This is a genomic window from Gelidimonas denitrificans, assembly GCF_055694065.1.
The window spans coordinates 2,763,370-2,820,548 of the sequence record NZ_CM146350.1; the positions used below are offsets into that span (position 1 = coordinate 2,763,370).

Consider the following 57,179-nt stretch of genomic DNA (forward strand, 5'->3'; position numbering starts at 1 on the left):
TCGGCGGCATGTTTGGCATGTATTTTTCTGCCGCGGTGCCGACCAGCTATGCCGAAATCATGGCTGGCGACAAGGACAAGTTCAATCTCTTCTTCCACGCGATGCTGGACGCCGGCGTGTACTTCGCTCCGGCTGCTTTTGAAGCCGGCTTCGTCTCGGCGCGACATGATGACGCGGTAATCGACGCCACCATCGCCGCCAGCCGCACCGCTTTCGCGCAACTGGCCTGATAGCGAAAGAGCATCTCCAGCGCCTCTGTCGAGGGCTGGAGATGCTCTTTCAATTTACCTATACTGCAACACGTATTTTTATGCTTCGCAATACATTAATGCGGAAATTGCCATAAAAATACATATACTCCCTGTTTTTATATTTCCTGCCGGGACTCACCGGAGCCAGCCGCGGCGTCTGAAATACCAGAATGGCGTAATCGCCGAAGCCAGCATCAGCGTCAGCGAAAATGGATAACCGAAATTCCATTCCAGCTCGGGAAACCAGCCCTTGAAGTTCATGCCGTAAATGCTGGCGATCAGGGTCGGCGGCAGGAAAGCGACGCTGGCCACCGAGAAGATTTTGATGATCTTGTTCTGGTTGATGTTGATCAGACCTACGGTGGCATCCATCAGGAAGTTGATCTTGTCGAACAAGAAAGACGTGTGGCCATCCAGCGATTCGATATCGCGCAAAATCTGGCGCGATTCCTCGAACTGGTCGGCGTTCAGCAGGCGACCGCGCATCAGAAAACTGACCGCGCGCCGCGTGTCCATCATGTTGCGCCGGATGCGCCCGTTCAAATCCTCCTCTTGCGCGATCGCGTTCAGCGTGGCTGCCGCATCCTGATCGGTAAAATCCTTTTGCAGCACGCGCCGGCTGACGCTCTCCAGATTCAGGTAAATCCCTTCCAGCGCATCAGCACAATATTCGGCGTCGGTGGCGAACAGATCGAGCAGCACATCCTTGAAATCCTCGATCGAACCGGGGCGCGAGCGGGCGCGCATGCGCACCAGACGGAACACCGGCAAATCCTCGTTGTGGACTGAAAACAGCATATTCTTGGTCAGGATGAAGGCCACCGTAACGCTGCGCGAAGGCCCCTCCTCCTCCTCGACCAGGAAATCGGTGCGCAGATGCAGATCGCCGTTTTCCGCATCGTAATAACGCGCCGATGCCTCGATATCCTTGACCTCGTCCTCGCCCGGCAAGATGACCTGATAGATGCTTTTGATCCAGGCCCGCTCTTCATCGTTGGTGTCGGTCAGGTCAACCCAGACCGGTTCGATACTGGCCAGATCGGCGCGCGTGTCGATATATACCTGGCTGAGTCGGCCATTTTGCAAAACGAATGCATTAATCATAAATTCTCCCAGTCATGCCGCCGCGCCCACCACGCACACGGCGTACGCATACGCGCAACACATACTGTAACTAAATCGGATTGGAACGAACAGGCGGACTATTACAAATCGTCTCCCGGAACACGGTAGCGCGAGAAGAACGCGACTATAAACTGGCGCAGTGACGACCTGATGACAAGCCTATTGCACAACCTGCAGAATAAAAACAGCGCAAGTGTACTGACATCGAAACCGGCTAGCAAGCGTATTCACCGGGCCTATGAGAATCTAATTTCAGCGTTGTATTGCGTTGTATTAGCGTGCTTCAAGGCAGTTCCGCCGAACCCATCCGGCGCAAAATCAGGCGGGTGCGCTGCGCCAGATAGGCGGAGCCGCGATGGCTGTCGTAAAAGCGCGGATTGGGCAGCATCACCGCCAACTTTGCAGCTTGGCTGGCACTCAGATTGGCCGCAGAAGTACCGTAGTAATGGCGGGCGGCGGCTTCTGCCCCGAACACGCCGCTGCCCCATTCAACCACGTTCAGATAAATCTCGAAAATACGTTCCTTGCTCATCCAGAATTCCAGCATGTAGGTGATCACCAGTTCCTGCGCCTTGCGGAAATAGCTGCGACTGCCCGACAGGAACAGATTTTTTGCCAATTGCTGGGTAATGGTCGAACCGCCGGCCACCACCCGGCCTTTGCGGGTATTTTTCAGATAGGCTTTTTCCAGAGCATCCCAATCGACGCCCTGATGTTCGGCAAACAGCGCATCTTCCGAGACGATGATCGCGCGCTTGAGATTCTTCGAAATCCGCTGGTATGGCACCCATTGCTGCTTGAGGACGACGTTCGGATTTTTTTCCTGCAACTGCGCCAGTTGCGCATGCATGAAGCTGGTCGATGAAGGATTAAACACGACCCACAGGCCGATTTGCGCAAAGTAATACAGTTGCAGCAACAGGATCAGCAAGAATGGCGTCAGCACCAGCCACCACAAATATTTGCGCAGTTTCTTCATCCGGAGGCCAGCTCAAGACTGCAATTGGGATTGCAGTTGCGCCAACACGGCGGCGGTGTCGGGCCGCACGCCGCGCCAGAGCAAAAACGATTCCGCCGCCTGCTCGACCAGCATGCCCAAACCATCGCGCACCGCCGCGCCGTGCTGTGCTGCAAAGCGCATGAAAACGGTCGGCTCCTTGCCGTACATCAGGTCATAGGCGAAAGTGGCACGACCGAAGACGCCGGGCGTAATCGGCGGCAGCGCAGCCGATAGGCTGGCCGCGGTGGCATTGATGACGATATCGAACGGACCGGCCAGATCGGCGAAATCACACGCCAGAATCGGCCCATCGGCTGCGAACTGCTGCGCCAGCGCACCCGCTTTGGCGGCAGTGCGATTGGCAATCACCAACGCAGTCGGGGCCTGCTGCAATAGCGGCAGAATCACGCCGCGCGCGGCCCCGCCCGCGCCCAGCAGCAGGATGCGCCGGCCGGCCAGCGGCACCCCGGCATTGCGCACGATGTCAGCCACCAACCCGACGCCGTCGGTGTTGTCGCCCAAGATCGCATCACCGTCGAACTGCAGCGTATTGACCGCGCCAGCGGCTTGCGCGCGCGCGCTCAAGCGCGTCGCCAGCGCAAACGCTTCGAGCTTGAAGGGCACTGTCACATTCGCCCCTTTGCCGCCGGCGGCGATGAAAGCCGCCACGGTTTGCGCGAAACCGTCGAGCGGCGCCAGCAAGCGCCGGTAGTCGATGTCTTGCCCGGTCTGCCGGGCAAAGTGGGCGTGAATCTCGGGCGATTTGCTGTGCGCTATCGGATTGCCGATGACGGCGTATGTATCAGTCATGGTGCAGTCATAAAATTTAACTGGCAGGCGCGGTAAGCACGGTTTCCAGCGCTTCGTCGCGGGTGAATTTGAAGCGGGCGATGACTTCCCACAAGTCGTCCTTGCCGACGCTGCGCATATTGTCGGGAAAGCGGCCGAAAGGGGCGGAACGGCGGACTATCGCCAGCGTGGCGCTGTCGAGGTCGGGGTTGCCGGAACTGCGCTCGATGCGCGGCCCGCCATCCCGCTCGAAAATGCTGCCGTCCTGAAACACCGGGATCGAGACGGTCAATTCGCCATACAGCTTCTTGCCATTTTTCTGTGGGAAATTCAGGGTGCCGATTTTTTCGATGCGTTCCTGCAGCGCTTTGTAATACATCGCATAGCCGACGCCGCGCGTGCTCGGCGTGATCTGGGTGCGCTTCGGCCGCTTGTTATAGTCTTCAATATTCTTGGCGATTTCCGCTTCCATGCGCGCAATGACCTTGGCGCTGTCCAGCAAATCGGTGCCCTGCGGCTGTGGCGGCTCTGGAGTCTCCTGCGGTTTGCCCCTGTCTTTGTGCGCCTGCACCTGGAATACGCTGTCCTTCTTCTGCAGCTGGGTCATCAGATTCTTTTGCTGCACCTCCAACTCCACCTGCTTGCGCTTGGCCGCCTTCATGCTCTGGCCATCCTCGGTTTTGTGCAAATCCGGCAATGGCGATTTGGCGCGGCCCTTGTCGGCATTGCCGCCGCCATCCAGATTGACTTGCGCCAGCGCCTCGGCCTTGAGCGGCGCCTTGTCGTGACGGGCATTGACCAAAATCACTTCCAGACCGGGGTCGGCCGGCTTAAAGCGCAATGCTTGCGGCGCGGCGAAATTCACCGCCAGCAAGCCGCCATGCAGCAGCACCGACACGGCGATAGCCCACGAAAACGGGGTAAATTTATCGAAAAATTTCACGAATAGCGAAGTATTGAGTGGCAAAGAATGGGGATTTTACGGCACACGCCGCGCCAGCGCGACCGGATCTGGAAATGCGCATACATCACATACATCATTCTGCCAAAGCGCCCTTGTCGGCATCTGCATCTGACGCTACCTCAGCCGCGGCTTGTTGCTCCGTGCTATCGATCTCGATGGCAGCCGCTTCCTCGCCGCTGGCGACATCGGTTTCAGCCTCGGTATCGCTCATTTCATCTTCCGCTTCCACCACGATGCCGGCACCAGGCACCGCAATCACTTCCAGCAGACGCGCGTCCACCGTCAAATCGACCTCGTCCCAGCCGATCAGATCGAGCCGGACTTGCGCGCCGCGCGCTATCGGTTCTGTACCCGAGAGCCGGATCACCAGCGGAATATCGACCAGGCGGAAAATTTCATCTTTCAGCACCACAGCTTCGACCTGCCGGTTATTTTCCTGCCCCAGCCAGCGCAGGCACCAGTAGCGCTCCATGTTCGACTGGAAATCGCCGTACGCTGCGTAGGCGGTTTCAAACGCCGAAACGATCGCAAACAGGCTGGCATCGCGCTGCTTGAAGGGCGCCACCATCGGCGCGGTGACGCCATGTTGTACGCAGGCCAGAAGCTGCCACTGATTGACCAGATCGGTATACCGGCGCAGCGGCGACGTGCTCCATGCATATTGATCGACGCCCAAGCCCTGATGCGGCGCGGCGTGCGTGACCATGCGCACCTGCATTTTTGCCGCCCAACCATTGCCGGAACCACCGCCCTGAGCCCGATAAATGCCCGGCACTCCATGCTCGTGCAGCATCTTGCCCCAACTGCTGTTGGCGAAGATCATCAGTTCGGCCACGATCTTGTCGAGCGGCGCGCCACGCTTGCGACGCACCACGCTGACCACATCGTCTTCGACGTAAAAATTGAAATCGACCCGGTTGTTTTGCTCCGGCCTCAGGCCAAAACTTTCGCGCTTGGCCATGCGGCCCTGTTCCAGCGCTTGCGCCCATTGCCACAGCACGGCCAGTTCCGCCTTGTGCGGATACTCGCCCGAGTCCGCCGCCAAAGCCTCTTCGGTGACCAGATGATCGAGATCGTTCAGGCGAAGATTCGACACCATCGGCACCGCTTCGGCGCGCGATTCGGTGGCTATTACCGACCAATCCGCGGTATCGACGGTGGCGTACAAGGACAATGCCGGACGGGTCTGGCCGGCGCCCAAAGTGAAGGCTTGCACCAATTCGTCCGGCAGCATCGTGATCTTGTCGCCCGGCATATACACGGTGGACATGCGCTGGCGCGCAATCGCATCGATCGCATCGTCCGGGCGAATTCCCAGCCCCGGCGCTGCGATATGGATGCCGATCCGGACCAGACCGTCGGCCAAAATTTGCAGCGAAAAGGCGTCGTCGATTTCGGTGGTGGTAACGTCGTCGATCGAGAAAGCCTGCACATCGGCCACCGGCAACTCCGGCATGGCAGGCACCGCTAATGGCGCGAAGCCCGTACCTTTGGGGAAATTTTCCAGCAAGAATTTGCTCATATGCAATTCTTTGGCGGATTTGATGCCGCCGCACGCCAGCATCAGGCGCGGCGCACTGGTGTGCAAATCGTTGCAGGCGGCGTCCAGCGCCTTGTATTCGAGCGAATTTTTATCCGGCTTAAACAACAGTTGGCGCACCAGCGCTTGCATCGCCTGCGGCAATTGGCCGGCTTTCAATTCCTCGACATACTGCGCCTGCAACAGCGACTGCAAACGCTTTTTCTCGATGCCGGCCTGCGCCGCTTGCAGCGACGCTTGCGGCGCAGCCTTGTAACGGCCCTTGCCCTTTTTATGGAAATAAATCGGCGCTGCGTGCAATTTCATCAGCAAGCCGGCGGCCTCGCTCGGCGTGGGCGCATGGCCGAAATATTCGCCGCCCAGTTCGGCAAAACCGAATTCTTCGGTGCCGGCGACTTCCCACAAAAAATCCAGATCCAGATCTTCCGCCGCCAGATGCGCTTCCGCCAGCAAGTCGGCGGCAGTGGGCGATTCGAACTGCAACAGCACATCCTTGGCCCGCACCTTGCTCCGTTTGCCGCTAGGCAATTCAACTTGATACGATTCGCCTGTATGGGAAAGGACGTGACCGGCTTTGAAATCGCCGGATTCTTCGAAAAATAAATTCATGAATCGCTTTATGGATAAATGCTGATTAAATGCCGTATCAAACCGGCACCAGTGGCGCCAGTTTATCTTAAGTAAATACTACACATGGTATTTTTTAAATACGCATTGTATGTATGCGGAAAAGCATTGCTTTAACCACATACTCCCTATAATTTAATATTACGTAGCGTCGCGATAGCAGGCAAAAAGAGTTCAGTCACCAGCAGCACGCCGCCACGGCGCCGATACAGGCAACGGCGCGCAAACAATGGCGCAGCAAGTGTTTGCTGCGGCGCTTCACTCGCCATTGCCGCGCAGGCGCGGCGTACCAGCGGATGCCGGGGATGCAGACGGGCATATTCCAGCGTGCCGCGCAAAACGCCAGGGTCGCCGAACAATGTGGTGCCCAGAGAACGCTCGCCCAGACTGCGAAACAGCGGCCACTGCGTCGCCGTCGCCTCCAGCCGCACGATGGTATGGGCAAACACCATCGGCTGGCCATCGCATTGCAGCAACACGTCGCGCTCGACCACCTTGCGCGGACAGTGCAAGCCGATTGGCGCATATTCATCAGCCAGGCAAACCGCGCGCCGCTGCGCCAGACGCAGCACTCGGAACTGCGCGCAGTGCGCCGTCAGTTTGGCAGTCAATGAAGCCCGATCGGTCAGCCAGGCGCGCATCGATGGCGACGGATTGACCCCGTTCGGATGCGCAACCCAGTCGGCGACGGCGCAACGACCCGGCATCAGTGCGGGACCGCCACACCGCAAAACGCCAGCACCTCGTCGGCATAGCGGGCGAAATCGGATAAGCCGTGATCGCTGCCGTTGATGATGCGATGGCGAGCGGCGGGATAATGCGCCACCATTTCCCGCCAATCCAGCACTTCATCGCCGGTGGCGGCGATCAGAAAATAGCGCTCGGGCCGGCTGATCGACGCCATCTGTAGCGCTTCCAGCTCTGCTATATAACTGCGCTTGAATTCGAACGGGGCCTCGGTATGGAAAGCTGTTGTTACGCCCACATACGATTCCAGATCGCGCGGCGGCTTGACTGCGGGGTTCAGCAACACCGCCCGGCAGCCCAATTGTTCGGCCAGCCAGGTCGCGTAATAGCCGCCCAGTGAAGAACCGATGATGCTCAGTTCACTCGGCGGGCAGGATTGCACCAGCTCCAGCGCCTGCGCCACCGCCGCGCTCGGGGAAGCCGGCAATTGCGGGCAAAGATAAGCATCGGCCTGACCCAATGCGCGCATCCGCTCGGCCAGCAGTTGCGCCTTGAATGACAACGGCGAAGAACGAAATCCGTGCAGGTACAGGATCATGATACTGATACATTTTCTGCCAGCGCATCCAGAATCTTCTGGTGCACACCGCCGAAAGCCCCATTGCTCATCACCAGGACATGGTCGCCCTCTTGCGCGGCTGCCGCGATGGCCGACACCAGAGTCTCCAGCGAAGCGAAAGTGCGCGCTTTTGCGCCCAGCGGCGTCAGCACTGCGGCCAGATCCCAGCCCAACACCTCCTGCGCACCAAAGCCGAAGATCAGGTCGGCAGCAGCCAGGCTGCCGGCCAGAGCCTGCTTCATGGTGCCGAGTTTCATGGTGTTGGAACGCGGCTCCAGCACCGCCAGGATGCGCGCTGTGCCGACTCTTTTGCGCAAGCCGGCCAGCGTGGTCGCAATTGCGGTCGGGTGATGAGCAAAATCGTCGATTACCGTGACGCCGCCGACGCTGCCGCGCACTTCCATGCGGCGCTTGACGTTCTCGAATTGGCTTAGTGCCTCAATCGCTTGCGCCGGCAGCACGCCAACATGGCGCGCCGCGGCAATCGCCGCCAGCGCATTGAGCCGGTTATGCTCGCCGCTCAGGGACCAGCACACCGTGCCTTGGGAGTGGCCGTTGAAAATCACGTCGAAACTGTCGTCGTCATGCTCGCGCAAGGCCCAGCCGATGCCGAGTTCGACGCCGAAGAATTCAGTTTCGCTCCAGCAGCCGCGCTTCAGCACGCGCTGCATCGAAGCTTCGCGTCCATTGACGATCAGCCGCCCAATGCCGGGCACGGTGCGCACCAGATGATGGAACTGGGTTTCGATGGCGGCCAGATCCGGGAAAATATCGGCATGGTCGTATTCCAGATTGTTCAGGATTGCGGTTTTGGCGTGGTAATGGACGAACTTGCTGCGCTTGTCAAAGAAGGCGGTGTCGTACTCATCGGCTTCGATCACGAAAAAATCGGAGCTCTCGTCGCGCTCCGCCAGTCGCGCGGAAATGCCGAAATTCAGCGGCACGCCGCCGATCAGGAAGCCCGGCGCATAGCCGGCTTCTTGCAAAATCCACGCCAGCATCGCGCACGTCGTGGTCTTGCCATGCGTGCCGGCCACCGCCAGCACCCATTTGCCGCGCAAAATATGCTCGCCGATCCATTGCGGACCGGAGGTGTACGGCAAACCGCGATTGAGGATTTCTTCCATCAGCGGGTTGCCACGCGAGACTACGTTGCCGATGACGAACAAATCCGGCTGCAAATTTACCTGTTCGGGACCAAAACCCTGAATCAGCGATATTCCCTGCGCTTCGAGCTGACTGCTCATGGGCGGATAAACATTGGCGTCGCAGCCGGTGACGGTGTGCCCGGCCTCTTTCGCCAGCACTGCAAGACCGCCCATGAAAGTGCCACAAATGCCCAGAATATGGATATGCATGATGCCCGCTTCAAAATGGAATGCCACGATTTTACCTGAGCGGCCGAACGGTAGTATGATGCGCCCCGCAGCCGGCCGCTGCCATCGGTAGTATGATGCGCGCCATGGATATCAACTACCCTACAGATGCCGCACTGTTGCGCGGCGAAATTGCCGCTACCGCCGCGCGCATGATCGTGCAGGACGGCGCCGACTACGCCAGCGCCAAGCGCCGCGCCGCCAGGCAAATCCTGGGCGAGACTAAAATGCATGGCGATATCCTGCCTGATAATGCGCAAATTGAAGATGAAGTACGTATTTACCATGCGCTGTTCTCGGGCGAAGCCCAGCCGACGCGGTTGCTGCATCTGCGCACCCTGGCGTTACAATTGATGCAAGACCTGGCGCAATTCAACCCATATCTGAGCGGCGCGGTACTGAACGGCACCGCGGGCGAACATTCCGAACTCCATCTACAGCTATTTACCGACAACCCGAAGGATGTGGCGGTATTCCTGCTGAACAAGAATGTCAGTTTCGAGGTTTCCGAAGCGCCCCGCCTCAAGCATCGCGGTGGCCACGATCCGATTGAAACCCTGAGCTTCCTCTGGCATAACGAAGGCGTGCATCTGGCAATATACGGGCCGGATGACTTGCGTGGCAGCAACAAGTCAAAGAGCGAACGCGCCAACCTTGCGGCGCTGCAGGCACTGATTGCAGAAAGCACACGCCATGAAACGTAACATCGCGCTTTTTATCTTCATAGGCGCATTATTCGCCGCCATCGGCGTGTACTTCGGCGTCCAAAGACTCGCGCCGGAACTGCACCCAACTTCAACGCAGAACGCAGCAGTAGAAGACTTGCTGGCCCAAACGCTGCCCGATGCGCACGGCCAGCCGCAGGCCCTGTCCGCATGGCGGGGCAAACCGATGATCGTCAACTTCTGGGCCACCTGGTGCGCTCCGTGCGTGGATGAAATGCCGGAGCTGTCGGCGCTGCAGACTGAAATTTCTCCGCGCGGGATTCAAGTGCTCGGTATCGGTATCGATTCCGCCGCTAACATCGCTGCATTTTCCAGTAAATACCGGATCAGTTATCCGCTTTTTGCAGCGGGAGTGAGTGCCACCGAACTCGCACGCGCGTTCGGCAACCATAGCGGCGGATTGCCCTATACGGTTTTGATCGGGCGCGACGGACAAGTAAAAAAGACCTATCTGGGGCGCCTGAAAATCGATGTATTACGCGCCGATTTATCTCTGCTGTAATTTCCACAAAGAGTTTTTTCTTGCCAATCGACGCCATTCAGCGGCAAAATGCGGCCATCCTCGCTAAACAAGCTTTTAAGTCAAACACAACTTCATGGCAAAAAATATCCTTTTGATCAACGGTCCCAACCTCAATCTTCTCGGCACGCGAGAACCCGAGGTCTATGGAACGACGACCCTAAAGGATGTGGAGCAGGCCGCCATGGCGCAAGTTGCGGCTGCAGGCGCTGGCATGACGTGCTTCCAGAGTAACCATGAAGGCGCGCTGATTGACCGGATTCACGCCGCCAAAGCGGAAGGGATCGATGCCATCGTCATCAATCCGGGCGGCCTGACCCATACCAGCGTGGCTTTGCGCGATGCACTGGCAGGGGTGGCAATTCCATTTATCGAGATACACATATCGAATGTCCATCAGCGCGAAACGTTCCGCCACACGTCTTTTCTGTCAGCCATTGCCGTAGGCGTTATCTGCGGCTTGGGTGTGACAGGCTATCAAGCAGCCATTGAATTTGCATTGCGAAAACTTTAATTTCGCGCATTTTCTTCGTATTTTCTTTTAAATTATGCCAAATAGCTTACAATTTCAGCTATTTCGTCAAAAACTACCTAGGGGTTTCACATGGATTTACGAAAACTCAAAACACTGATCGATCTGGTTTCCGAATCTGATATCGCCGAACTGGAAGTGACCGAAGGTGACGGCAAAGTCCGTATTGTTAAATCCACCGCCTACCCGCAGAATCAGCAAGTAATGATGATGCCGCAACAAATGATGCAGCCGCCGGCTCCTGCTGCCGCGGCAGCAGCGCCGGTGGTGCCGATAGAGACTCCGGCCGCGCCGGAAGGCTACTTGGTCAAGTCGCCGATGGTCGGCACTTTTTACCGCTCTTCAGCGCCCGGATCGGCGCCATTCGTCAACCTCGGCTCCACCGTTAAGGAGGGTGAGACGCTGTGCCTGATCGAAGCCATGAAACTCTTGAATGAAATTGAAGCCGATATTTCCGGCGTCATCACACAGATCCTGGTGGAAAACGGCCAGCCGATCGAATACGGCCAGCCGTTGTTCGTGATTGGTTAGGAACGCGCACAGCCTGCAGCACCTGTCCCGTCCGGCGCTGCAAGTTTATTCTTCATTCCTGGCGTTTAACTTTCAAGGTCACTCGAGTTCACATCACTATGTTCGAAAAAATCCTCATCGCCAATCGTGGTGAAATTGCGCTACGCATCCAGCGCGCTTGCCGCGAAATGGGCATCAAGACAGTCGTCGTGCATTCCGAAGCCGACCGCGAAGCAAAATACGTCAAACTGGCCGATGAATCGGTCTGTATCGGCCCGGCGCAATCGGCTTCAAGCTATCTGAGCATGCCGGCCATCATCAGCGCCGCCGAAGTCACCGATGCCCAGGCGATCCATCCCGGCTATGGCTTCCTGTCCGAAAATGCCGACTTTGCCGAACGGGTGGAGCAGTCTGGTTTCGTCTTCATCGGCCCGCGCCCGGACTCGATTCGCCTGATGGGCGACAAGGTCTCGGCCAAGCAAACCATGATCAAGGCCGGCGTACCCTGCGTGCCCGGTTCGGAAGGCGCATTGCCGGACGATCCCAAAATCATCATCCAGACCGCACGCCAGGTCGGCTACCCTGTCATCATCAAGGCGGCCGGCGGCGGCGGCGGGCGCGGCATGCGCGTGGTGCATACTGAAGCTGCGCTGTTGAATGCGGTCGCGATGACCAAAACCGAAGCTGGTGCCGCCTTCGGCAATCCGGAAGTCTATATGGAGAAGTTTCTGGAAAATCCGCGCCATGTGGAAATCCAGATTTTGGCCGATGAATTCAAGAATGCGATCTGGCTCGGCGAGCGCGATTGTTCGATGCAGCGCCGGCACCAGAAAGTGATCGAAGAAGCGCCGGCAACAGGCATCCCGCGCAAAATCATCGAGAAAGTCGGCGAACGCTGCGCCGACGCCTGCCGCAAGATCGGCTACCGCGGCGCCGGCACATTTGAATTCCTGTATGAAGACGGCGAGTTTTATTTCATCGAGATGAATACCCGGGTCCAGGTCGAGCATCCGGTGACCGAAATGATCACCGGCATCGACATCGTGCAAGAGCAGATCCGCATCGCGGCCGGCCAAAAACTGCGCTATCGCCAGCGTGAAGTCAAGCTCACCGGCCATGCGATCGAGTGCCGCATCAATGCCGAAGACCCTTTCAAGTTTACGCCCTCGCCCGGCAGGATCACGTCCTGGCACGTTCCGGGCGGCCCCGGAATCCGGGTCGATTCCCATGCTTATGACGGCTATTACGTGCCGCCCTACTACGATTCGATGATCGGCAAGGTGATTGCCTATGGCGCCACGCGCGAACAGGCAATCAGACGGATGCAGATTGCACTATCGGAAATGGTAGTGGAAGGCATCCTGACCAATATTCCGCTGCACCGGGAACTGATGGTCGATGCGCGCTTCATAGAAGGTGGCACCAGCATCCATTACCTGGAGCATAAACTGGCAGAAAAACCGGATTTGCCGAAGGTGCCGCAAAAACCCACCAAACAATAAGGCTGCCCATGAGCTGGACTGAAATCGTCATCGAAGTCGCACGCATGCACGCAGAAGCGCTGTCGGATGCATTGATGGAAGCCGGCGCGCTGTCGGTAGCTGTCGAAGATGCCGACCTGGGCACGGCGGCCGAAATGCCGCTGTTCGGCGAACCCGGCATGGAGCCGGATCAAGCCGCATGGGAACGCAGCCGCGTGATTGCGCTCACTGAGGCCGACGCCGATTCTGCGGCCATCATGGCGCAGGCGAGCGCCGCCACCAAACTTGCCAGCGTTCCGGCTTACACGCTGCGGGCGGTGGCGGATCAGGACTGGGTGCGTTTGACCCAATCCCAGTTCGAACCGATCCATATCGGCAAAAACATCTGGGTGGTGCCCAGCTGGCATACCGCGCCGGACCCGAACGGCTTGATACTGGAGCTCGATCCCGGCCTGGCTTTCGGCACCGGCAGCCATCCAACCACCCGGCTCTGCATGGAATGGCTGGAAGCGCATGCGCCCCAAGGCTTGTCGGTGCTCGACTATGGTTGCGGCTCCGGCATTCTGGCGATGGTTGCTCAAAAACTGGGTGCGGCCAGCGTAATCGGGGTCGATATCGACCCGCAGGCAATCGAGTCTGCCACGGCCAATAGCGCCCGCAATAATTGCGCAATCGATTATTACCTGCCAGACGCCTTCGGCAAAGTGGCGCATGGCCAAACGTTCGACATCGTGGTGGCCAATATCCTGTCCGGCCCGCTAGCGTTGATGGCGCCGATGCTGGCCACGCGGGTCGCGGCCGGCGGCGCGCTGGTGCTGTCTGGCATATTGGTGCAGCAGGCGCAAGAAGTCGCCGCTGCCTACGCCCCTTTGATCAGTCTGACGGTATGGGCCGAACAGGACGGCTGGGTGGCACTTTCCGGCCGACGTGCGGCATCATTAGCGCCTGCATAGCAATGGCGCTCGCCACCCAATGTCCGCATTGCCGCACGACGTTCCGGGTCGCACATGATCAATTGAAATTACGCGCCGGCATGGTGCGCTGCGGACAATGCCGGCAGGTATTCAACGGCATAGAGCATTTATTGCCGCCAGCCGGGCAGCAAGCGCAAGCAACACATACTGCCACTGCCGCCGCGCCGGAAATCGGCACCGATAAGGTGGGCGGACTGACCCCGTCTGAGGCAATAAACGACCTGGCCAGCACACCGGCGCCAGCGGCATTCGACGATGCCGAAAACGGCTTGCAATCCGGCACCGACCCAACGCCTGTTGCGGCGACCATTCCGGCTGTTGTTACTGCAGAAGTTACTGCAGAACCTGATGATGCCGCGTCAGCCGCGCAGCCCAAATTCGATCCGGCAGATGATCTAGAAGAACTCGATTACGGCGCGCTGGAAGGCATGACGCTGATCAATTTTCAGCAGTTAGAACAGTCATGGGACCAGGATGATTGGTATCCCGCCGATCCCGTCTCAAGCGCCGCGCCGCAACAACAAGCCGCGTCCGAAGCTGCGCCACTGGCCGACGAAGCTACCGAGCCGGCAGAAGCCTCGGGCAGCCCCCCCCCCGCCCCTTCTCTCGCTAGCGAATCGCATGGCGATTCGGGCACCAGGAAAAGCCATGCCGGAAGAGGGGAGCAGAGTGAGTCGCTACGCGACTTTCACTACATCGATCCATTGCCAGCCGAGGCACAACCGGCTGCGGCGCAATCTTTTGAGAGTGATGTGCGAGAGCCCAGTTTCGTCACGGCCGCGCGCCGCCAGCAGCACAGGAAGCGCCGGGGCCAGTTACTGTTCGGCGCCGGATCGGCCATCCTGACGCTGGTTTTACTGGCGCAAACCGGTTATGCGCTGCGCAATCAGATCGCAGCGCACCTGCCGCAAGCCAAACCGGCACTGCTTGATATCTGCGGGGCGCTCGGCTGCAGCATTGCGCTGCCGGCACAGATTGACGCGATCACCATCGAATCCTCCGAACTGCAGGCCCAGCCCGGCGCTGCCGACGCCCTGGTTCTGACGCTACTGCTGCGCAACCGCAGCAGTACAGTTCAGGCATGGCCGAATATTGAGCTGACCTTGAACGACGGCACTGAACGCGCCATCCTGCGGCGCGTCTTCACGCCGCGCGAATTTCCGGTTGCCGCTGCCGACATCGCCAACGGCTTTGCCGCCGACAGCGAACAATCGATCCGGATTACCTTTACGCTGATCCAATTGAAGGCTGCCGGCTATCGCGTCGTGCTGTTTTACCCGTAATGCCATAAAACATGCCAGTATTTTTTAAGGCGCTTTATATATATGCGGAGATCAATAGCTTTTAACTGATACACCTGGTACTAATATTGCATATTGCCATTCCATAGCGCGCAACTGAAATGCACTGCGCTCCACTTCAACTAACCAAGTCGATTTATTCGACTCTCCATCATGACTTCCCTGATTTGCGGCTCGATCGCTTTTGACACCATCATGTCGTTCGGAGACCGCTTCTCCAATGCCATCCTGGCGGACCAGTTACACAAGATTAACGTTTGCTTCCTGGTGCCGGAGTTGCGCAAGGAGTTCGGCGGCTGCGCCGGTAATATCGCCTACAACCTGAAACTATTAGGTGGCGACCCGCGCATCATGGCAACCGTGGGCCAGGATAGCCAGCCGTACCTCGACCGTCTCGACCAACTGGGTATTTCCAGACGCAATATCCGCACTTTCCCGGCCGCTTATACCGCGCAGGCCTTCATCACCACGGACGCAGACAACAACCAGATTACCGCCTTCCATCCGGGCGCGATGATGTTCTCGCACGAAAACCGAGTGGCCGATGCAGGTCTGGTCAAGCTGGCCATCGTCGCGCCCGACGGGCGCGACGGCATGCTGCAACACGCCAGCGATTGCGCCGATCTGGAAATTCCATTCATCTTTGATCCAGGCCAGGGCTTGCCGATGTTCAGCGGCGCCGAACTGATCCATTTCATTGAACTGGCGACCTATATTGCTGTCAATGATTATGAAGCCGAGCTATTGACCCAGCGCACCGGTCTGACGCTGGATCAGATTGCGCAGCGGGTGTCGGCGCTGGTCGTCACGCGTGGAGAGTTGGGCGCTCATATCTTCACTGCAGCCGAGCGGATCGAGATCGACTGCGTGAAGGCAGAGCGCATAGTTGACCCAACCGGTTGTGGCGATGCCTTCCGCGCCGGCATGCTGTTCGGCTTGAGCAATGACATGGATTGGGCCAGTACCGGCCGCTTGGCCAGCCTGATGGGGGCGATCAAGATTGCGCACCAGGGCGGACAGAATCACGCGCCCAGCAAGGCTGAAATTGAAGAACGCTTTTTTACCGCGTTCAACTATCGCCTGTAAGAAAGATCACGAACCTGTCTGCGACCATGCACACCCATTTCCGTCTGCTAACCTTGCTTCTGGCTGCGCTAACCATCGGGTGCACCATGCCTGTGCGATCAAACCCCACTCCGATCACATCCTCCACCCAGGGCAGCACCCTGGTGCGGATGGCCACCATCATTGCGGCGGACAGTGCGGTTATCAGTGACATCACCGATGGTGAACCAGTGGCCGCAGGAGAGGTGATTGTGGACAATCCGGGTGCGCCGCCGGGCGGGCAATCCGGGCGCACCAGAACCGTCACGAAATTGCTGCTGCGCCTAGATGATGGCGATGGCGCAGCGGTCACTTACCGGATCGAACCCGGCGCGGTTTTTCAGCTTGGGGAGCGGGTGAAAGTGATCACACGCAGCGGCCACACCCACATCACGCACTAAGTGCAACTGAGTGCGGCCGGAGCTCCATTACATTATTCAGGAAGCAATGCCTGCCGTAGCGCGGCGAGAGTCAATTGCGGCGCGTGAATTTCCAGTAGTTTGCGCTTGCTGGTCTGGCCGTGGATCAAGACCACCGCGCTTTTAGGCAGGCCCAGCGTAGTGGCGATAAAACGCGTCAATGCCAGATTCGCCTTGCCTTCAATCGGCGGCGCCTGCAGCCGTATCTTCAATACGTCGTCCAGTACGCCGATGACCTCGCTGCGTTTCGCATTGGGCGTAATCTGAACCGCCAGACGGATTCCTTGCGCGGTGAGAGAACACCAGTCGTGGCTCATGCCAGCGCTAGGACCAGCCTGCTGAACACTTGCAACGCCACCTGTAAAATCAGCAATGCCGCCAGCGGCGACAAATCGATATTTCCGACCAAGGGAATAATGCGCCGCAATGGGCGCAACAGCGGTTCATTCAGCGCCCGCACCAACGGCGCCAGCGGCGCTTGCGGATTGACCCAGCTAAACACCGCTTCGATGATCAGCAAACCCATCCAGCCATAAAACGCCCACTGCAACAGCCGCAACAGCGCCAGCAACAATAGCGCCTGAAACGAGAATGGCGAAATGAACAGCATCTCGACTGCGGTAGCAAGCACCGCGATCAGGTAGGCGCCACACAGGCATGCCCAGTCGTAACCACCCGCGCCAGGCAATAAGCGACGCAGCGGCAGCACCAGCCAGTCTGACAGGCGAAAAACAAATTGCGCAATTGATGTCGGCGGCCGCACCCGCACCGCCTGCATCCAGAACCGCAACAACAACGCGCCGGCCACGATGGCCGCCACTGTACCCACTATCAACGTTAAAATGCCATGCAGCATGGAAACCCTCCAAATAAAAAACCCGCCGTATGACAACAAGCCACACAGCGGGTATTGTGCCAGAAGCCATTGCGGCTTCTGGGCAAGGTTGCTGGATTAAGGACGGGAGCCGGTTGGAAACGGCCATGCTGCAGCTGGATTAAGCACGGTTTTCACATCCGACTTTGCCGCTGCCTTTTTAGGTGCCGCGGTTTTTGCTGCCGGCTTCTTGGTTGCCGCGGCTTTCGTCGCAACACCTTTCTTCGGTACTGCCGCAGCTTTCTTCGGTACTGCCGCAGCTTTCTTCGCTACCGGTTTGGCCGCAACTGCTTTGGCTGCGACGGCTTTGACAGCGGCTGCCTTCGGTGCTGCGGCAGTTTTTTTCGCCGCCGGTTTGGCTGCGACTGCTTTGCTTGCCAATTTCACCGCCGGTTTGGCCACGACCGTTTTGGCTACCGGTTTGGCTGCCGGCTTTGCTGCCGGTTTCTTGGCTGCGACGGCTTTGACAGCGGCTGCCTTCGGTGCTGCTGCAGCTTTCTTTGCTGCCGGTTTGGCTGCGACTGCCTTGCTTGCCGATTTTGCCGCCGGTTTGGCCACGACCGTTTTTGCTACCGCCTTGGCTACCGTTTTTGCTGCCGGCTTCTTGGCTGCGGCTGCTTTGACAGCGGCTGCCTTCGGTGCTGCGGCAGCTTTCTTCGCCGCCGGTTTGGCTGCGACTGCTTTGCTTGCCAATTTCGCCGCCGGTTTGGCCGCGACCGTTTTTGCTACCGGCTTCTTGACTGCCGGCTTTTTAGCTACGACTGTTTTGACAGCAACCGCTTTCGGTGCCGCTTTTTTAGCTGCTACTACAGGCGCTTTTTTTCCAGCGGCTGCTGCCACTGGTTTTTTCGCAGGCGCGGCGGACTTGACGGCCGGTTTCTTCGCTGCTGGTTTTTTGACTGCTGTTGCCATTTTTCTCTCCTTCACGTGAGATGGGAAAATCAATTTTCAAGATTTCAATCCGACTAACCATCGCGATCGGCCAGGCGGATTATTCATCGGGACAAACAAACCTTTGCATGCGCCAATGAATTCGGCACCAGCCGGGTTGCCGTATCCAACGTCCAATACGGCAACCCGGCCACAATGGCACCCCCTCCCGCAACACGCACAAATACGCAAAATCACGTCGGAGGTTAACCTGCAAAACAGGTTAAGCAACAATACTGCGGTTGTACCCAGAAAAAACGCCAGCGATAACACTGGCGCTGGAATCCTGCTCCTGAAACACTTCCAGTTTTTGCAAAGAAAAAGCCGTCTCGCCTGACTTGGTCAGGTCTGGCGGCATTAACTGATAAGGGAAATTCGGTTTTTCACTGTCCATCAAATCGGGTGACAACCTTCCATTTTTGCTTTGTCTACTTGGGGTCCAGACGACGCCTGCATCTGCCCTTCGATTGCATGCTGCCAGACGCTCATTTCCGGTTAAGTACAGCGCCGGTTTGATACTCGGGGACCCGCGTCTCGAAAAAATTACGTTCTTTCTTCAAGTCGAACACCTCGCTCATCCATGGGAATGGATTCTCTTCCTGTGCAAACATCGGGTCAAGCCCAATCTGCTGTATGCGACGATTTGCGATAAATCGAAGGTAGCCTTCTTTGAACATCGGCGCATTCAAACCTAACCAAACCTGGCACTCATCGCGGCATTGTATCCTCTGCATAGCGATATTCCAACTCTACCGGGTGCAAAAACAAGGCTTTGATCCCTACCCGAAATTGCGCGGCCGATCAGTACGGATGTTCCAGCTTGAACGTGTTGATCAGGTCGATTCCGAAGTTACAGCGCATCGCTGGTAGCGTTACTGTTTCGCCGCGATCATGTGGCGCTAGCCATAAATGGCATGTATTCATGCTTGATTTATTCAGCTTGATTTTTCAAGTCATGTCGGAGAAGCGGGGAAGCGCAGTACGCTGCGCGTATGCACTGACAACGACTGCTGATTTAATGCATGGCGGTAATGGAGCCAGTCAAAAAACGGCCCTGGATCAGTCTTCCGACCTGGCGCGATATGCTCATGTCCGACTACATCCGTGAGCCGATAACGGGTTTGCAATGCACTGGTGAGTTTGACCAGCGACGCATACTGCGGCTCCGCATAGGGTTCGAAATCGCTACCTTCCAACTCGATGCCGATGGAAAAATCATTGCACTGCTGCCGTTGGCCAAATGACGATGCGCCCGCGTGCCAGGCGCGATCATTGACGGATACGAACTGGACCAGAACGCCATCCCTGCGGATCAGAAAATGGGCTGAAACTCGCAGCGCGCGCAACTGATCGAAGTACGGGTGCGCATCGCAATCGAGTCGGTTGGTAAATAGGTCGCAAATCCATTCGCCGCCAAACTGCCCTGGCGGCAGACTGATATTGTGAATCACCAGCAAGTCGATGTCGGCGCCCACCGGCCGCGCATCGCAGTTGGGCGAAACGATGCGCAGCGCCTGTCCGCACCAGCCATCGGCCGCCACCTCGAACTTAGATTGAAACCGTTTATTTTGTCTCATTTGGGCTCACTGATATCAAGCCTCTGCATCTGATAGCGCAATTGGCGAAAGCTGATGCCGAGCAACTCTGCGGCTTGGGTGCGATTGAATCTGGTCCGGATTAAAGCGCGCCGGATGATGTCGCGCTCAATATCGTTCAGGTAATCCGGCAAACAGCTTGGAATGCCATCATCGCCAGGATTGCGTGCAGTTGCAGCACCGGCAGCAGTGACTATCTGCTGCTGCAATGGGATTAGCGCGGCATCCGGCGACCTTAATAAGGTAAGCGGTTTTGCCATTTTCAGCGCCAGGTCGGCGACTTCAATCACCCCGTTCTCGGCAAACGCCAGCGCACGCTCAAGGATATTTTCCAGTTCGCGCACATTGCCCGGAAAGGCATGGCCGCGTAATGCTGCCTGCACTCCCGGCCCAAGCACGGCTGCGTTGTCGGTCGTCGCCAGCCGCGCCAGGATGGCATCCGCCAGCGGGCCGATATCTTCCGGCCGCTCGCGTAATGCCGGCAGTACCAGCTCGATTACATTCAGGCGGTAATATAAATCCTGCCGGAAGCTTCCCTCTTCAACGCATCGGGCGAGATTTTTGTGCGTTGCGCTAATGATGCGCACGTCCACCGGTTCCTCGACGGTTGCGCCGATTTTGCGTACGCGGCGCTCCTGGATCGCGCGCAATAACTTGACTTGCATTGCCAGCGGCAAATCGGCTACCTCGTCCAACATCAGCGTGCCGCCATGCGCCGCCTGAAAAAATCCGTCGCGATCTTCCATGGCTCCGGTAAATGCGCCTTTGCGATATCCGAAAAATTCCGCTTCCATCAAATTGTCGGGGATTGCGCCGCAGTTGACGGCGATGAAGGGCTGGTCTGCCCTGACGCTGCGGGCATGGATTTCGCGCGCCGCGAGTTCCTTGCCGCTGCCGGATTCGCCGCTAATCGCCACCGGCGCCATGCTGCGCGCCAAGCGCGCAATCTGGGCCCGCAAGGCTTGCATGGCGGGCGAATCTCCGGTCAGCCGCGCTGCTGGCAGGTTCGCCGCGACAGGCTTGGCGAGGCTCGCAACACCGTCCAGGCACAACGCAGAGCGCACCAGCAGACGCAACTGCTCCAATGCTAGCGGCTTCGAAACATAATCAAACGCGCCTGCCTTGAGTGCAGCCACCGCATTTTCGGCACTGCCGAAAGCGGTAATGACTGCGATCGGCGTATTTTTGCAAGCGCTGGCAACTTCGCTTACCAACTCGATGCCCAAGCCATCGGGCAGGCGCATGTCGGTCAATACCAGTGCATATTGTTGTTGCGCCAGAAGCGCCCGCGCAGCGCGCAGGCTGTCGGCGCTATCGACATCGAGTCCCATGCGAACCAGCGTGATTTCCAGCAATTCACGCAAATCCGCTTCGTCATCGACCACCAAAATACGAGGAGAAGCCATGGCTACAGTCTGTTAGTTGTACTGAATTAATAATCAAGGCAAGTGCGGCAGCGCAAACGTAATCACAAACCTGCCGATGCGCTCGCCATTGCGCTGATCGACTTCATCGGCGCGATATTCATAATCGAGCATCGCGCCATTATTCAAGCATAATTCCCGCGCCAGATAGAGTCCCAGGCCGGTGCCCTTGCTGGAAGTGGTATGGAAAGGCTCGAACAAATGCGCACGAACTGCCGCCGCAATCCCGGGCCCGTCATCCTGCACATGCAGCTCCAGCCGGCTGGCATCGTCGCAGACGACACGCAGCCGGATGCTGCCCGACTGCGGGCTGGCATAGCGAATCGCATTCGACAGCAAATTCACCACCACTTCGCGCAGATGCGTCGGATCGAAGCGCACTCGCGGCGTATCGGAACCGGTCAATGCAATCATGGCAGAGGGCAGTCGATGCGCATCCTCAAATTCCTTGACGATATCGATCAATGCCGGAAGCAGCATGAAAGGTTCGCCGTGCAGTTGCGCTTTACGCGAGAGATTGAGAATATCCTCAATCATGCGGTTCACCCGGGCCACATTATCAGCGACGATATGCAAGAGTCGCGTAGCAACAGGGTCGGTGGCCTCTTCCTGCAGCAATGCGGCAGCATGCGAAATCGCCGCCAGCGGGTTTCTGACTTCGTGTGCGATGCTGGCGGTCAGGCGCCCCATCGATGCCAGTTTCAATTGCTGCGCCTGATTTTCGATCTCGCTGACATCGCGCAAGAAAATAATGGTTCTGGCAATTTTCGGTTCAGTCGTATCGACTGCCGCGAAGCGCAGTTTGAGGTGAGAAAAAAGCTCCCGTCGCGCGCCCCGAATGGTCGTTGCAGCGGCCAGCGTCGCCTGCGCCGGAGGCTTGATGAAAACAAAAATCGGCGCCTTCGCTTGCTCGGGTGCCGGCCCCGATTTTCCAGATACGGCTGACCACGCAAGAAACGCCTCAGAAATCGGCGCAAACGAGGGTATATCGCCCAAGCGCCAAGCCGGTTTTCGGCGCAAGTGAGCCACCCCCAGCATCTGTTGCGCAGCAGGATTACCCATCAGAACCGCACCGTCGCGGTCTACCACCAGAATGCCGTCTCCCATGTCTGCGATCACCAGCCGATTGATGGCCTGCTGGATTTGCAGATCCATGCCGCGCCTGGTGGCCAGATGCTCTTGCCTGATGAGCCTGGCAGCAAGTCGGTTGACGACAAAAATTACGGCAAAAAATGCTGCGCCGTAAAGTCCTGCCTGCATGAATGGCGCGTCGCCGTCCAGCGTTAATGCCCGATACCCGCTTTCCGCCAATAAAAACAAGGTCACGACCGAGACGAAAAACAGCGCAAGCACCAAGGGAGCGAGAATTGCGGCACCGGCTAGCGGGAACAGGTACAGAATCGCCAAACCGCTTTTGGCGCCGCCAGCAGCCATATACAGCGCTGAAATGACCAGAATATCGACGGCAATCTGGGCCGACAGTTGCAATAGGAAACGACGCCGGGAGTAAGCCAGCAATAACGCAAATGCGGGCGCCAGCAACAAATAGGCGATGCAAATTTTCAGGTAAACAGTCTGTCCGCTTACCCAGCCGCTCCTGCTGCCGTTAACACTGAAATACGCAAGCAGCAAACCAGCAATGATGATCCGGGTCAGGTTCATGGCCTGCAGCGAACGCCAAAAGGTCGCGTCAGGCTCGAAAGGACTGATCAGATCACCGCGCGCCATGCTCTAGGAAGGAAAATGCAGATGGCGGTGTTCTTCGCTGCAAAACGACATGCCAGCCTGGCTAACCGCTTCGGAAGCGGGGAAATGCACGCCGCAATGGGCGCATTGCACCATCAGTTCGGGCTCATCGAGCCGCGGCACTGCGGTTTTATCCGAGCGCATCGCATTTCTCTTGGAGCGGATTGCCCACACCACGAGCAAAACCAATAATAGCCAGGCCAAAAACTTCATACGCCACCTCGATGCAACACAACTTCAAGCACGAAACGACTACCGACATACGCCAACAGCAAGGTTGCAAAACCCGACAAGGTGAAGCTCAGCGCGGTTTTCCCGCGCCAGCCCTGCCATTTTCGCCCCGCCAGCAACAAGCCGAACAACACCCATGACAACATGGTAAACACGGTCTTGTGATTCCATTTGAACGCCTGGCCGAATAACTGTTCTGAAAATACGACGCCCGACAGCACCGTCAGTGTCAACAATACGAAGCCGAATCCAATCAGGCGAAACAATAGTTTTTCCATCGTCAGCAGGGCCGGCAGGCGATCGATGACCGAGGCAACCCAACCTTGCGAGCGGGAGCCCGTATGCAAGTGCAGTCTGGATTCCTGGATCGTCATCAACACGGCATGAAAGGCGGCCACGGTCAGCGTGCCATACGCCAGCATTGACACCGCGATATGCCACGCAAACAAGTGCGACTTCCCTTCCAGCGGCACGACGCTGCCTGGAAACACAATCGGCAAGATAACCGCCAGCACTGCCGTGGGCAACACCAGTACACGCAAGCCATCCATCGCAAAATTGCGGTTTTCAAGCCAGTAAGCGGCAACCGAAACCCAAAATGCCGCCGACAGCATGATTGCAAACCCGAGCCGCAATGTTTCAGGCGCGATAATCACGTCCGACCACAACGCAGCTCCATGCAGAAGCCAGGCGAACGCAGTCCCGCTGGAAATGGCGATGTGCTGGCGCGCCGGCAGAAATGCGCAGATTGCATAGAATAGCGCTGCCGCAATAAAAAATGAGATTTGCATGCCGGCAGTTTACACCATCTGCCCACTCCGCCATAACAGACAATTGCCCGCCAAGTCGTCCGTCGATCGGATCTAGGGGGAAATTTTGGCGACGCTTGCCATGAATTATACAACTGCTAGTATTTTTATATACCGCATTATATATATGCGGTAAACGCCATATATTTTGATATACCCCTTAAAATACAACGATAGTACAAGGAATGTTCGCAGCCTGATGAAGATCCAGCAACACTTGATGGGAGCCAAACAGCGCAGCATCAAACGCCATAACGGTTTAATGCGCGCCGTTGGCACGTACCGCATCGGTTAAAATGGCGCTTTACATCCCGGTGCGCGCAATTTCAGCTCGATCGCGCCGCACACCGCGCACATAGACTTGTCGCCCCACTTCTGAAACGCCACTGCCATGCTAGATAATCTTACCCAGCGCCTCGCCAAAGTCGTCAAAACCATGCGCGGCGAAGCGCGTCTTACCGAAACGAATACCGCCGAAATGCTGCGCGAAGTGCGCATGGCGCTGCTGGAAGCCGACGTGGCGCTGCCTGCGGTGCGCGAATTCGTTGCGAGTGTCAAGCAAAAGGCGCTCGGCGAAGACGTCATTTCTTCGCTGACACCGGGACAAGCATTAGTCGGCGTGGTGCAGCGCGAACTGGCGTCCCTGATGGGTGCCGATCTGGGCCCGGAAGCATCGCAACTGAATTTCGCCACCCAGCCGCCGGCAATTATTCTGATGGCCGGACTGCAAGGCGTCGGCAAAACCACCACAGTCGGCAAGCTCGCCAAATACCTGATCGGGGAAAAAAAGAAAAAGGTATTGACCGTATCGGCCGACGTCTATCGTCCTGCCGCGATTGCCCAGCTGCAGGCGGTCACGGGCCAGGTGGGCGCCGACTTCTTCCCGTCGCAAAGCACCGACAAGCCGGTTGATATCGCACTGGCCGCGCTGGATTATGCAAAAAGGCATTATCACGACGTGCTGATCATCGATACCGCAGGCCGCCTGGGCATCGACGAACAGATGATGCGCGAAATTTCTGCCATCCATGCCGCAGTCAAGCCGATCGAAACCCTGTTCGTGGTCGATGCGATGCTGGGCCAGGACGCCATCAATACCGCCAAAGCCTTCAACGATGCGCTGCCGCTGACAGGCATCGTTTTAACCAAGCTAGACGGCGACTCGCGCGGTGGCGCGGCCCTGTCGGTGCGCCACATCACCGGCAAACCGATCAAATTCGCCGGCATTTCCGAAAAACTCGATGGACTCGAAGCCTTTGATCCCACCCGGATGGCTAACCGCATCCTCGGCATGGGCGATATCCTGGCGCTGGTAGAAGAAGCCCAAAAAGGGGTGGACGTCAAGGCGGCCCAGGATTTAGCCCAAAAACTCAAGGTCGGCGGTAAATTTGACCTGAACGACTTCAAATCGCAGCTGGCACAGATGAAGAAAATGGGCGGACTCGCCAATCTGATGGACAAGTTACCGGCGCAACTCCAGCAAGCTGCCAATGGCGCCAATATGGGTCAGGCAGACAAACAAGTTAAACGCATGGAAGGCATCATCAATTCGATGACACCGTTAGAACGCGCCAAACCGGATCTGATCAAGGCCACGCGCAAACGCCGCATTGCCGCAGGTGCCGGAGTGCAAGTACAAGAGGTAAACCGGATGCTGGCGCAATTCGAACAAATGCAATCGATGATGAAAAAGCTCAAGGGCGGCGGCATGATGAAAATGATGCGCGGCATGAAAGGCATGATGCCCGGCATGCGTTAAGACCACAATCGTCTGAATTCGCGGCAAACACAAGAAAACACTTGCGTCCCCCTGCAAACCCCACCAATATTAGCGGGTACGCAAAAATGCGTTATTTCTTAACAGTTCACGAGGAGTCCACCCTATGGCAACAGCGAAAAAACCCGAAGCCAAGAAACCTGCAGCAACAAAAGTAGCACCGGCTAAAAAAGCTGCTCCAGAAAAAGCGGCAGCAACTCCAGCGCGCAAACCAAACGCAGCCTTCATGAAGCCGATGACACCATCTGCAGCATTGGCAACAGTAGTCGGCGCAGCACCGCTACCGCGCACCGAAGTCACCAAAAAAGTGTGGGAATACATCAAGAAACTGGACCTGCAAGATCCGCAGAACAGACGCATGATCAATGCCGATGCCAATCTGAAAACCATCTTCGACGGCAAAGAACAGGTATCGATGTTTGAAATGACAAAATTGATTTCAAATCATCTGAAATAATTTCTGCAGTGCCATAGCACCTGCCGTTGTCACAGTTCGGCGCATAAAAAAAGCCCGCATGAAATATCGTGCGGGCTTTTTTATTATCGGATTGGGAGCCTGATGGATTTACGGAATCGACTTTAGCCCAATTTCGCCAACATCGTTTCGGCGCTGGAAACCTCAAACTTGCCGCCTTGTTCTACGTTCAACTGCTTGACAACGCCATCTTCAACCAGCATCGAGTAGCGCTGCGAACGCGTGCCCATACCGGATTTTGTGAAGTCGGCATCCAGGCCGAGCGACTTGCTGAACGCCGCATTACCGTCAGCCATCATGCGCACGACACCATTCACCTTTTGATCCCGTCCCCAGGCGCCCATCACGAAGGCGTCGTTGACTGCAACACACCAGATTTCATCGACGCCCTTGGCTTTGAGATCAGCCGCATGCGCGACATAACCTGGTACGTGTTGCGCCGAACAAGTCGGCGTGTAAGCACCCGGCAAACCGAAAATAACGATCTTCTTGCCTTTGGCAAGATCACTGACATTAAATGAATTCGGTCCCAGTGAACATCCGGCGGATTCAACCTCAATGAATTCTGCAAGCGTACCTTCGGGCAATTTTTCGCCGATCTTAATGGTCATATTAATTTCCTTCCGTATTTGAAAATACTGTGGATAAAAAAACGCCGCGCCAGCTTTGGCGCGGCGTACGAATAACAGTATGCCCTAGTCTATTTTTTCTTGCCCGGGAGCGACATATCCGTACATCTCCAGCAAAACCTAAAATTCTTAATCTGCCTGTTTGCGCAGAAAAGCTGGAATATCATAAGTTTCCATACCGTTTTTTTCCAGCGCACGCACGGTTTCCGAAGCAGATTCGCGACGCCACACCGCCGGTGCCTTGAGGCCGTCGAACGCATGCGATGCGGTAGTCATGCCTTGTTGCAAGGTGCCCGCAATTGACGGCGCCATCATTGGCTCGTTGTGGGTGCCGGTACGCAGCATGGTGTTTTGCACCAACTGCATCGACTTCTTGGCACGCCCAAGTCCGGTCGCCACGACTGTCACGCGAATGTCATCGCCCATGCTGTCATCGTAGGCGATACCCTGGGCGATCGAAGCATCAGGCGCCGCGAACGCTCGTACCGCCGCCATGACTTCCTTGATTTCCTTACCCTTCAAACTACGGCTTGCCGTCACATTGACCAGCACACCACGGGCGCCGGACAAGTCGATGCCGTCCAGCAAAGGTGAAGCAACCGCCTGCTCGGCAGCGATGCGTGCGCGATCGACGCCAGATGCGGTCGCGGTGCCCATCATGGCTTTGCCCTGCTCACCCATGATGGTTTTGACGTCGTTGAAATCGACGTTGATGTGGCCAGGGACGTTGATGATCTCGGCGATTCCGGCCACGGCATTGTTGAGTACGTCATCGGCATGCTGCAGCCACTCCACCATGGTGTCGTCTTCGTAGATTTCTTCCAGTTTTTCATTCAGGATGATGATCAGCGAATCGACGTGCTGCGACAGCGCTTCCAACCCTTCGTCGGCGATGTCCATGCACTTCTGACCTTCATACGAGAACGGCTTGGACACCACCGCGACTGTCAATGCGCCCAGTTCTTTTGCCACCTGGGCCACGATTGGCGCGGCGCCGGTGCCGGTGCCGCCACCCATGCCGGCAGCAATGAAAACCATGTGAGCACCACGCAAGGCATCTTCAATACGCGCGCGCGACTCCTCGGCCAGTTGACGGCCGACCTCGGGCTTCATGCCTGCACCCAAACCGGTTTCGCCGATCTGGATCACGTTATGCGCCTTCGAGTGCAGCAACGCCTGCGCGTCGGTATTGGCGGCGATGAATTCAACCCCGGTAACGCCTTTGTTGATCATATGCTGGACAGCATTGCCGCCCGCACCACCGACTCCGACCACCTTGATCACGGTACCTTGCGTAGCATGATCGACCATATCAAACTCCATGATGTCCTCCTATTAGTTTGCGATTTTCAGTCGGAAGCACTCATTAAAATGATGGCTAGCGACTGAAAATAACCATTAAACAAAAAATAAAGCGATAAAAAATTACCCAGCCGAACCTGCCCACATCAAAAATTCCCGATAAACCACTCTTTCATGCGCTGCCATGCCTCCTTGAGAGAGCCTTCCTGCTGCGTCACCACATGGCCACGGTAATACTGCTTCTTGGCTTCCAGTAAAAGGCCGAGAACCGTCGAATAGCGCGGGCTGCGCACCACATCGGCAAGCTGGCCGTTGTAGCCCGGCACACCCATGCGCGCAGGTTTCAGGAAGATATCCTCTGCCAGCTCGATCATTCCGGGCATTAGCGCTGAGCCGCCGGTAATCACAATCCCGCTCGACAACACTTCTTCAAAACCGGACTCGCGCACCACCTGATGCACCAGCGCGAACAATTCCTCAACGCGTGGCTCTATCACAGCCGCCAGCGCCTGACGTGACAGTGTGCGTGGATTGCGGTCCCCCAAGCCGGGAACCTCAAGCGTCTCCCCCGGATCTGCCAATACCTGTTTGGCGACGCCATAACGCAGCTTGATTTCTTCTGCGTCCTGGGTCGGCGTGCGCAGGGCCATCGCGATATCGCTGGTGATTTGGTCGCCGGCAATCGGTATCACCGAGGTATGGCGAATCGCCCCTTCGGAAAATATCGCAACATCCGTGGTGCCAGCGCCGATATCGATCAGCACCACGCCCAATTCTTTCTCGTCCGGCGTCAGCACTGCATCAGCAGAGGCCATCGGCTGCAATATCAGGTCGGATACTTCGAGGCCGCAGCGTCGCACACATTTGACGATATTCTGCACCGCAGATACTGCGCCGGTGACAATATGCACCCGCACCTCAAGGCGTATGCCGCTCATGCCGATCGGCTCGCGCACATCCTCCTGATTATCGACAATGAACTCTTGTGGAACGGTATGCAGCAGTTGCTGGTCGGTCGGTATGTTGACCGCTTTGGCAGTTTCAATCACACGCGAAACGTCGGCGGCGGTAACTTCCTTGTCCTTGATTGCCACCATGCCGCTGGAATTGAAACTGCGGATATGGCTGCCTGCAATTCCCGCATACACATGCCTGATTTTGCAGTCGGCCATCAACTCAGCCTCCTCCAGCGCGCGCTGGATTGACTCGACCGTCGCCTCGATATTGACGACCACGCCTTTCTTCAGCCCTTTCGACTCATGCTGGCCGAGACCGATGACCTCATGGCGCCCATCGGCCATCACCTCAGCCACCACAGCCACCACTTTGGAGGTGCCTATATCCAGGCCAACAATCAAATTTTTTGCGTCTTTTGTCATCGTGTTCCGCTTACTTTCGTTTGCTTTCCAATCCAGGTGCCATTCCACTCGCTTTGAGTGCCAGCCCATTCGGATAACGCATATCTACACTTTCAATCCTGTTCTGCAGCAGCGCTACCAATTGCGGATAAATACCTACAAATCGATCGACACGTTCGCGCATCATTGCCTTGTTCTGTTCCCGCCCCAACTCCACGGCTATACCGTTATTTAGCTTTACGGTCCACGCATAGCGGTCTGACAGCTGTATCGATTCCGGAGCAAGCCGTATCGGCGCAAACCATTGTTTGAACTCTTCAAAACGCGCAATCACTTCCTTTTCAGCGCCCTCCGGTCCATTAAATTCAGGCAAACTGCCATTTTCTTCAGCCTCGGCAAGGTTGGCCGTGAATACATCGCCTTTGACTGAGACCAGGCGGCCGTTTTCACCCCAGGTTCCCAGCGGCTCGTGCTCTTCTACCGTTACGACCAGTTTGTTCGGCCATTCCCGGCGCACCGTCGCTTTGCGCACCCAGGGCACGCCCTCGAAAGCCATGCGCACGGTGTCCAGGTTGGAGGTGAAAAAATTCCCCTTGATACGTGGAAGCGCCGCCCCTTTTACCGTCAGCCGATTCACATGGTGCAATTGCATGGCATCAGCGCTCACCACCCTGATCACCGTCAACATGAACATCGGCCGTTGCGTCAGCCAAAAAATACCGGCTAAGAACAATAGCAATGCGAACACTGCAAACAGTGTGTTAGCTATCGCATTGAGTGTCTTGATCTCTTGCCACATGGTCTTTGCAGTTCCTCTGTTGCCGCTTCTTAGCGCACAATCCAGTCGACGGATGGCGTCAGATCGAGCGCAGCAGAACGTAATATTTCAACGCATAAATCCTCATATCCGAGTCCGATGACCTTTGCCGACATGGGCACCAGAGAGTGTCCTGTCATGCCCGGAGACGTATTCATTTCCAGTAAAAACGGCTTGTTGTCCGAGGCCCGCACCATCACATCGGCCCTACTCCAGCCACGGCAGCCGAGCGCACGGTAACTTTCCAGCGCCAGTTCCTGAATGGCACGCTCCTGTTCTGCCGGCAGGCCGCAGGGGCAGAGATATTGGGTATCGTTGGAAAAATACTTGTTCTGATAATCGTAATTCGCATCGGGCGCAATGATGCGAATGACCGGCAAGGCTTTGGCCTGTTCGCCATATCCCAGAATCGGGCATGTCAACTCCATGCCGGCAATAAATTCTTCCGCCATGACTGCACTGTCGTATTTGGCGGCCAGTGCAAAGGCCGCAGGCAATTGATCAATTTGCGTTACCTTGGTCAGTCCAAGGGTGGAGCCTTCATGCGCAGGCTTGACAATTAACGGCAAACCTAGCGCAGCAACGACCGCATCCCAATTGCTCTGCGTTGTCAGCATTTCGAATTTCGGCGTTGCCAGTGCGCTTGCCATCCAGATACGCTTGGTCATGGCTTTATCCATCGCAATCGACGAAGCCAATACGCCCGGCCCTGTGTATGGAATGCCAAGCAGTTCCAAAGCGCCTTGCAAGGTGCCGTCCTCGCCGTAGCGGCCATGCAATGCAATGAATACACTATCGAATTTTTCGGCGGCTAGTTCCGCCAGGCTGCGCTTTGCCGGATCGAATCCATGGGCATTGATTCCCTTGCCCATCAGCGCCTGAAGCACACCCGCACCTGACATCAACGATACTTCGCGTTCAGCCGAACGACCGCCAAACAAGACACCGACCTTGCCAAATTCATTGACCATGTCACGCTCACCCATGATGGTTTCCTTGCACCAGTTTTCCAGGAACGCCGCCGATGGAGCCAGCCCCCATCATGATCACGACATCACCATCCCGAGCAAAATTCATGATGGTTTCCGGCATATCATTGATATCCTCGACAAATACCGGTTCCACCTTGCCTGCGACGCGCATGGCGCGCGCCAACGCACGGCCATCGGCTGCGACAATCGGTTGCTCTCCTGCTGCGTACACCTCTGCCAGCACCAAAGCATCCGCAGTAGACATGACCCGCACAAAATCCTCGAACAGGTCCCGCGTGCGCGTGAATCTATGCGGCTGAAAAGCCAGAACCAGACGGCGCTCTGGATAAGCGCCGCGGGCAGCTGCGAGTGTTGCAGCCATTTCAGTCGGATGGTGGCCATAGTCATCCACCAAGGTAAAACTGCCGCTGGACTTGCCGTCGACATCGGCCAAATCAATTTCGCCATAACGCGTGAAACGACGCCCAACGCCATTGAATTCCATTAATGCTTTTTGCGTCGCGCTATCAGCCACATTCAGCTCACGGGCAACCACGATGGCAGCGCAGGCATTTTGGATATTGTGCATGCCGGGCTGATTCAGAGTCACCTTCATCGATGCGTAGCCTTCCTGAAGCACGGTGAATTGCATCTGTTCGCCAACTGCCTTGGCATCGACTGCACGCACTTGGGCATCTTCGTGGAAGCCGTACGTGACGATCGGCTTGGAAATGAAGGGCAAGATTTCGCGCACATTAGGATCGTCAAGGCACAACACTGCGACGCCATAAAAAGGCAGATGCTGGGTAAACTGGATGAAGGCTTGTTTGAGTTTTGCAAAATCGTGACCGTATGTTTCCATATGATCAGCGTCAATATTGGTAATGACTTCAATCACCGGCAGTAAATTGAGGAAGGATGCATCGGACTCATCTGCCTCGACCACAATAAAGTCGCCGGCGCCCAGCTTGGCATTGGCGCCAGCGCTATTCAAACGGCCACCGATGACGAAAGTCGGATCCAGGCCGCCTTCCGCAAGCACGCTGGCGACCAGACTGGTAGTCGTAGTCTTGCCGTGCGTGCCGGCGATTGCAATGCCACGTTTCAGACGCATTAACTCCGCCAGCATCATGGCCCGCGGCACGATCGGAATATTTTTTTGTCGCGCCGCCAGTACTTCCGGGTTATCCGCTTTTACCGCCGTGGAAGTAACGATTACATCGGCGTTATTGGTATTTTCAGCAGCATGGCCCAATGTAACGTGCGCGCCCAAGCCAGCCAAGCGCTGCGTCGCCGCATTACACCCGAGATCCGAGCCGGAGATGGTATATCCGAGATTGAGCAACACTTCGGCAATGCCACTCATGCCCGAGCCGCCGATTCCTACAAAATGAATGTGTTTTACTTTATGTTTCATACCTTGCTCGCCAATTCTTCTAATACATCTGCAATCATTTCGTTTGCATCCCGCCTACCGATTGCATAAGCAGCCAGCGCTATCGTCAGACACTCTTGACGCGTCAGGGTTTGCAATATTATGGATAAATTTTCCGCCGTCATTTCGTCCTGTGGCTGATAGATTGCCGCATGTTGTTGCGCCATCCACTGGGCGTTGACGCGCTGATGTGAAGTCGTCGATACAATCAATGGCACCAGTACGCTTGCCACCCCCGCTGCAGTCAGCTCCGATAATGTAATTGCGCCAGCGCGGCAAATCACCAGATCGGCGTCGGCATAGCGACGCGGCATGTCATCGATGAAATCCACTACCTCCGCCTGCACTTGTGCCGCGGCATACGCTGCACGCAATACGTCAACATGTTTTTTGCCGGACTGGTGCGTGACTATCGGCCGCAAGTCAACCGGAATCAAAGCCAATGCCGCGGGCAGGCAATCGTTCAAGACTTTTGCGCCCAGACTGCCGCCAACCACCAGAATCCTGAGCGGCCCGCTGCGGGCTGCGTAACGCTGCTCAGGAACAGGCAAAGCGATGATTTCTTTGCGCACTGGGTTGCCTGTTACTAAAGCCTTACTAGCTGCGTTGCCAAAATCCGCAGGAAAACCGAACAGCACCCGTTTTGCCATTGGCACCAGGGTCTTGTTCGACAACAATAGGGCCGCATCCGCATTCACCAACGCCAGGGGAATGTGACGCACAGCCGCCATCACGCCGCCCGGCACCGTCACATACCCACCCATCCCGAGCACCACGTCCGGTTGGCGGCGGCCGAGGATGCGGTAGCAGGAGACGAAACTTGCAAGCAGCCTGAATGTGCCGCGCAAGCTATGCATCAAACCTTTACCGCGCAATCCGGCGAAATCGATGGTGTCCATCTCGATGCCATGCCGGGGCACGATATCGTGCTCCATGCCATGTGTGGTGCCGAGCCAGGATACCTGCCAACCGCGCGCGCTCATCGTCTCTGCAATCGCCAGCCCAGGAAAGATATGACCGCCAGTGCCTGCCGCCATGACGACCAGCGTTTTCAGATGTGTCATATTCTGCCTCCGCGCATCAAAATCCTGTTCTCGTAATCGATGCGCAGCAGAATTGCCAGACCGATACAATTAATCAACACACCCGAGCCACCATAACTCATCAGTGGCAAGGTCAATCCTTTGGTCGGCAACAAGCCGAGATTGACGCCCATATTGATGAAAGTCTGGACACCAATCCAGATGCCAACACCTTTCGCAACCAACCCGGCGAACGTCAAATCCAGTGCAATGGCCTGACGACCAATTTCAAAAGCACGTTTGACGATCCAGTAAAACATCATCACAACCACCAATACGCCGGCAAAACCCAGTTCTTCGCCAATCACTGCCAATAAAAAATCGGTATGCGCCTCTGGCAAATAATGCAGCTTCTCGACACTGCCGCCAAGACCGACGCCGAACAATTCGCCGCGCCCGAAGGCAATCAGCGAATGCGACAATTGATACGCCTTGCCCAATGCGTTTTCTTCGGTCCAAGGATTCAGATAAGCAAAAATCCTCTCGCGCCGCCATGGCGACAACATAATTACCAGGCTAAAAATTCCCACCAGCGTGGCACCGATGCCGCTGAACCAGACACCATTGATGCCACCTAGAAACAAAATACCCATCGCGATACAAACGATCACGCCAAACGCACCCAAGTCCGGCTCCAGCAACAACAACAAACCGACCATTGCCACCGCACCCGCCATCGGCAGAAAACCTTTTGTCAATTTATGCATGAATTGCTGCTTGCGCACCGTGTAATCAGCTGCATACAGCACAACGAACAGCTTCATCAATTCGGAAGGTTGCAAATTGAAAACCTTGAACGATAGCCAGCGTTTTGCGCCATTCACGCCTTTGCCCACACCAGGCACCAGAACTAGCAGCAGCAGTATCAAAGTAGCCACGAACAGATACGGCGCCCAGCGCTGCCAAGTACTGATCGGCACCCGAAACACGATCAAGCTGCTGCAAAATGCAGCAGCAACGAAGATCCCCTGCCTGATCAGGAAATGGCTATTGTTGTAACTCGCGTATTTGGGTGAGTCAGGCAAAGAAATGGAAGCGGAATACACCATTACCATTCCGAACAGCATCAGCAATACCACTACCCAGATCAAAGGCTGATCGTATTCCATCATTTTGGAGCGCTGCGGCAAATCCCGCCTCGGCTCTTTGACGGATGAAAATCCAAACCACGTCATGATGGCTGGCCAGGCGGATTTCATGCGATCACCTCACCGCGGGACAGCCCAATTTCTCTAACTGCATCAACAAACACTTGAGCACGGTGTACATAATTGGCAAACATATCCAGACTGGCACAGGCTGGAGACAGCAACACAGCATCGCCTGGCTGCGCGACCCCGGCAGCGCGCTGGACCGCTTCTTCCAGACTGGAGCAATCGTCGAGGGCAACAGCGGTTATGCTTAAGGCGGCGCGCAAGGCAGGTGCGTCCTTGCCAATCAGGAACACCGCACGGACATGTTTTGCGACCGGCTCCGCCAGACTCGAAAAATCTTGCCCCTTGCCGTCACCACCAGCAATCAATACCAACCGATTACTGCCTTGCTGCGCCCCCAATCCATTCAGGGCCGCCACTGTTGCACCGACATTAGTGCCTTTGCTGTCGTCGTAGTAATTGACTTCGCCGATCGTGGTAATCAATTCAACCCGGTGCGGCTCACCCCGATATTCGCGCACACCATGCAATAGCGCAGCAAGCGGCAAACCGGTCGCACGACACAAAGCTAGTGCGGCGAGTGCATTGAGCGCATTGTGCTGACCACGAATATTGAGTGCATCTGTCGGCATCAAGCGGCTAATCGCCGTAGGCAATTCAATGCTGTTTTTTTTCTTGCGGCGCTTTTCATCTTCTTCGGCAGCAACCGCTACCGACAGCCATTGGATACCGCGCTCATCCAGCAATCCAAAATCACCCGCCCGCGTTGGCGCACCGACGCCAAAAGTTATCGTGGGTGCTTGCGCGTCCGCCAAACCCATGACCGCAGCATCATCGCGATTCAATACGCGCACGGTATCGATACCAAATATCCGAGCTTTATCGGCCACATAGGCAGCCATGCTGCCATGCCAATCCAGATGATCCTGCGTGATATTGAGCACGGTTGCAGCATCAGCCTGCAGACTGTACGTCGTGTGCAACTGGAAGCTCGACAATTCCAGCACCCAGATCTGCGGCAAATCATCCCTATCGATGGCGTCCCGCAAGACATCCAGTGCACATGGGCTAATATTGCCGGCCACGCACGCCGTCCAACCGGCACGCTTGCACAACAGGCCGACCAAGCTGGTTACCGTGGTTTTGCCATTGGTACCAGTGATTGCAATCAGTTTGGGCGCATAACTTGTATCCTGCCGCAATTTGGCCAATCCCTGGGCGAAAAATTCGATCTCACCCCATACCGGGATATCCCTGGATTCTGCTGCCGCCATAAGCTCCGACAGATCGCCATGCGGCGACAAACCCGGGCTGACAGCGACAAAATCAATATCAGCCAAAAGATCAGCACTGAAAGCCGCCCCTCCGATGAATTCCACTTCCGGCAGTGCATCCCGCAAACTAGCCAGTCGTTGCGGTGCTGCGCGGGTATCAGCCACGCGCAACGACGCGCCGCAACGGTGCAGCCAATGCGCCATCGCGAGGCCGGATTCTCCCAGCCCGAGAACAAGAACGTGTTTGCCGTCGTAATTCATCAGCGCAACTTCAAAGTAGACAAACCAAACAACACCAACATCATCGAGATAATCCAGAACCGCACTACGACCTGAGTTTCTTTCCAGCCTTTTTGCTCGAAGTGATGATGCAACGGCGCCATCAACAAGATGCGACGCCCAGTACCATAACGCCGCTTGGTAAACTTGAAATAAGCAACCTGCAGCATCACTGACAAGGTTTCCACGACGAAAATTCCGCCCATGATGAAAAGTACGATTTCCTGCCTCACGATGACGGCAATCGTGCCCAGCGCCCCACCCAAGGCGAGGGCACCGACATCGCCCATGAACACTTGCGCAGGGTGGGCGTTATACCAGAGGAAAGCCAAGCCAGCGCCTGCCATCGCGCCACAGAAGATCAGCAACTCGCCCGCACCAGGGATATGCGGTATGAACAGATACTTCGAATAGCTGGCGCTGCCGGTCAGGTAGGCGAATATCCCCAGCGCAGTGCCCACCATCACGGTCGGCATGATAGCCAGCCCATCGAGACCATCGGTCAGATTTACTGCATTACTGGTGCCGACAATGACGAAATACGTCAGGGCGATAAACCCCCATACGCCGAGCGGATAACTGATAGTCTTGAAAAACGGCACGATCAAATCTGCCTTAGGAGGCAGGTCAAGGTTGAACCCGGACTGCACCCACGCCACGAACAAATTCCAGACCTGGCTATTGGTGGGCGCCGATACCGAAAACGCCAGATACAGCGCAGCGACAATGCCAATCAGGGATTGCCAAAAATACTTCTCTTTCGAAGACATCCCCTTGGGGTCTTTGTAAACCACCTTGCGGTAATCATCGACCCAGCCGACTGCACCGAAGCCGAGTGTCACTACCAGCACAATCCAAATAAAACGATTGCTTAAATCGGCCCACAACAAGGTGGACACCCCAATCGCAATCAGGATCAGCACGCCACCCATGGTGGGCGTGCCATTCTTGATCAAGTGTGTCTGCGGGCCGTCAGTACGCACTGCCTGACCGACCTTCAACCGAGCCAGCATGCGTATCACCGGAGGACCGGCAATCAAACCAATCGCCAAGGAGGTCATCGTCGCGAATACCGCACGAAATGTAATGAAATTGAATACGCGCAGAAAACTTATATCCTGCTTAAATAATTCTGCTAGCCAAAGCAACATGTCAATGGTTCTCTTTTATATGTTCTTGTACAAAGTGGCGAACTGTTTGTTCCATTTTCATGAAACGCGAACCTTTCACCAATACCGTTGCGGCGGGAACCAGAAGGTCTTCCAGCGCATCGTTCAAGGCCGCAATACTGTCAAAGTGTTTTGCTCCCGCGCCGAATGCGCGCGTCGTATGATGGGCAAGTGCGCCGAAAGTCATAACATGCTCGATACCGCTTTCTCGGGAATAATCTCCAATCTCTTCGTGAAACTGCCGGCCATCGTTGCCGACTTCCCCCATATCGCCCAACACCAGCACTCTTGGCGAAGTTGCTTGCGCAAGCACATCAATGGCGGCCCGTACCGAGTCGGGATTCGCATTATAGGTATCGTCGATGATGATTGCCCCGTTGCGGGCAATTTTGCGCTGGAGGCGGCCATTGGCCGGCGCGAATGCAGTCAAACCGCGAACAATTGCTTCCGTCCCAATGCCGATTGCCGAGGTACACGCAATCGCAGCCAAGGCATTACGCACGTTGTGCGCACCTGCAGCCGCAAGCAGAATATCAAAACGCTGCTGGCCTGCCGTAACAGACAAATCATTACCGAATGCGTTTGACCGATAAGTGCATGTCACATCGGCATCGGCGGCAAATCCAAAGGTCATGATTGTTCTCTGCCCAGTAGCCGTAGCATACTCACGCCATAAGGTGGTATAGGGATCATCGGCAGGGAATACTGCAATGCCATTGGCGGGTAGGGCAGAAATTACCGCACCATTTTCCTTTGCAACAGCCTCCACACTTGCCATGAATTCCTGATGCTCACGCTGCGCATTGTTTACCAAGCCGAGCGTCGGTTGCGCAATGGACGCCAAGAGGGCGATTTCACCTGGATGATTCATGCCCAGTTCAATCACCGCGGCGCTGTGCGCTGCTGTCATGCGCAAGAGCGTCAGCGGCACGCCGATGTCATTATTGAAGTTGCCGCGCGTAGCCAGACAATGCTCTGCACCAAACTGTGCAGCCATGATCGAAGCGATCATTTCCTTGACCGTGGTTTTGCCGTTACTGCCGGTGACGCCGATTACCGGCAAATCGAATTGCCGCCGCCAGTAGTGTGCAATTTCACCCAGCGCAATACGGGTATCCGGCACGATCAGTGCAGGGATTGCCAAGCCTGCCGGCAAGCGTTCCACAACTACCGCGGACACCCCTTGCGCGACCATATCCGCAATGAACTCATGCGCATCGAAATGCTCACCCCGTAAAGCAACGAATAGATTGCCGGCACTGGCATTGCGGCTATCAGTCGTCACTCCGTCAAAAACCGCATCACCCCGGGCGTGCGCGCCCGAAAGCCGGGATTGCAACTCAAACAGTGAAGATTTCATCAGGTGCCTCCCTTCATCGTGGCGCGTGCAGCCAGCGCCAGGGCAGCATGATCCGCATCGGAAAACGCCAGTTTCTTGCCCATCACCTCTTGGTAGGCCTCATGCCCCTTACCGGCCAACAGGACCACATCGTTTTTTGCCGCGCGCTTTACTGCCCATAAAATTGCGGCTGCACGGTCCTCGGTCACTTGGGGCGATGTTTTTTCGGTAGCCAGGCCAGCAATGATTTGCTGGATAATTGCAACAGGATTCTCGCTGCGCGGATTGTCGCTCGTGACTACCACCTGATCCGCCAGTGCAGAAACTGCACCCATTTGCGCACGCTTGCCTGGATCGCGGTCACCGCCGCAACCGAACAGGCACCATAACTGACCATGACGCTGCTGTGCCACCTGACGCAAAGTCAATAGCGTTTTTTCCAGCGCATCCGGAGTGTGGGCATAATCAATAACTATCAACGGTGAGTCGTTACCGCCAAGCTGCTGCATACGCCCCGGCACCGCAGTTAGCATTTCAATTGCCTGAACCGCAGCACGCCAGGTGGTGCCTTGGGCAAGCAATGCACCCAGAACACCCAAAATGTTGCTGACATTGAACAAGCCCACCATGTGCGTTCTGATCATCCCACTGCCAAAAGGCGATTCGACCTGAAACACGGTACCGGCATGGCTGGTGCGTATGTTAAGCGCGCTCAAGATTGAGATGCCTTCAAGCACTGCGCCGGACACTGTGTATCCGATTAACGACGTCAGTGCCCTGCCCTGCAGGCGCTGCGCCAACCGCAATCCCATCGGGTCATCCAGATTGACGATTGCGTGACGCAATCCTAACCAGTCAAACAAAGCGGTTTTAGCCAATTCATAAGCCGCCATGTCGCCATGATAATCAAGATGGTCGCGCGTAAGATTGGTAAATAAGGCCGCATCGAAATGCATGCCATTCAAACGTCCTTGTTCAAGCCCAATCGACGATGCTTCAATCGCCATAGCATGAGCACCGGCATCGCGTAGTTGCGCCAGCCTGCGTTGTAACATTACTGCATCCGGCGTGGTGTAACCGGTCATGTCAGAGGTGTCGCAGGTACCACGCTGGTAAATGCCGACGCCGAGAGTTCCAATCACCGCAGTGGGTTCGCCCAAGCGAGATAAGGCATTTGCCAGCCATTGCGCGCATGAAGTCTTGCCATTGGTACCGGTCACGGCCACTGTGAACATAGCGGCATCCGGTTTGTAGTAATACGCGCTGGCAATTTCGCCTGCTGTCTTTTTCAAATCGGTTACCGCAAGATGGGGTACCGACCATGCTGCATTCCAGTTCCAGGCAGCCGACTCATAGACCACGGCACCCGCGCCCAGCTGAATCGCCTGCTCAATGAATTGCCGGCCATCAGCGACGTCACCGGGATAAGCAAAAAACACATCGCCTTTGAGGATGGAACGCGAATCGGAATGCAATTGCGCTGTTGGCGCAACCTGCTGACGCAACCAGAAAAGTATCTCGGAAATTACCAATTTTGTATTTGGCATCACATACTTTCGGTGATGCCATCGGCAGGAATAATAATATTCGTCACGCTCGAATCTGGCCTGACGTTCAACGCCCGCAGAGCACTGGCTGCAACGGATGAAAATACCGGCGCCGCAACTCCACCGCCGTAATGATTGCCATTGGATGGCTCATCCACCATTACCGCAATAATGATGCGCGGCGCGGACACCGGGGCAAAACCGACGAACGATGATACGTATTTTTTGACATATTTCCCATCGACAATTTTATACGCGGTCCCGGTTTTTCCAGCTACGCGGTAACCGGGTACTTGCGCTTTCGGTGCAGTGCCATTTGGTCCTGCGGCCGCCTCCAACATTGCACGCATCTGGAGTGCAGTTTCTTCAGAGATAACCCTTTGCCCCGCCACCCGGCCGTTCGGTTGTTCGGCAACTTTTTCCAGGGATAACGGTGCTATCTCGCCATTACGGGCGAAAATCATATAGGCACGTGCTAACTGCATCAGCGAAACTGAAATGCCGTGCCCGTAACTCATGGTTGCCTGCTCGATGGGACGCCATGACTTAAATGGCCGTACACGGCCCGCCGCCCGTCCGGGGAAGCTGAATTTCGGCTGCTGGCCAAAACCGACGCTGGTAAACATTTCCCACATTTCCTGCGGCGGCATTTGCAATGCAATCTTTGCGGTCCCGATATTGGAGGATTTTTCAATGATTTGCGAGACAGTCAACAACCCTAGCGAGTGCGCATCGCCGATCGATGCAGTGCCGATGGTCAGTTTTCCGGGCCCTGTCTGGATAGTTGTCTCAGGAGTAACGCGCTTGGTTTCCAGTGCCAAAGCTATCGTAAAAGGTTTCAGGGTCGAACCGGGCTCGAAAGTGTCAGTCAAGACCCGGTTGCGCAGTTGAGCGCCGGTCAATATCTTGCGGTCATTCGGGTTATAACTCGGCAAATTGGCAAGCGCCAAAATTTCACCGGTTCTGACATCCAGTACCACAATGCCGCCAGCCTTCGCCTGATTCAGCTCAACTGCCGCCTTCAATTGTGAATATGCGATGTACTGGATCTTGCTGTCGATGGAAAGCGTCAGGTCTTTACCGTCATGCGGCTCGCGAATGGATCCGATATCTTCAACAATGCGGCCCAAGCGATCCCTGATCACACTACGGCTTCCGGTCCTGCCGATCAGCGACTTCTGCGAGGCGAGTTCCATGCCTTCCTGCCCGGCGTCCTCGACATTGGTAAAGCCGACAACATGCGCCATCACCTCGCCCTCCGGATAAAAACGCTTGTATTCCTTGCGGGTCTGGATTCCATCTATGCCAAGGGCAAGAATCTTGTTAGTAGCGTCCGATTCGACCTGGCGTTTCAGATAGACAAAACTGCTATCCGAGTCTAATTTTTTGCGCAAGTCCCCCTCATTCAGATCAAGTAACCCGGCCAAACTACGCAGCTTTTCCGCCGGGGCCTGCAAGACATCATCCGGAATCGCCCAGACTGCCTTGACTGGAATACTGGAAGCCAGCACATGTCCATCACGATCCGTGATTTTGCCACGCGTAGCAGGCAACTCCAGCGTGCGTTCGTAACGCGACGCACCCTGTTTTTGCAAGAATTCGGTAGACATGCCCTGCAACCACAGCGCGCGACCGGCCAATGTCAGAAAAGAAGTGAATAGGACGAACAAGACCAGTTTCGAACGCCAGGCTGGCAATGACATTTTCAGCACCGGGCTGGTTGAAAACGGCACACCCCTAGCTGCTGCAATACGGCTGGCCGGACGGCTCATTTGCCCTCCACAGTTAGGTATTGCGTGCTGGCAGCTGTCAATGCGAGCATCTTCAGGTCGCGTTTTGCGACCAGCTCAATGCGCGCATGCTTGCCCAGAGTGGATTGATCAAGTTGCAACTGGGCCCATTGCACATCCAGCAATTTTGCCTGGGATTGCGCGCGACCCAACTCAACATATAAACGGCGTGCATGATATTGCGCATTCACCAGCGACAATGCGCACACGACCAGCATGGCTGCGATGATGCCGTTGGTGCGCGCACTCATGGCGCATCCCCGGCAGTGGAAGCATCGGGGAGGCGCATGCAGACACGCATAATGGCAGAACGGGCGCGCGGATTGCCGGATATCTCAGCATCAGTGGGTTTTATTTTTGATATCAAGCGCATTTGCGGTTGCGGCAAATCAACCGCACGTATCGGCAAGCGGCGATCCGGCTGTTTGACATTGGCCTTGGCTGCCATAAAATGTTTGACAATGCGGTCTTCCAGTGAATGGAAACTGATCACCACCATCCTTGCGTTTGGCGCCAAATATTGAAAGGCCTGATTTAAACCAGTCTCAAGTTCCTCAAGTTCCTGATTGATGAAAATCCGTATAGCCTGAAAGGTACGGGTTGCCGGGTCCTTACCCTTCTCGCGAGTTTTGACTGCCCTTGCCACGATCGCGGCAAGCTGTCGTGTGGTTGAAATTGGCTCGACCGTCCGGCCAGCAACAATCGCCTTTGCAATCTGAAAAGCAAACCGTTCTTCTCCATATTCGCGTATCACCTTTTCAATTTTTTGCTCTGATTCAATCGCCAACCAGTCTGCTGCCGAGAGCCCGCGAGTACTATCCATGCGCATATCAAGCGGGCCGTCCAAACGGAAACTGAAGCCCCGTGCAGCATCGTCTACTTGCGGTGACGAAATACCCAAATCCAGTAAAACACCATCCACCTGCGCAATGCCGCGCTTGGCGAAGGCATCACCCATGGTGGCAAAACTGTCGTGGATAATTTCGAAACGCGGATCGGAAAACTCCCGCGCTGTGGCAATTGCCTGTGGGTCTTTATCAAAGGCGATCAGGCGACCCTGCGCGCCCAGACGCTGCAAAATCTTGCTGCTATGGCCGCCGCGCCCGAAAGTGCCATCGACGTAGACTCCATCCGTGCGCGCACCTTCTAGCGCCAGCGCATCGACCGCCTCATCCAACAGCACCGTGCGGTGCAGGTACTCTGGCACCGTTTGTATCGTCATCACAGGTCCCTAAAACGAAAAATTACTTAATACGTCAGGCATGCCTGCTGCGATCGCCTGCGACTCACTTTCGGCAAGCTTGACTGCATCCCACAACTCAAAATGACTACCCATTCCCAGCAACATGACGTCGCGGCTCAAACCAACTGCATTACGCAACTCGGGCGCTACCAAAATCCGGCCGGCAGAATCCATATCCACGTCGGAAGCATTACCCAGAAAGATGCGTTGCCAAGCGCGCGCCGACATCGGCCAAGCGGCAATCTGTTCACGATGACTTTCCCAAACCGGGCGCGGAAACAATAACAGGCAGCCGTGCGGATGCTTGGTCAGCGTGACCCGGCCTTCGCACTGAATCGATAGTGCGTCACGATGCTTGGCCGGGACGGACATCCTGCCTTTCACATCGAGATTTAATGCTGACGCACCCTGAAACACGATTATCAAATCCTTTTGGCTGGCTATTTTCGGAAGCGGCTTACCGGTTACAAATCTATCGTGGATTCATTAAAATCCCACAAAAAAACATTTTTCCACACTATTACCCACTTTAGTGGAAGCACTATAGCCGGTCAAGCTGTTTCAGGAATGGAAATTTAATTTTAGTGATTCAAGTCAATGACTTAGCCTACCAAATACTATTGAGATAAGAGAAAACTCTTATGAAATTAAGTACTTATCGCGCACAGTGAAAGCTGTACATAATATAAACATATGTTTTAAAACTATTTACAATAGTTGCATGGCGAAAATGCGCGGAGGGCGCGTGACACCGGTGGAAAACCGAGGTAGGAACGGTCAGCCGCGCACTGAAGGCGCGACCGAAAAAAGTGAAGCAAGCCGATAGGCCGGATTTTGTTACGGCGCCCGGTCTTGCAACCGCGCGCTATGACAGCCATTCCTCTAGGCGCTGAATTACTCCAGCGCTCAAGCTTCCTACCCGCACGCTCCGCGAGCAGCATCAACGCGTGCCTATTTGGAATTGCTCCGGGTGGAGGTTACCGCGTTTCACCGTAACTTAATACGCTCGTCTCTGTGGCCCTATTCCTCGCCTTATACCTTGCGGCTTTCAGCGGACGGCCGTTAACCGTCACCCTGCTGTATGGAGTCCGGACCTTCCTCCCGCCACGACCTTGCAGCCGCGGCCAGCGACTGTCTGGCTTGCTTCACCGGCGCATTGTAGCGCACTCGCGATTACCGCTGCCTTTCGGTTTTTTGTCAGTAAATATACTGCTTTGTGTATTTTATAAAACCCCATCAATACATGCGGTAAGTACATTGTTTTTAACTATACTCCTAAGTATATTGATAAACATCGGGGCCGTGATGCGCTGTAAAGTTGCGCAAATTTATGCAAACCATCTTTCAGCTGGTTTGCATAAGCGCCATTAAAGTCGTGTTACTGTAGGAAAATAAAACGTGTTACCCGTAATGCCACCTGACCTTTCGCACTGACACACCATGAGAATCGCAGTCCTAGACGACGACCCGCGCCAAGCTGAGTTGACATGCAAAATCCTGGGTGCCGCAGGACACGTCTGCCATCCATTTTCCAGCGGCAGGGACATGCTTCAGCAGTTACGTCGGGAAAGCTGCGACATGCTGATCCTCGACTGGCAGGTGGCTGACGCAAGCGGCCCCGAAGTGATGCGCTGGACGCGCGAAAAACTCTCGCAAAAACTGCCGGTGCTGTTCATCACCAGCCATTCCAGCGAAGACGACATCATCGAGGGCTTGGCAGCCGGCGCCGATGATTACATGATCAAACCGATTCGCCGCAGTGAACTGGTAGCGCGGGTTCAGGCTCTTTTGCGGCGTGCTTATCCGAGCCAGAATGCAGCCGAACAAATCCAATTTGGGCGCTATGTGTTCGAAACCCGCAGCGGTCAATTGAGAGTCGATGGCGCACTGATTGCACTCACGCAAAAAGAATTCACTCTGGCGCTGCTGTTTTTCCGCAATCTGGGCCGACCGCTGTCGCGCGCCACTATTCTGGAATCGGTCTGGACGCACAATATTGACATCCCATCCCGCACTATGGACACCCATGTATCGCGGGTGCGCAGCAAGCTGCAGTTACGCCCTGAAAACGGGTTCCGGCTGGCTCCGGTCTACAGTTACGGTTACCGCCTGGAACAGGTTTCGATATGAATGTGAAGGTGCTGTCCAGCTCGGCCCGGATTGCCGGCTTGGCTTGATCCAGGTTTAGTCAATCAGAAATTCTGACCAGCCGGGCGCGATCGCCGCTGCCAGTCGGCGAGTCATCTGCAGCGAGAAGCTATAATGGTGGCCTGCCCAAAACCGAATTCCGCTCTGCGGACTGTATATAACCCACATGCAACTGCTTGCCGTAGGCCTCAATCACACCACCGCGCCGCTTGCCTTGCGCGAACAGGTGGCTTTTCCTGCGGACCAGATCGGGGCTGCAGTAGGTTCGGCGCGCGCATGGTTCGGCAATCAGGAAGGCTCCGGCTACACCGACGAAGCTGCCATCCTGTCAACCTGCAACCGCACCGAGCTGTACGCGGCTAGCCACGTACCGGGCGGGATCGAGGCAGCGATCGACAGCAGCGCGCATTTTCTGGCCGATTATCACAAATTACCTTATTCGGAACTGCGCCCGCATTTGTACACATTGCCGCAGGATGGCGCTGTGCGGCACGCTTTTCGGGTCGCCTCCGGGCTCGATTCGATGGTGTTGGGCGAGCCGCAAATCCTGGGCCAGATGAAGGATGCGGTGCGCCAGGCAGAGGCAGCCGGCGGCCTGGGCACCTATTTGCACCAGTTGTTTCAGCGCACTTTTGCCGTCGCCAAGGAAGTGCGCAGCACTACCGAAATCGGCGCTCACAGCGTCTCGATGGCGGCTGCTGCGGTGCGGCTATCGCAGCGCATTTTCGACACCATCTCCGAGCAGCATGTGCTGTTCATCGGCGCCGGCGAAATGATCGAATTGTGCGCCACCCACTTCGCGGCGCAAAATCCAAAATCGATCACAATCGCCAACCGCACACTGGAACGCGGCGAAGCGCTGGCGCACCGCTTCAATGGCCGAGCCATCCGTCTGGCCGAATTGCCGGATCAACTGGCGCAGTTCGACATCGTAATCTCATGCACCGCATCGTCGCTGCCGATCATCGGCCTGGGCATGGTCGAGCGCGCCATCAAGGCGCGCCGCCACAAGCCGGTGTTCATGGTCGATCTGGCGGTGCCGCGCGATATCGAAACTGAAGTCGGCCGGCTCGACGACGCTTTTTTGTACACCGTCGACGACCTGGGTACCGTAGTCCAGACCGGCATGGAAAACCGCCAGGCAGCAGTAGCGCAGGCCGAAGCCATCATTGAAACCCGGGTCCAGTCCTTCATGCATTGGGTCGATGGCCGGCTGGTGGTGCCGGTAATCCAGGATTTGCACGAAAACAGCGAAATACTGCGCATGATCGAACTCGAGCGCGCACGCAAGATGATCGCGCGCGGCGACGACATCGATGCAGTGCTGGAAGCCCTCTCCAAAGGCATCACCGCCAAATTCCTGCACGGCCCGCAACAGGCCTTGCACCAGGCTCAGGGCGACGAACGCGCGCGCCTGGCCGCGCTATTGCCGCAACTGTTTCGCACCCGACGTTAGCGTAGTTCTGCGCTTTCGCAACCGCCACTTCCCCCGCTGCACTGCACGCCGACCGCCATCAAAACGCTGCCGGCCTTCCCGGATTGACCGCCTTTTCTGACAGAATTCTTATGAAACCATCCATGCTCGCCAAGCTCGACCAACTCTCTGACCGGCTGGAGGAAGTCGGCCAACTGCTGATGCGCGAAGACGCCACCGCGTCGATGGACAATTACCGCAAGCTGACCCGCGAACACGCCGAAATCGGCCCGCTGGTGGTGCTTTACCAGTCCTACGCCAAGGCTGAAAATGATATCGCCGCCGCACAGGAAATGCTCTCGGAGCCGGAAATGAAGGAGTTCGCGCAGGAAGAAATCGACGCCGCCAAACAACAAATGGAGCAGCTGGAACGCGACCTGCAAAAGATGCTGCTGCCAAAAGATGCCAACGACGAGCGCAACATCTTGCTGGAAATTCGCGCCGGCACCGGCGGCGACGAAGCCGCGCTGTTTGCCGGCGACCTGCTGCGCATGTACACTCGTTTTGCCGAACGGCAGCACTGGCAGATTGAAATCATGTCCGAATCGGCGTCCGAGCTGGGCGGCTACAAGGAAGTCATCGTGCGCCTGGTCGGCCCCGGCGCTTACGCCAAGCTGAAGTTCGAATCCGGCGGCCATCGGGTGCAGCGCGTGCCGACTACTGAAACCCAGGGCCGCATCCACACGTCGGCTTGTACGGTGGCGGTGATGCCGGAAGCCGATGAAGTCAGTGACGTGGTGATCAATCCGGCCGACCTGCGCATCGACACCTATCGCGCCTCCGGTGCCGGCGGCCAGCACATCAACAAAACCGATTCGGCGGTGCGCATCACGCATAACCCGACCGGCATCGTGGTCGAATGCCAGGACGGCCGCAGCCAGCATCAGAACAAGGCGCAAGCGTTGCGGGTGCTGGCTACCCGCATCATGGATGTCCAAACCCGCGCGCAACAAGCGAAGGAAGCGGCCACCCGCAAGAGCCTGATCGGCTCCGGCGACCGCAGCGAACGCATCCGCACCTACAACTTCCCGCAAGGACGGATGACCGATCACCGCATCAACCTGACGCTGTACAAGCTCGATTTCATCATGGATGGCGATCTCGACGATTTGATCAATGCGCTGGTGGCCGAGCATCAGGCTGAACTGCTGGCGGCCCTGGGCGATGCATCCTGATTTAAGATTGCCAACACACTTCAGCCAACTTCAAAAATATGATGATCACCTCCAAAAATGTTTTACTGGCAATCGCCTTTGCCTGCCTGTCATTGCTCGGCGTGGCGCTGTATATGCAGCACGGGCTGGACATGAAACCTTGTCCGCTATGCGTGATGCAGCGTTATGCGTTTGCGGCAATCGCCCTGATTTGCTTGACCAGCGCCACATTGCCGCGCGCAGCTCTGCGGGCCGGGGCTGGCATCGGATTGCTGGCGGCGCTTACCGGCGCTGGCATTGCCGGCTGGCATTTGTGGGTCAAGGCGCATCCCGAAATTTCATGCGGAGTCGATCCGCTGGAAACCGCGCTGAACAAAATCCCGAGCGCTGAACTGCTGCCTTTCCTGTTCAAGGCCAACGGTTTTTGCAGCACCGATTACGCGCCGATCCTGGGCTTGTCGATCCCGATGTGGGCGCTGGTCTGGTTTGCGATTTTCAGCATCGCGCTGGGCTGGGTTGCTTTCAAATCGAAAAAATGACCTTGGCCCGCATCGAGGCCGGTTGCACTATCGTCGCAGTGCAACGCAGCTCCCCGCTGGAGGGGCTGGAAACCCGCATGCTGCTGATGCATGCGCTGGGTTTAACGCGGGTCCAGCTGATCACCCAATCCGAACGCACGTTGAAGGCAGAGGAAGCGCTGCGCTTCACGACGCTGCTGCAGCGCCGGGTGGCGGGCGAGCCGATTGCATATATCGTCGGTCAGCGCGAATTTTTCGGCTTGCCATTTCGGGTAACAACAGATGTGCTGATTCCGCGCCCGGAAACCGAGTTGCTGGTGGAACTGGCGCTGCAACGCGTACCACTCAAAAGCCGGGTGCTGGACATGGGCACCGGTTCCGGCGCGATTGCGATTGCGATTGCGCACAGCCGTGCCGATCTGCAGGTCAGCGCACTCGATGTCAGTGCCGCCGCGCTCGACGTGGCGCGCCACAATGCTGCGCACATCTTGTCAATCGGCGGCAACGCCCTGCGTTTGCTGCAAAGTGATTGGTACGGCGCGCTGCAAGCGGGCGAACAATTCGAGCTGATCGCCGCCAACCCGCCCTACATCGTGGCGGGCGACGCCCATCTACGCCAAGGCGATCTGCGTTTCGAGCCGATCAGCGCCCTGACCGATCACGCCGACGGCCTGTCTGCATTGCGCGCCATTATCAATGGCGCGACAGCACATTTGGTGGCGGGTGGATGGCTGTTGATGGAGCATGGATTTGATCAGGCTGCGGCAGTGCGCGCGCTGTTGATTGCCCAAGGTTTCACGGACGTGCAAAGCTGGCAGGATTTGGCTGGGATCGAACGCGTGACGGGCGGCATTCGGCAAGTGCTCTGATTTTGTAGGAGCGCACCCGGGCGCGATCAACAACTGCACAGTCTGGCGACTGCTTCGCGCCCGGGTGCGCTCCTACCAAAACCACTTACACCATCAAAAATCACTGTTCCAGCGGCGCGAAAATCGCCTGCAAATCCTCCTGCGTAATCTTCATGTTTTGCGTCTCGCCGTCGTTGGCCAGCATCGCGTGCGCCAGGTCGGCTTTTTTCTGTTGCAGCGCCTGGATCTTCTCTTCCAGCGTGCCTTTGGCGATCAGCTTGTAGACGAATACCGGCTTGTCCTGGCCGATGCGCCAGGCGCGGTCGGTGGCCTGGTTTTCGGCGGCCGGATTCCACCACGGATCGTAATGGATCACGGTGTCGGCGGCAGTCAGATTCAGGCCGACACCGCCGGCTTTCAGGCTGATCAGGAAGATCGGCACCAATCCCTGCTGGAACGTGCGCACCACGTCGGCGCGGTTCTCGGTGCTGCCGGTGAGGATTGCATACGGCACCTTGCGCGCCTGCAGTTCGATTTCGATCAGCGCCAGCATGCTGGTGAACGACGAAAACACCAGAATCTTGCGCTCCTCTTCCAGCAAGTCCCCGATCATGCTCATCAATTCGCTCAGTTTGGCGCTCGGCGCGGCGGCTTTTTTGACGCTGGCCGATTTGACCAGCCGCGGATCGCAGCAGACCTGGCGCAACTTCAGCAACGCTTCGAGGATCACGATCTGGCTGCGCGCCACGCCTTTCCTGGCGATTTCGGTGCGCACTTTCTTGTCCATCGCCAGCCGCACAGTTTCATACAGGTCGCGCTGCGCGCCGCAGAGTTCGACCGAGCGCACCATTTCTGTTTTCGGCGGCAATTCCTTGGCGACCTTGTCCTTGGTACGGCGCAGCAAAAACGGCTTGATGCGGCGCGTCAGCAACACGCGGCGGCTGATGTTGCCCTGCTTTTCGATCGGGTGGCGAAACGCCGCATTGAAGGCTTTTTCCTCGCCCAGCAAACCCGGCAACAGGAAGTGGAATTGCGACCACAGTTCGCCCAGATGATTTTCCAGCGGCGTGCCGGTCAGGCACAGACGGTGCCGGGCCCGCAGCAAGCCGGCGGTTTGGGCGGCTTTGGAGCGTGGATTCTTGATGTAGTGCGATTCGTCCAAAATCACCAAGTGGTACGCATGTTCGCGCAGCTTTTCTTCGTCGCGCGGCAGCAGCGCGTAGGTGGTCAGCACCAGGTCGAACTGGTCGATAGCCTCGAAATGCGCCAGCCGTTCCTTGCCGTGCAGCACCAGCACCCGCAAATCAGGCGCGAAACGGGCCGCCTCATCTTGCCAGTTGCCCATCAGGCTGGTGGGCGCGATCACCAGCGCCGGTTGCGTCAGACGACCGGCTTCCTTTTCGATCAGAATGTGGGCCAGAGTCTGAACGGTTTTGCCCAGTCCCATGTCGTCGGCCAGAATCCCGGATAGATCGTATTCGCGCAGGAATTGCATCCAGGCTAGACCTTCGCTCTGGTAATCGCGCAGCGTCGCCTGCAAGCCACGCGGCGGCGCGATGGTTTGCACACCGCCGAAGGTAGCCAGCTTTTGCCCCATGTCGCGCAGGCGCTGGCCGCCGATCCAGCGCAGTTGCGTGGCGCCGGCCAGCTCCGCCAGACGCGCCGCATCCAGCGTGGAAAGACGAATAGCGCCGCCGTCTTTCTCGGTAAAGTACAGCTCGCCCAGCGTGCTGAGAATCGGCTTGATGCGGCCCCACGGCAACGCCACGCGCACGCCATCCGGCAGCATTGCTAGCAAGGGCTCGTCGTCGGCATGGGCGGCCAGCGCTTGCGGGTTGAAATCCAGCGGCGCATTGCGGATCAGGTCGACCAGCACCGGCAACAGCGACACCCGCAGCTGATTGACGACGATGCCCAACTCGAGATCGAACCACGGGCTGCCAGACTCGGTTGCTTGGTCATCGACGTCGGCGTACCAGTCTTCGACTTCGGCCACGTCATAACGGTAATCCGGCATCCTCTCGATCTGCCAGCCTTGCGCCTCCAGCGCGGGAATCTCTTCGCGGGTAAAACGCAGCCAGTCCAACTGGCCAAGCATGACCAGCGCACCGACCAGGGTCGACAGTGGCGCCACCGCGTGCTGCGGCGGCGCCAAACCCGCCGCATGCAGGACGGCAATTGCGGCGTCTTCGACGCCGCGCTGCCGGATGATTTTCTCGATGCCCTGACCGCTGCGCCGGGTCAGCAGTTCGGCGTGGTCGTCCGCCACCCGAACCCCATCGTAACTGAAGGCTGGCGATACGAAATCCTGCCAGAGCGTTGGCGTCCCGGTCACACCAGATTGCGATTGCGGCAAAGCGCCCAGCAGCAATATCGGCTGCGGCACCACGTCGTCGCGCACCATCTCCAGCAACGGTTGCGGCATCGGCACCAGGTGCTGCAAGCCTTGCGCCAGCAATAAATGCGATACCGCCAACTGGTCTTTTGCCGCCAGGGTCGGTGCTTGCGCCACCATCGCTTGCAATTCTCGCGTTGGGATATTGGTCCCGTCCTGCAGCAGAGCGAGCTCGCCGCAGACCAGATTATTGACATACATCACCGGCTCGGTCGGCAGGATGAAATCGATGCTGCCATTCTCTTGTTCTACCTGCGCGTCCTGAAACTGCCATCCCAGCCGCAGCCGTTCGTTTTCCTCATGCCAGGCCAGACCAGCCGTGCGCGCCGGGCCAGCCTTGATCGGATAGAGCTGCCCTTTCAGGATGTCAGCGACAGAATTGGCCCACTGCAGCTGCTGCGATTCCAGCAACATATTCAGAAATTGTGCGCCGACCCGGCCCTTGGGTTCGGCATCGATGCCGCTATACAAACCACTGCGCAGCGCCGAGAACAGACGCACGGCATCCTCGTCGCCGGGCTGCAGGTAACTCGGCGGGCTTGCCAACATGCCGTACAGATCAGCCACCATGGTGGCCGTTGCGATGTCGCCGTTGGCGCGCAAACGCGCCTTGCACATGCTCAGGGTGACGCGTTTGCCGCCACGATCAGGCGACAGCACGAATAGCAAGCGATACGTGGTTTTCGAGGTTTTGGGCGCGATCCTGGCATTGCGCGCAAGCGACGCTGGCGATGCCAGCCCATGCGCGGCAATTTCCACCCGTTGCAGCCACGCCGTGACCGCGCTCGGGATCAGCATGGTGTTGTTTGCAGCGGCGGCGGCTGATCCGGCCACCGGCGCAAACTCTGCCTTCGGCAGGCAAGTCAGCAGCACGGCGGCCATGTGTTTGCACATGGTTCCCACCGGACAAGAGCAGCTGCCGTCGAATTCCACCCCATGTTTACGCGCAACCAGCGCGATATCCTGCGCGTAACTCCAGTCGCCGCTGCCCTGCACGCTGCCTTCGATCGCATCACCGACGATCTCAGTCGATTCCACCAGCCCACGACACACGATATCGCGCGCCCGCGCCAGCGTCTTTTCTTCGAAGGCGTCGATAACGTCTCTTAATGTGTAATGCATCGTCTTTGTTTCTTCAGAAATGCGCCGTCAAATCGGCCAAGCGTTCATTATCCGTGATTGACGCTGACAGACTCAACGGCAACCCAATGGCGATCCTGCAAATTCCGTGAATGTGCAATATACATGCCAATGTATATTTACACAGCGCAATATAAATATGCGGAAACAGTGCATTTTTTACATATACCCCCACCTAAATTTCAACAATACAGGCTGGATGCAGGATCGGGACTGACGTATGCTGCCGGATTGGGTATCATCTCAGGCTTGATTTCCCATCCCGACAAATACCTCATGCTGCCATCCATCGAACAACGCCTCGCCCTTGAACTCGCCGCCAAACCGGCCCAAGTCGCTGCCGCCATCGCGCTGCTGGACGAAGGCGCAACCGTGCCTTTCATCGCCCGTTACCGCAAGGAAGCCACCGGCGGCCTGGACGATATCCAGTTGCGCTTGCTGGAAGAGCGCCTGCGCTACCTGCGCGAACTGGAAGCGCGGCGCGCAGCGATCATCGCCTCGATCGAAGAACAGAACAAGATGACGCCGGCCCTGCTGGACGCCATCGTCCACGCCGAAGACAAGACCCGGCTGGAAGATTTGTATCTGCCCTACAAACTGAAGCGCCGCACCAAAGCCCAGATCGCGCTGGAAGCCGGCTTGCTGCCCTTGGCCGAAGCGCTGCTGGCCGATCCCAGCCTGAATCCGGAAGATGAAGCGGCGAATTACCTGAAGCCGGCCTTTTCCACCGCGAATGGCGACAATCCCGGCGTGCTTGACGTCAAGGCGGCGCTGGACGGCGCGCGCCAAATCCTGATGGAACGCTTCGCCGAAGATGCGACGCTGCTGCAGGGCTTGCGCGAATATCTGCTGGAACACGGCGTGGTCGAATCGAAAGTAGTCGAAGGCAAACAGGACGCCGGTGAAAAATTCGCCGATTATTTCGACTATTCCGAAACCATCGGCACCATTCCATCGCACCGCGCACTGGCGATCTTCCGCGGCCGACGCGAAGAAATGCTCAACGTCACGCTGCGGCTCGACACCGAAGCGGAAAAACCGAAGTGGGACGCGCCGCTGAACCCGTGCGAAAGCCGCATCGCCGCCCGTTTCGCGATCAAAAATCAGAGCCGTCCAGCCGACAAATGGCTGGCCGACACGGTGCGCTGGACCTGGCGCGTGAAAAGCTTCATGCATCTGGAAACCGAGCTGATGAGCGCGCTGCGCGAACGCGCCGAAGTCGAGGCGATCAACGTTTTCGCGCTGAATCTGAAAGCCTTGCTGCTGGCAGCGCCGGCCGGTCCACGCGCGACGATGGGGCTCGATCCTGGCCTCCGCACCGGGGTCAAGGTGGCGGTGGTCGACGCCACCGGCAAAGTGATGGACACCGCGGTGATTTACCCGCATCAGCCGAAGAACGACTGGGACGGCTCGCTGCATGCGCTTTCCAAGCTGGCAGAAAAGTACCAGGTATCGCTGATCTCGATCGGCAACGGCACCGCCTCGCGCGAAACCGACAAGCTGGCGCAAGACTTGATCAAGCTGCGCCCGGAACTCAAACTGACCAAAATCGTGGTGTCCGAAGCCGGCGCCTCGGTGTATTCGGCGTCCGAATTCGCATCGAAAGAATTGCCGGACATGGACGTCACGCTGCGCGGCGCAGTCTCGATTGCACGCCGGCTGCAAGACCCGCTGGCCGAACTGGTAAAAATCGATCCAAAATCTATCGGCGTCGGCCAATACCAGCACGATGTCGGCCAAACCCAGTTGGCGCGCTCGCTCGACGCGGTGGTCGAAGATTGCGTGAATGCGGTCGGCGTCGACGTCAACACCGCTTCCGCGCCGCTGCTGGCGCGAGTCTCCGGTTTGTCCGCCAGCGTAGCGCAAAGCATCGTCAGCTATCGCGATCTGAAAGGCGCATTCGGCTCGCGCGCCGCGCTGCGCGCAGTGCCGCGACTGGGCGACAAGACTTTCGAGCAAGCCGCAGGATTTTTGCGCGTGATGGGCAGCGACAATCCGCTCGATGCGTCGGCGGTCCATCCGGAATCCTATCCGCTGGTGGAAAAAATCCTGGCCGACCTGAAAAAAGACGTCAAAGCCCTGATCGGCGATGAACGACTGCTGAAATCGCTGAATCCGGCCAAATACGCGGACGCCCAATTTGGCGTGCCGACCATCACCGACATCCTGCGCGAACTGGAAAAACCCGGCCGCGATCCGCGCCCGGAATTCACCACCGCCACCTTCAAGGAAGGCGTCGAGGAAATCAAGGATTTGCGCCCCGACATGATCCTCGAAGGCGTGGTCACTAACGTCGCTGCATTCGGCGCGTTTGTCGATATCGGCGTGCATCAGGATGGCCTGGTGCATATTTCCGCGTTATCGAACAGCTTCGTCAAGGACCCGCACACGGTCGTCAAGGCCGGCCAGGTAGTGAAAGTAAAAGTGCTGGAAATCGACGCCAAGCGCAAACGCATCGCGCTCACCATGCGCCTGACCGACAGCGCGCCGCAGCCCGGCGCGAAACCGGAACAGCGCCCCGACCGCAATGACGCCAAACGGCTGGCGCAACACCAACAACCGCGTCAGGCTGCGCCGGCAGGCAATGCAATGGCAGCCGCGTTCGCCAAGCTGAAATAAACAGCCTGTGCGATACGAAAAAAACAGCGCGTATTTATGCAAATACGCGCTGTTTTTTTCGTGCAAGGAGCTGATGTCAAGAGGGTGTCAAACGGTGCGGATTTTGAGAAGCGGCAACTGGCTGCCGCCGTCAATTTTGTGCACCTACAACCAAATTTCGAAGCCTCTCCTCATATTTCATGGAAAGAAGAGTCGAATACAAGATGACCTCTGTTATAGCTCCTGACTGGTCGGCCTGAACAGGATTTCGTTCACATCGATGTCGTCTGGCTGACTCATTGCATAGGCTACGGCTCTGGCGAATGAATCGGCTGGAATGGCGATTTCATAAAACTTTCGGACATTGTCGGCTATATCAGTTTCGGTGATGCTGTTTGGCAGCTCGGTTGCAATAGCGCCGGGCGAAATGACTGTAGTGCGTATGTTGTACGGTTTTACTTCCTGGCGCAGGCCTTCGGACAATGCCAGGACAGCGTGCTTGGTCGCTGCATAGACTGCGCTGCCAGGACGCACTTTATGACCGGCGACCGACGAGACATTGATGATATGTCCTGCTTTTTGCTGCTGCATGTATGGCAGAGCCGCAGCGATGCCGTACAACACGCCTTTGATATTTACATCAATCATGCGGTCCCAGTCTGCGATCTTGAGCCGCTCAAGTGGGGAATGCGGCATCAGCCCGGCGTTATTTATCATGACGTCGATCCGTCCGTAACTTTCGATGGCGGCTTCGACTAACTTCTTGACTTGCTCGCTTTGAGTGACATCGGTTTGCACCGCGATTGCTTTTCCTGCGCTGCCGGCCAACTCTTTCGCCAGCGCGCGAATCCGGTCAATACGTCGGGCGCCCAGTACCACTACGGCGCCCAGCTCGGACAGATGCCGCGCGGTCGCCTCGCCCAGCCCACTGCTTGCGCCTGTGATGACGACAATCTTGCCTTCGATGTTATTGCCCATGCTTACCTCCAAATTGGGAGCTGCGGCTGGAGCGCCCTGCGGCGGACGCCGCAATCGCCGCCTGGATTTCAAGATCCTCGAGGCCGGAGCCCTGGTTTATTTTCAAGTTTTCTGTCTCGCGCCGAGGCACGG

53 protein-coding genes, 1 other RNA gene and 1 pseudogene (1 of these 55 running past the window's edge) are annotated in these 57,179 nt (G+C 56.8%); 18 read left to right on the forward strand and 37 right to left on the reverse strand.

Features of this window, described 5'->3' with window-relative positions:
• Positions 1-230, forward strand: the final stretch of a protein-coding gene (gene hemL, locus FKCLFG_RS12875; protein WP_472613475.1) for a glutamate-1-semialdehyde 2,1-aminomutase. 1,054 nt of this gene lie to the left of the window's left edge; 230 of the gene's 1,284 nt are visible here — the last part of the coding sequence; the start codon falls outside the window, past its left edge; its stop codon occupies positions 228-230.
• A gap of 156 nt (positions 231-386) precedes the next feature.
• Here hemL and corA read toward each other — a convergent pair whose 3' ends face one another.
• The 8 genes from corA to mpl form a co-directional block, all read right to left on the reverse strand.
• Entirely contained in the window at positions 387-1,355 is a 969-nt protein-coding gene (gene corA, locus FKCLFG_RS12880; RefSeq protein ID WP_472613476.1) for a magnesium/cobalt transporter CorA, read from the reverse strand.
• 304 nt (positions 1,356-1,659) lie between these two features.
• Positions 1,660-2,355, reverse strand: coding sequence for a monofunctional biosynthetic peptidoglycan transglycosylase (gene mtgA / locus FKCLFG_RS12885; RefSeq protein WP_472613477.1), 696 nt, complete (start codon positions 2,353-2,355; stop codon positions 1,660-1,662).
• Positions 2,356-2,367: 12 nt separating this feature from the next.
• The gene (gene aroE / locus FKCLFG_RS12890) at positions 2,368-3,186 is read right to left on the reverse strand and encodes a shikimate dehydrogenase (RefSeq protein ID WP_472613478.1); all 819 of its coding nucleotides are present in this window, start codon (positions 3,184-3,186) and stop codon (positions 2,368-2,370) included.
• A gap of 16 nt (positions 3,187-3,202) precedes the next feature.
• A complete protein-coding gene (locus FKCLFG_RS12895; RefSeq protein ID WP_472613479.1) occupies positions 3,203-4,132 on the reverse strand; it encodes a TonB C-terminal domain-containing protein in 930 nt (309 codons plus the stop codon).
• A 70-nt stretch (positions 4,133-4,202) separates the two neighbouring features.
• Entirely contained in the window at positions 4,203-6,278 is a 2,076-nt protein-coding gene (locus FKCLFG_RS12900; protein ID WP_472613480.1) for a ribonuclease catalytic domain-containing protein, read from the reverse strand.
• 146 nt (positions 6,279-6,424) lie between these two features.
• Positions 6,425-7,003 (reverse strand): chorismate--pyruvate lyase family protein, encoded by a 579-nt coding sequence (locus FKCLFG_RS12905; protein WP_472613481.1) that lies wholly within the window; start codon positions 7,001-7,003, stop codon positions 6,425-6,427.
• The gene (locus tag FKCLFG_RS12910; RefSeq protein WP_472613482.1) at positions 7,003-7,581 is read right to left on the reverse strand and encodes a YqiA/YcfP family alpha/beta fold hydrolase; all 579 of its coding nucleotides are present in this window, start codon (positions 7,579-7,581) and stop codon (positions 7,003-7,005) included. The genes FKCLFG_RS12905 and FKCLFG_RS12910 overlap by 1 nt, the downstream gene beginning before the upstream one ends.
• Positions 7,578-8,960 (reverse strand): UDP-N-acetylmuramate:L-alanyl-gamma-D-glutamyl-meso-diaminopimelate ligase, encoded by a 1,383-nt coding sequence (gene mpl, locus FKCLFG_RS12915; RefSeq protein ID WP_472615859.1) that lies wholly within the window; start codon positions 8,958-8,960, stop codon positions 7,578-7,580. Before mpl ends, FKCLFG_RS12910 begins: the two co-directional genes overlap by 4 nt.
• 104 nt (positions 8,961-9,064) lie before the next feature.
• On the opposite strand from mpl, the gene FKCLFG_RS12920 reads away from it, so the two are divergent.
• The 9 genes from FKCLFG_RS12920 to FKCLFG_RS12960 all read left to right on the forward strand — a co-directional run bounded on the left by FKCLFG_RS12920 (position 9,065) and on the right by FKCLFG_RS12960 (position 16,526).
• Positions 9,065-9,682, forward strand: a complete 618-nt coding sequence (locus FKCLFG_RS12920; protein WP_472613483.1) for a hypothetical protein — start codon at positions 9,065-9,067, stop codon at positions 9,680-9,682.
• Positions 9,672-10,205, forward strand: a complete 534-nt coding sequence (locus tag FKCLFG_RS12925; protein WP_472613484.1) for a TlpA disulfide reductase family protein — start codon at positions 9,672-9,674, stop codon at positions 10,203-10,205. The genes FKCLFG_RS12920 and FKCLFG_RS12925 overlap by 11 nt, the downstream gene beginning before the upstream one ends.
• A 94-nt stretch (positions 10,206-10,299) precedes the next feature.
• Positions 10,300-10,737 (forward strand): type II 3-dehydroquinate dehydratase, encoded by a 438-nt coding sequence (aroQ, locus tag FKCLFG_RS12930; protein ID WP_472613485.1) that lies wholly within the window; start codon positions 10,300-10,302, stop codon positions 10,735-10,737.
• Positions 10,738-10,827: 90 nt separating this feature from the next.
• The gene (accB, locus tag FKCLFG_RS12935; protein WP_472613486.1) at positions 10,828-11,286 is read left to right on the forward strand and encodes an acetyl-CoA carboxylase biotin carboxyl carrier protein; all 459 of its coding nucleotides are present in this window, start codon (positions 10,828-10,830) and stop codon (positions 11,284-11,286) included.
• 98 nt (positions 11,287-11,384) lie between these two features.
• The gene (gene accC, locus FKCLFG_RS12940) at positions 11,385-12,767 is read left to right on the forward strand and encodes an acetyl-CoA carboxylase biotin carboxylase subunit (RefSeq protein ID WP_472613487.1); all 1,383 of its coding nucleotides are present in this window, start codon (positions 11,385-11,387) and stop codon (positions 12,765-12,767) included.
• Positions 12,768-12,775: 8 nt separating this feature from the next.
• Positions 12,776-13,699: a 50S ribosomal protein L11 methyltransferase gene (gene prmA / locus FKCLFG_RS12945; protein ID WP_472613488.1), complete on the forward strand. Its 924-nt coding sequence runs from the start codon at positions 12,776-12,778 to the stop codon at positions 13,697-13,699.
• Positions 13,633-15,003: a DUF3426 domain-containing protein gene (locus tag FKCLFG_RS12950; RefSeq protein ID WP_472613489.1), complete on the forward strand. Its 1,371-nt coding sequence runs from the start codon at positions 13,633-13,635 to the stop codon at positions 15,001-15,003. Before prmA ends, FKCLFG_RS12950 begins: the two co-directional genes overlap by 67 nt.
• Positions 15,004-15,174: 171 nt before the next feature.
• Positions 15,175-16,107, forward strand: a complete 933-nt coding sequence (locus FKCLFG_RS12955) for a carbohydrate kinase family protein (RefSeq protein WP_472613490.1) — start codon at positions 15,175-15,177, stop codon at positions 16,105-16,107.
• Between the two features lie 86 nt (positions 16,108-16,193).
• Positions 16,194-16,526, forward strand: coding sequence for a hypothetical protein (locus tag FKCLFG_RS12960; protein WP_472613491.1), 333 nt, complete (start codon positions 16,194-16,196; stop codon positions 16,524-16,526).
• Positions 16,527-16,558: 32 nt separating this feature from the next.
• Here FKCLFG_RS12960 and FKCLFG_RS12965 read toward each other — a convergent pair whose 3' ends face one another.
• The 10 genes and pseudogenes from FKCLFG_RS12965 to FKCLFG_RS13010 form a co-directional block, all read right to left on the reverse strand.
• Positions 16,559-16,861: a DUF167 domain-containing protein gene (locus tag FKCLFG_RS12965; protein WP_472613492.1), complete on the reverse strand. Its 303-nt coding sequence runs from the start codon at positions 16,859-16,861 to the stop codon at positions 16,559-16,561.
• Positions 16,858-17,400, reverse strand: coding sequence for a YggT family protein (locus FKCLFG_RS12970; RefSeq protein WP_472613493.1), 543 nt, complete (start codon positions 17,398-17,400; stop codon positions 16,858-16,860). The genes FKCLFG_RS12965 and FKCLFG_RS12970 overlap by 4 nt, the downstream gene beginning before the upstream one ends.
• 96 nt (positions 17,401-17,496) lie before the next feature.
• Complete coding sequence (locus FKCLFG_RS12975) at positions 17,497-18,330, reverse strand: histone (protein ID WP_472613494.1); 834 nt, start codon at positions 18,328-18,330, stop codon at positions 17,497-17,499.
• A gap of 241 nt (positions 18,331-18,571) precedes the next feature.
• Entirely contained in the window at positions 18,572-18,742 is a 171-nt protein-coding gene (locus tag FKCLFG_RS12980) for a hypothetical protein (protein ID WP_472613495.1), read from the reverse strand.
• 91 nt (positions 18,743-18,833) lie between these two features.
• Positions 18,834-19,212, reverse strand: a pseudogene (locus FKCLFG_RS12985) (ribonucleotide-diphosphate reductase subunit beta); the annotation flags it as partial.
• An 89-nt stretch (positions 19,213-19,301) separates the two neighbouring features.
• Positions 19,302-19,925 carry a 1,6-anhydro-N-acetylmuramyl-L-alanine amidase AmpD gene (ampD, locus tag FKCLFG_RS12990; RefSeq protein WP_472613496.1) on the reverse strand — a complete coding sequence of 208 codons (624 nt, stop codon included), beginning with the start codon at positions 19,923-19,925 and terminating at the stop codon, positions 19,302-19,304.
• Positions 19,922-21,349, reverse strand: a complete 1,428-nt coding sequence (locus FKCLFG_RS12995) for a sigma-54-dependent transcriptional regulator (RefSeq protein ID WP_472613497.1) — start codon at positions 21,347-21,349, stop codon at positions 19,922-19,924. Before FKCLFG_RS12995 ends, ampD begins: the two co-directional genes overlap by 4 nt.
• Positions 21,350-21,382: 33 nt before the next feature.
• Complete coding sequence (locus FKCLFG_RS13000; protein ID WP_472613498.1) at positions 21,383-23,095, reverse strand: two-component system sensor histidine kinase NtrB; 1,713 nt, start codon at positions 23,093-23,095, stop codon at positions 21,383-21,385.
• 3 nt (positions 23,096-23,098) lie between these two features.
• The gene (locus FKCLFG_RS13005) at positions 23,099-23,326 is read right to left on the reverse strand and encodes a PP0621 family protein (RefSeq protein WP_472613499.1); all 228 of its coding nucleotides are present in this window, start codon (positions 23,324-23,326) and stop codon (positions 23,099-23,101) included.
• Positions 23,323-24,135 carry a cytochrome C assembly family protein gene (locus tag FKCLFG_RS13010; RefSeq protein ID WP_472613500.1) on the reverse strand — a complete coding sequence of 271 codons (813 nt, stop codon included), beginning with the start codon at positions 24,133-24,135 and terminating at the stop codon, positions 23,323-23,325. The genes FKCLFG_RS13005 and FKCLFG_RS13010 overlap by 4 nt, the downstream gene beginning before the upstream one ends.
• A 409-nt stretch (positions 24,136-24,544) precedes the next feature.
• Here FKCLFG_RS13010 and ffh point away from each other — a divergent pair, with 409 nt between their 5' ends.
• Positions 24,545-25,912, forward strand: coding sequence for a signal recognition particle protein (gene ffh / locus FKCLFG_RS13015; RefSeq protein ID WP_472613501.1), 1,368 nt, complete (start codon positions 24,545-24,547; stop codon positions 25,910-25,912).
• A 124-nt stretch (positions 25,913-26,036) separates the two neighbouring features.
• The gene (locus tag FKCLFG_RS13020) at positions 26,037-26,387 is read left to right on the forward strand and encodes an SWIB/MDM2 domain-containing protein (RefSeq protein ID WP_472613502.1); all 351 of its coding nucleotides are present in this window, start codon (positions 26,037-26,039) and stop codon (positions 26,385-26,387) included.
• A 122-nt stretch (positions 26,388-26,509) separates the two neighbouring features.
• Here the strand turns inward: FKCLFG_RS13020 and FKCLFG_RS13025 are convergent, their stop codons facing one another.
• From FKCLFG_RS13025 to rnpB, 17 genes are all read right to left on the reverse strand, one after another.
• Positions 26,510-27,016: a redoxin family protein gene (locus FKCLFG_RS13025; protein ID WP_472613503.1), complete on the reverse strand. Its 507-nt coding sequence runs from the start codon at positions 27,014-27,016 to the stop codon at positions 26,510-26,512.
• A gap of 147 nt (positions 27,017-27,163) precedes the next feature.
• Complete coding sequence (ftsZ, locus tag FKCLFG_RS13030; RefSeq protein ID WP_472613504.1) at positions 27,164-28,357, reverse strand: cell division protein FtsZ; 1,194 nt, start codon at positions 28,355-28,357, stop codon at positions 27,164-27,166.
• A 125-nt stretch (positions 28,358-28,482) separates the two neighbouring features.
• Positions 28,483-29,715, reverse strand: coding sequence for a cell division protein FtsA (gene ftsA / locus FKCLFG_RS13035; RefSeq protein ID WP_472613505.1), 1,233 nt, complete (start codon positions 29,713-29,715; stop codon positions 28,483-28,485).
• A gap of 10 nt (positions 29,716-29,725) precedes the next feature.
• Positions 29,726-30,493 carry a cell division protein FtsQ/DivIB gene (locus FKCLFG_RS13040; RefSeq protein WP_472613506.1) on the reverse strand — a complete coding sequence of 256 codons (768 nt, stop codon included), beginning with the start codon at positions 30,491-30,493 and terminating at the stop codon, positions 29,726-29,728.
• A gap of 29 nt (positions 30,494-30,522) precedes the next feature.
• Complete coding sequence (locus FKCLFG_RS13045) at positions 30,523-31,497, reverse strand: D-alanine--D-alanine ligase (RefSeq protein WP_472613507.1); 975 nt, start codon at positions 31,495-31,497, stop codon at positions 30,523-30,525.
• Positions 31,490-32,899, reverse strand: coding sequence for a UDP-N-acetylmuramate--L-alanine ligase (murC, locus tag FKCLFG_RS13050; protein ID WP_472613508.1), 1,410 nt, complete (start codon positions 32,897-32,899; stop codon positions 31,490-31,492). Before murC ends, FKCLFG_RS13045 begins: the two co-directional genes overlap by 8 nt.
• Positions 32,896-33,981, reverse strand: a complete 1,086-nt coding sequence (murG, locus tag FKCLFG_RS13055; RefSeq protein ID WP_472613509.1) for an undecaprenyldiphospho-muramoylpentapeptide beta-N-acetylglucosaminyltransferase — start codon at positions 33,979-33,981, stop codon at positions 32,896-32,898. Before murG ends, murC begins: the two co-directional genes overlap by 4 nt.
• Positions 33,978-35,174: a putative lipid II flippase FtsW gene (ftsW, locus tag FKCLFG_RS13060; protein ID WP_472615860.1), complete on the reverse strand. Its 1,197-nt coding sequence runs from the start codon at positions 35,172-35,174 to the stop codon at positions 33,978-33,980. Before ftsW ends, murG begins: the two co-directional genes overlap by 4 nt.
• 20 nt (positions 35,175-35,194) lie before the next feature.
• Complete coding sequence (murD, locus tag FKCLFG_RS13065) at positions 35,195-36,688, reverse strand: UDP-N-acetylmuramoyl-L-alanine--D-glutamate ligase (protein WP_472613510.1); 1,494 nt, start codon at positions 36,686-36,688, stop codon at positions 35,195-35,197.
• Positions 36,688-37,857 carry a phospho-N-acetylmuramoyl-pentapeptide-transferase gene (gene mraY / locus FKCLFG_RS13070; RefSeq protein WP_472613511.1) on the reverse strand — a complete coding sequence of 390 codons (1,170 nt, stop codon included), beginning with the start codon at positions 37,855-37,857 and terminating at the stop codon, positions 36,688-36,690. The genes murD and mraY overlap by 1 nt, the downstream gene beginning before the upstream one ends.
• A 1-nt stretch (position 37,858) precedes the next feature.
• The gene (locus FKCLFG_RS13075) at positions 37,859-39,235 is read right to left on the reverse strand and encodes a UDP-N-acetylmuramoyl-tripeptide--D-alanyl-D-alanine ligase (protein ID WP_472613512.1); all 1,377 of its coding nucleotides are present in this window, start codon (positions 39,233-39,235) and stop codon (positions 37,859-37,861) included.
• Positions 39,235-40,761, reverse strand: coding sequence for a UDP-N-acetylmuramoyl-L-alanyl-D-glutamate--2,6-diaminopimelate ligase (locus FKCLFG_RS13080; protein ID WP_472613513.1), 1,527 nt, complete (start codon positions 40,759-40,761; stop codon positions 39,235-39,237). Before FKCLFG_RS13080 ends, FKCLFG_RS13075 begins: the two co-directional genes overlap by 1 nt.
• The gene (locus FKCLFG_RS13085) at positions 40,761-42,533 is read right to left on the reverse strand and encodes a peptidoglycan D,D-transpeptidase FtsI family protein (RefSeq protein WP_472613514.1); all 1,773 of its coding nucleotides are present in this window, start codon (positions 42,531-42,533) and stop codon (positions 40,761-40,763) included. The genes FKCLFG_RS13080 and FKCLFG_RS13085 overlap by 1 nt, the downstream gene beginning before the upstream one ends.
• Positions 42,530-42,802, reverse strand: a complete 273-nt coding sequence (gene ftsL, locus FKCLFG_RS13090; RefSeq protein WP_472613515.1) for a cell division protein FtsL — start codon at positions 42,800-42,802, stop codon at positions 42,530-42,532. The genes FKCLFG_RS13085 and ftsL overlap by 4 nt, the downstream gene beginning before the upstream one ends.
• The gene (gene rsmH / locus FKCLFG_RS13095) at positions 42,799-43,773 is read right to left on the reverse strand and encodes a 16S rRNA (cytosine(1402)-N(4))-methyltransferase RsmH (RefSeq protein WP_472613516.1); all 975 of its coding nucleotides are present in this window, start codon (positions 43,771-43,773) and stop codon (positions 42,799-42,801) included. The genes ftsL and rsmH overlap by 4 nt, the downstream gene beginning before the upstream one ends.
• Positions 43,774-43,782: 9 nt before the next feature.
• The gene (mraZ, locus tag FKCLFG_RS13100) at positions 43,783-44,211 is read right to left on the reverse strand and encodes a division/cell wall cluster transcriptional repressor MraZ (RefSeq protein ID WP_472613517.1); all 429 of its coding nucleotides are present in this window, start codon (positions 44,209-44,211) and stop codon (positions 43,783-43,785) included.
• Positions 44,212-44,601: 390 nt separating this feature from the next.
• Positions 44,602-44,941: RNase P RNA component class A (gene rnpB, locus FKCLFG_RS13105), an RNA gene on the reverse strand.
• A gap of 293 nt (positions 44,942-45,234) precedes the next feature.
• On the opposite strand from rnpB, the gene FKCLFG_RS13110 reads away from it, so the two are divergent.
• The 5 genes from FKCLFG_RS13110 to prmC all read left to right on the forward strand — a co-directional run bounded on the left by FKCLFG_RS13110 (position 45,235) and on the right by prmC (position 49,957).
• Positions 45,235-45,924, forward strand: a complete 690-nt coding sequence (locus tag FKCLFG_RS13110) for a response regulator transcription factor (protein WP_472613518.1) — start codon at positions 45,235-45,237, stop codon at positions 45,922-45,924.
• Positions 45,925-46,108: 184 nt separating this feature from the next.
• The gene (hemA, locus tag FKCLFG_RS13115) at positions 46,109-47,398 is read left to right on the forward strand and encodes a glutamyl-tRNA reductase (protein ID WP_472613519.1); all 1,290 of its coding nucleotides are present in this window, start codon (positions 46,109-46,111) and stop codon (positions 47,396-47,398) included.
• A gap of 110 nt (positions 47,399-47,508) precedes the next feature.
• Positions 47,509-48,591, forward strand: coding sequence for a peptide chain release factor 1 (gene prfA, locus FKCLFG_RS13120; protein WP_472613520.1), 1,083 nt, complete (start codon positions 47,509-47,511; stop codon positions 48,589-48,591).
• Positions 48,592-48,632: 41 nt separating this feature from the next.
• Positions 48,633-49,109 carry a disulfide bond formation protein B gene (locus tag FKCLFG_RS13125; protein WP_472613521.1) on the forward strand — a complete coding sequence of 159 codons (477 nt, stop codon included), beginning with the start codon at positions 48,633-48,635 and terminating at the stop codon, positions 49,107-49,109.
• Entirely contained in the window at positions 49,106-49,957 is an 852-nt protein-coding gene (gene prmC / locus FKCLFG_RS13130; RefSeq protein ID WP_472613522.1) for a peptide chain release factor N(5)-glutamine methyltransferase, read from the forward strand. The genes FKCLFG_RS13125 and prmC overlap by 4 nt, the downstream gene beginning before the upstream one ends.
• A 100-nt stretch (positions 49,958-50,057) precedes the next feature.
• Here prmC and FKCLFG_RS13135 read toward each other — a convergent pair whose 3' ends face one another.
• Complete coding sequence (locus FKCLFG_RS13135; protein WP_472613523.1) at positions 50,058-53,453, reverse strand: DEAD/DEAH box helicase; 3,396 nt, start codon at positions 53,451-53,453, stop codon at positions 50,058-50,060.
• A 294-nt stretch (positions 53,454-53,747) separates the two neighbouring features.
• Here FKCLFG_RS13135 and FKCLFG_RS13140 point away from each other — a divergent pair, with 294 nt between their 5' ends.
• The gene (locus tag FKCLFG_RS13140; RefSeq protein WP_472613524.1) at positions 53,748-56,090 is read left to right on the forward strand and encodes a Tex family protein; all 2,343 of its coding nucleotides are present in this window, start codon (positions 53,748-53,750) and stop codon (positions 56,088-56,090) included.
• Between the two features lie 213 nt (positions 56,091-56,303).
• Here FKCLFG_RS13140 and FKCLFG_RS13145 read toward each other — a convergent pair whose 3' ends face one another.
• Positions 56,304-57,047 (reverse strand): SDR family oxidoreductase, encoded by a 744-nt coding sequence (locus FKCLFG_RS13145; RefSeq protein WP_472613525.1) that lies wholly within the window; start codon positions 57,045-57,047, stop codon positions 56,304-56,306.
• Positions 57,048-57,179: the final 132 nt, after the last annotated feature.

Excerpts from the sequence above, each read along its gene's own strand:
- FKCLFG_RS13025 (WP_472613503.1), bottom strand. The coding sequence starts at position 27,016 with ATGACCATTAAGATCGGCGAAAAATTGCCCGAAGGTACGCTTGCAGAA.
- FKCLFG_RS12965 (WP_472613492.1), bottom strand. The coding sequence starts at position 16,861 with ATGAGCCACGACTGGTGTTCTCTCACCGCGCAAGGAATCCGTCTGGCG.
- FKCLFG_RS13080 (WP_472613513.1), bottom strand. The coding sequence starts at position 40,761 with ATGCCAAATACAAAATTGGTAATTTCCGAGATACTTTTCTGGTTGCGT.
- FKCLFG_RS13140 (WP_472613524.1), top strand. The coding sequence starts at position 53,748 with ATGCTGCCATCCATCGAACAACGCCTCGCCCTTGAACTCGCCGCCAAA.
- FKCLFG_RS13010 (WP_472613500.1), bottom strand. The coding sequence starts at position 24,135 with ATGCAAATCTCATTTTTTATTGCGGCAGCGCTATTCTATGCAATCTGC.
- FKCLFG_RS12995 (WP_472613497.1), bottom strand. The coding sequence starts at position 21,349 with ATGGCTTCTCCTCGTATTTTGGTGGTCGATGACGAAGCGGATTTGCGT.
- aroQ (WP_472613485.1), top strand. The coding sequence starts at position 10,300 with ATGGCAAAAAATATCCTTTTGATCAACGGTCCCAACCTCAATCTTCTC.
- FKCLFG_RS12980 (WP_472613495.1), bottom strand. The coding sequence starts at position 18,742 with ATGGACAGTGAAAAACCGAATTTCCCTTATCAGTTAATGCCGCCAGAC.
- mpl (WP_472615859.1), bottom strand. The coding sequence starts at position 8,960 with ATGCATATCCATATTCTGGGCATTTGTGGCACTTTCATGGGCGGTCTT.
- accB (WP_472613486.1), top strand. The coding sequence starts at position 10,828 with ATGGATTTACGAAAACTCAAAACACTGATCGATCTGGTTTCCGAATCT.
- ampD (WP_472613496.1), bottom strand. The coding sequence starts at position 19,925 with ATGAGACAAAATAAACGGTTTCAATCTAAGTTCGAGGTGGCGGCCGAT.
- mraY (WP_472613511.1), bottom strand. The coding sequence starts at position 37,857 with ATGTTGCTTTGGCTAGCAGAATTATTTAAGCAGGATATAAGTTTTCTG.
- FKCLFG_RS12960 (WP_472613491.1), top strand. The coding sequence starts at position 16,194 with ATGCCTGTGCGATCAAACCCCACTCCGATCACATCCTCCACCCAGGGC.
- prmC (WP_472613522.1), top strand. The coding sequence starts at position 49,106 with ATGACCTTGGCCCGCATCGAGGCCGGTTGCACTATCGTCGCAGTGCAA.
- ffh (WP_472613501.1), top strand. The coding sequence starts at position 24,545 with ATGCTAGATAATCTTACCCAGCGCCTCGCCAAAGTCGTCAAAACCATG.
- mtgA (WP_472613477.1), bottom strand. The coding sequence starts at position 2,355 with ATGAAGAAACTGCGCAAATATTTGTGGTGGCTGGTGCTGACGCCATTC.
- FKCLFG_RS13020 (WP_472613502.1), top strand. The coding sequence starts at position 26,037 with ATGGCAACAGCGAAAAAACCCGAAGCCAAGAAACCTGCAGCAACAAAA.
- FKCLFG_RS12950 (WP_472613489.1), top strand. The coding sequence starts at position 13,633 with ATGGGCCGAACAGGACGGCTGGGTGGCACTTTCCGGCCGACGTGCGGC.
- prmA (WP_472613488.1), top strand. The coding sequence starts at position 12,776 with ATGAGCTGGACTGAAATCGTCATCGAAGTCGCACGCATGCACGCAGAA.
- murG (WP_472613509.1), bottom strand. The coding sequence starts at position 33,981 with ATGACACATCTGAAAACGCTGGTCGTCATGGCGGCAGGCACTGGCGGT.
- prfA (WP_472613520.1), top strand. The coding sequence starts at position 47,509 with ATGAAACCATCCATGCTCGCCAAGCTCGACCAACTCTCTGACCGGCTG.
- murD (WP_472613510.1), bottom strand. The coding sequence starts at position 36,688 with ATGAATTACGACGGCAAACACGTTCTTGTTCTCGGGCTGGGAGAATCC.
- ftsW (WP_472615860.1), bottom strand. The coding sequence starts at position 35,174 with ATGACGTGGTTTGGATTTTCATCCGTCAAAGAGCCGAGGCGGGATTTG.
- ftsL (WP_472613515.1), bottom strand. The coding sequence starts at position 42,802 with ATGAGTGCGCGCACCAACGGCATCATCGCAGCCATGCTGGTCGTGTGC.
- FKCLFG_RS13005 (WP_472613499.1), bottom strand. The coding sequence starts at position 23,326 with ATGAAGTTTTTGGCCTGGCTATTATTGGTTTTGCTCGTGGTGTGGGCA.
- FKCLFG_RS12920 (WP_472613483.1), top strand. The coding sequence starts at position 9,065 with ATGGATATCAACTACCCTACAGATGCCGCACTGTTGCGCGGCGAAATT.
- FKCLFG_RS13045 (WP_472613507.1), bottom strand. The coding sequence starts at position 31,497 with ATGGGTGAGCGTGACATGGTCAATGAATTTGGCAAGGTCGGTGTCTTG.
- FKCLFG_RS12975 (WP_472613494.1), bottom strand. The coding sequence starts at position 18,330 with ATGGCAACAGCAGTCAAAAAACCAGCAGCGAAGAAACCGGCCGTCAAG.
- FKCLFG_RS13085 (WP_472613514.1), bottom strand. The coding sequence starts at position 42,533 with ATGAGCCGTCCGGCCAGCCGTATTGCAGCAGCTAGGGGTGTGCCGTTT.
- FKCLFG_RS12955 (WP_472613490.1), top strand. The coding sequence starts at position 15,175 with ATGACTTCCCTGATTTGCGGCTCGATCGCTTTTGACACCATCATGTCG.
- FKCLFG_RS12970 (WP_472613493.1), bottom strand. The coding sequence starts at position 17,400 with ATGCTGCATGGCATTTTAACGTTGATAGTGGGTACAGTGGCGGCCATC.
- murC (WP_472613508.1), bottom strand. The coding sequence starts at position 32,899 with ATGAAACATAAAGTAAAACACATTCATTTTGTAGGAATCGGCGGCTCG.
- FKCLFG_RS12905 (WP_472613481.1), bottom strand. The coding sequence starts at position 7,003 with ATGCCGGGTCGTTGCGCCGTCGCCGACTGGGTTGCGCATCCGAACGGG.
- FKCLFG_RS13075 (WP_472613512.1), bottom strand. The coding sequence starts at position 39,235 with ATGAAATCTTCACTGTTTGAGTTGCAATCCCGGCTTTCGGGCGCGCAC.
- FKCLFG_RS13145 (WP_472613525.1), bottom strand. The coding sequence starts at position 57,047 with ATGGGCAATAACATCGAAGGCAAGATTGTCGTCATCACAGGCGCAAGC.
- FKCLFG_RS13135 (WP_472613523.1), bottom strand. The coding sequence starts at position 53,453 with ATGCATTACACATTAAGAGACGTTATCGACGCCTTCGAAGAAAAGACG.
- aroE (WP_472613478.1), bottom strand. The coding sequence starts at position 3,186 with ATGACTGATACATACGCCGTCATCGGCAATCCGATAGCGCACAGCAAA.
- FKCLFG_RS12910 (WP_472613482.1), bottom strand. The coding sequence starts at position 7,581 with ATGATCCTGTACCTGCACGGATTTCGTTCTTCGCCGTTGTCATTCAAG.
- FKCLFG_RS13040 (WP_472613506.1), bottom strand. The coding sequence starts at position 30,493 with ATGTGGCAAGAGATCAAGACACTCAATGCGATAGCTAACACACTGTTT.
- ftsA (WP_472613505.1), bottom strand. The coding sequence starts at position 29,715 with ATGACAAAAGACGCAAAAAATTTGATTGTTGGCCTGGATATAGGCACC.
- FKCLFG_RS13110 (WP_472613518.1), top strand. The coding sequence starts at position 45,235 with ATGAGAATCGCAGTCCTAGACGACGACCCGCGCCAAGCTGAGTTGACA.
- FKCLFG_RS12925 (WP_472613484.1), top strand. The coding sequence starts at position 9,672 with ATGAAACGTAACATCGCGCTTTTTATCTTCATAGGCGCATTATTCGCC.
- corA (WP_472613476.1), bottom strand. The coding sequence starts at position 1,355 with ATGATTAATGCATTCGTTTTGCAAAATGGCCGACTCAGCCAGGTATAT.
- FKCLFG_RS13000 (WP_472613498.1), bottom strand. The coding sequence starts at position 23,095 with ATGGCGCGCGGTGATCTGATCAGTCCTTTCGAGCCTGACGCGACCTTT.
- ftsZ (WP_472613504.1), bottom strand. The coding sequence starts at position 28,357 with ATGGAGTTTGATATGGTCGATCATGCTACGCAAGGTACCGTGATCAAG.
- accC (WP_472613487.1), top strand. The coding sequence starts at position 11,385 with ATGTTCGAAAAAATCCTCATCGCCAATCGTGGTGAAATTGCGCTACGC.
- FKCLFG_RS13125 (WP_472613521.1), top strand. The coding sequence starts at position 48,633 with ATGATCACCTCCAAAAATGTTTTACTGGCAATCGCCTTTGCCTGCCTG.
- hemA (WP_472613519.1), top strand. The coding sequence starts at position 46,109 with ATGCAACTGCTTGCCGTAGGCCTCAATCACACCACCGCGCCGCTTGCC.
- rsmH (WP_472613516.1), bottom strand. The coding sequence starts at position 43,773 with ATGACGATACAAACGGTGCCAGAGTACCTGCACCGCACGGTGCTGTTG.
- FKCLFG_RS12900 (WP_472613480.1), bottom strand. The coding sequence starts at position 6,278 with ATGAATTTATTTTTCGAAGAATCCGGCGATTTCAAAGCCGGTCACGTC.